Raw genomic sequence first — 52,065 nt, 5'->3', positions numbered from 1 at the left:
TTCTGCGCAAGCAGCACGGCATTCGACAGGCCCACGTAGCCCAGGCCGGCAACGGCGATCTTCATCTCGGTATTCCTCTCAAGTGCCTTGGCCCGGTGTAGAACCCTTTGAAGACCGCCTCAAGACACGGCGGACGTCATCCCGATCGAGGGGCCCCGTAAGAGCGCCCTGCCCAATTCCTGTGCATCGGATCAGGGTGCGCCGCGTCTTTCCGCCCATTTTCGACAAAAGCCCAGAAAGGCCATCTCCGGATTGCGCGGGCAATCGGTCGCCCAGTCGCGCCATTCGGCCTCGATCATCCGCACGTCCCAGCCCGGCGCGGCGGCGCGCGCCATGTCATAGACATCCGGGTCCAGCGCCGGGATGCTGATCGCCTCGGCGTAATCCGGCCCCACCGTGCCGCGCGAGCGCGCCACCAGATGATCCTTTTCATCGTCGATGCGGATTTCGTAATCGGGCATGTGGCTGAATTTCTCGTCCTCGTCGGCGATCGCCGCCACGAGGCGGCGGAATTCGCGCAAGGTCGAGCCCGATCCGCATTTCTTCTGCAGCACCGCAAGGCTGACCCGCCATTCGCGCTGCCGCCCGCAATGCTTGCGCGCCAGTTCGTAGATGCGCCGTTCCAGCGGCTTGCGCAGGCGGAAATATTCGCGCGACAGCGTCAGCACCTCTTGCGCGCGGATGGCGTTGAACACCCAGTCCGACAGCTTGACCTCGACCTCCTGCATGCGCCCGTCGCGGGTTTCGCGCACGATCTTGGCGCGTTCGATCAGGCCGAAGGTCTCGAAGACCTCCTGCCCGCCGGTGCTGATATTGGTCGAGATCCGCGTGCCCGCGAGCCGTTCCATCGCCGCTTTCAGCAGGGTGTAGCCGCGCCCGGTGGTCATGCGGTTGGTGGCCTTGAGCAGGTCGGCGGCCTGAAAGCGGATCACCTGCTGCGGCTCCTTGCCGTCGTTCATGCCCTTGATCAGCGCCGAGATGCAGTAGATCAGCACATCCCGGTCATGCACCGTGGCCAGCCCGTCGATGGATGGCTTGATCTCGACGGTGATGCCGTTGTGCTCGTATTTGCGCGGCCTCGTGTCGGGCTTGGTGCTGAGCGAGAAGATCGGGTGTTCCATCGAGCCAATGTCGCCCTTGGGCGCGGCATCGAGGATGTCGCAGACGAAGAAGTCGCCCTGCGGGTGGCGGTCCGGCAGCAGCGGCGATGCAATCGTCATTCTCGGGCCCTCGCTTCGACACTTCACACACGTTCGACCCTACAACGACACTTCACACACGTCCAGCTTGGAAACGACACTTCGCACACAGTCGCTTCGACACTTCACACACGCAATCGGCTCCGAAACGGTAAAGCCAAAGGCGGAATGACCAGAGTTTCAGGACAGCGGAGTCGGTTTTCCCGCATGAGTTGCGAATCGAAGTAGAATCACCACTTTGCACACGGCGAATCACCACTTTACACACGCCGAATCACCACTTTACACACGGGGGATGTCTGCAAGTCGTTGAAATATAAGCTAAAAACAGGCCTCAAAACGGGCGTAACACCTTATTTAACCCATATATAACACCCCTCGCGCCGCCAGATGGCCTGTCGCAGGGCAAATCCCCTGCCTCGCAAGGCTGTGAAACGACTCGGAAAACGACGGAGGCCGCGCCCGGCAGGGAACGCGGCATCGCAGGCGCAGACGGGATCGCCGGTCAGCCCCGGCGCTTGCCGCGCGCCTCGAGATCCGCCGCCAGAAGCGTCACCGCGTGTTCCAGCGTCTCGCCGAGACCCCAGCCGTGGGCGTCGGCGACGGCACAGAAGGCCTCGATGGTCTCGGGTCTGGCCTTGATGTTGAATTGCGCGTTGCGTCCGGTGCGGCGGCGGCGCTGTGGGCGCGGCGCGGGCTTGGATTCTGTGGTGGGGTCTGTGTCCGGTTTCGGGGCCGCCTTGCGTCTGGAATCCCCCTCCCCTGCCCCCGGCTCGCGGGAGCGGAAGCCCGTCGCTTCGGCCAGCTGGCGCGAGGCTGCCTGGGTTTCGGGGGCCGGTTTCGGGCGGGGTTGGCGCGGCGCGCTCCATTCTGCCGGATCGAAACGGTCGAGCTCGTCGTCAAACCCCCCTGCGAAACCGAGATTGGCGCGGCCCGGTGCCTTGTCTGCCTGTCCGCTCATCAGCCCACCTCCGCCATGCGGACGGCCTTGAGCCGCGCCAGCACCTCGCCGGCAAAGGCGCGGGCGTTGGCCTGCGCCTTTGCAACATTGCTGACCAGCGCCGGATCGAGCGCCCCGAGCGTGCCGCCATAGTCGAACAGATCGCGAAAGGCGGCGCGCTCGACGATGGGCGTGGCGAAGACCTCGATCCCGGCCTGCGACAGCTGGGCCTGCACGTTCTTCATCGCCCGCGAGGTGACCGCGGCAGAGGTGCGCGTCAGCGCCACCGCATGTGGAATGCTGCGGCGCGCCATGCGTTCCTGGTTGCGGATCAGGCGGATGGTCTTGGCGCCGCCCTTGGCATCCATCGACGAGCCTTGCAGCGGGATCACCACGAGGTCGGACATGCCGATGGCATTGGCGACCATCAGGCTGGCGGTGCCCTCAAGATCGACGATGACGAACTGCGCGCCCTGCGCCGCCTCGTCGATGCGCTCGACGATGCTGTCCTCGGTGATGTCGCCAAGGATGGTGATGCCGTCGGGCTTGCCCGGCAGCCCGCCCCATTGCGAGATCCAGCGTTCGGGATCGGCGTCGATGACACAGACCTGCGCCCCGCGTTCGGCAAGCTCGAGCGCGAGAAGAAGCGCGGTGGTGGTCTTGCCCGCCCCGCCCTTGGGGTTGGCGAAGGAAATGACCGGCATGAGAACTGCTCCCTCATGGATGTGGTTTTTATGATTGTGGCGCAAGGATAGCCGATCCGGCCCGATGCGTCATGAGCTATCGGTTAGCTATCTGGTAGCTGTGGTCTTGCTGCACACTGCCCGCTACCACGATGGTATCCATCAGGTAGCCAGTAGCTATCTGGTATCTTTTCGATATCTGGTAGCTTCCGGATATCATCTGGATACCTGCCGAATATCCGATAGGTACCATTCGGCTATCATATCCCGTGCGGAGTTTCAGGCAGGGCGCGGCTGATAGCGCTGCGGCGTGCTGCGCCTCGAAGATGTAATCTTTTGGTTGACCCGGATGTTGCTGTTACAGCTCAGAGGGGTGTGATTTTGCAAAAGCAACCAGTTTTGAGAGCATAACCTGCTTGTTCCGGCCTTGGTCTGTGGATAATAACGTTTTAGCAATCGCTCAAAATAGAGACGATCCCGCGTTCCCGGCCGGGCGTCTTGAAAATGGAATATCCCGGGGGAAGACACTGTAGAATGACATCCAGCGGCATCAATACACGTCTCTGCCTTGGTGCATATCGCAAGATGCATCCCTCCAGGGTCCCCCCGATGCGCAAACCGGTCTGCGTCAGCTGATGCCCCGCCGCGTTCTCATCGTCGTCGAAAACCTGCCAGTGCCGCTTGACCGTCGGGTCTGGCTCGAGGCGACAACGCTGGTTCAGGCCGGCTACGAGGTCTCGGTGATCTGCCCGCAGGGGCGCGGCTGGGATGCGCCCTACGAAGAGATCGAAGGGGTGCATATCTACCGTCACCCCGAGCTGCCCGAGGCCCATTCCGGCGCAATCGCCTATGCCCGCGAATATCTTCTGGCGATCCGCTACTGGTTCCGGCTGGCGCGCGTGATCCGGCGTGAGCGTGGCTTCGACGTGATCCACGGCTGTAACCCGCCGGACCTGATCTTCCTTCTGGCGCTGCGCTACAAGATGTCCGGCGTCCGCTACCTGTTCGACCACCACGATGTCTGCCCCGAACTGTTCGAGGCCAAGTTCGGCCGCCGCGGGCTGCTGTGGCGGGTGATGCTGTTGTTCGAACGGCTGACCTTTGCCGTGGCCGACGTGTCGATTTCGACCAACGAGAGCTTTCGCCAGATCGCCATCACCCGCGGTCGCATGCCTCCCGAGGACGTGTTCACCGTGCGCTCGGCGCCGCGCATCGACAAGTTCCTGCCCGGGCCGGGCGATGTCAGCATCCGGCAGGGCGCCAAGACGGTGCTGGGCTATGTCGGTGTGATCGGCCAGCAAGAGGGCATGGACCTGCTGATCGAGGCGCTGGACATTCTTGGTCGCGAGATGGGCCATAACGACGTGCGGCTGGTGATCGTGGGCTTCGGGCCGCATGTGGGCACGGTTCAGGCGGATGTGGCGGCGCGCGGGCTGAGCGACCGGGTGACTTTTGCCGGGGCGCACCATGGCAAAGGTCTGCTGGCGATCCTCAATGAAATCGACATCGGCGTCGCGCCCGATCCCAAGAACGCGATGAACGACATCTCGACGATGAACAAGGTCATGGAATACATGACCCTCGAAAAGCCGCTGGTGCAGTTCGATCTGACCGAGGGGCGCGCCAGTGCCGCGGATGCGGCGCTGTATGCCAAGGCCAATGATCCGCGCGATTTCGCCCGCCAGCTGGCCCGGCTGATCGAAGACCCGGAGATGGCCGCCGAACTGGGCCGCAAGGGCCGGGAGCGGATGCTGGAATCGCTGTCGTGGAGCGCATCGGCCCCACATTTGCTGGCCGCGTATGACCGTGTCTTCGACAAGTTGCATCCCGGCAAGACCGGCACCGTGCCGCAGAAGTCGTCGGACCCGCACGCATCGACCCCCTGAAGCCGACTGTCAAGGGGGCTGTTGTGCGAATGCCTGTTTTTTAGGATTCTCCTAGTAGTTGTGCGCAGGAGATTGTCCCTTCTGTGTCTACAATGCTGCAGATGCAGAATATCCTCAATTTGGGTTGATTTGGATCGGGCGGCTCCGCTAGCTCTCGTCATGGGTGTATTCTTGGACGACAGTTCGGGTGGCACCATGGCCGGGCGAATTTTACCGGGCTGAGGACGGCACAAAAGGCGGGCGAAACTTGGAAATCTGGAATATTTTCCTAGTGTTATACGCGATTGTGACATTTTCGGCGTTGTTCCTGACCTTTCGGGAGCATCGCACCAGGGGTGCGAAAAGTTTGCTGCATCTGTTTGGGGGATATCTGCTGTGCACGGTGTGGCCGGCAGTGGTGGCGGTCATGGTGATCTGTTACCGCTCGAAGCCTCAGGACAGCTGAAGCCGCGATTTCCCCCGTGTTGACGATTTTGGGTTTTTGCCCGCAACAACCTTGCATTGCAGGAGTGTACTGGCATGGCGATGGAATGCGACACGCCGGGGCTCGCCCCGGCGACCACAGATCTACGGCGCGGCGGCATTTACCGCAGGGGCGGAAAACGGGCGCTGGATCTTTGCCTCGTGCTGCTGGCGGCTCCGGCAATTCTGATTGTGCTGCTGCCGCTGATGATCGCGGTGTCCTGCGATGGCGGCTCGCCGTTCTACACGCAGTTGCGGGTCGGGCAGGGGGGGCGGCTGTATCGGATGTGGAAGCTGCGCTCGATGCAGCCCGATGCTGACCGGCTGCTGGCCGAGCATCTTGCCGCCAATGCCGAGGCGCGGGCGGAATGGGAACATAGCCAGAAGCTGAGCCATGATCCGCGCATCACCGCGGTCGGGCGGATCATCCGCAAGACCTCGATGGATGAATTGCCGCAGCTGTGGAACGTGCTGCGCGGCGACATGAGCCTTGTCGGCCCGCGCCCGATGATGGACAGCCAGCGCGCGTTGTATCAGGGGCGCGCCTATTACCGCCTGCGCCCCGGCGTCACCGGCCTGTGGCAGGTCGCGGCCCGCAATCAAAGCAGCTTTGCCGCCCGCGCCAGTTTCGACACGCTGTACCACCGGCGGCTGTCGCTGCGTCAGGATCTGGCGCTGCTGGCCGCGACGGTGGCGGTGGTGTGCCGCTGCACGGGGCGCTAGGGCAGGGGCCTTAGCACCGTAAGCGCCAGCGCAGCGGCAACAAAGCCGCCCAGATGGGTTTCCCAGGCCAGGCCGCCCGCCTCGAACCAGGTGGCGACAAGGTTCAGCGCCAGCACCGCAGCGCTGCGGCTGGCGCACATGCGCAGGATGCGGGCGCGGGGCTGGCCGTCACGCGCCATCTGGTGGGCTTCGGCGGCGATCCAGGCGGCAACCATCCCGAGGATTGCGCCCGAGGCGCCCACCATCGGGCGCGGGCTCGTGGCCAGCAGGCCAAAGGCCAGCCCGCCGCCAAGCGCCGAGATCGCCAGCAGGGCCGCCAGCCGCGCCGCGCCAAAGCTGCGCCCGAGCTGCTCGCCCAGCCAGCCGAACACCAGCAGATTGCCAAGCAGATGCTGCCAGCCGGCGTGCAGGCACGGGTAGGTCACGAACATCGCCAGCGGCTGCATGGGATAATTGGCCTGCCAGCCGTGCAGCAGCCCGGCCCAGAACCCGCCGTATTGATAGGCCAGAGGACGCCACAGCGGGCTGCCCCACAGCCCGGCATCCGCCCCCGTCAGCGTTGCCTCGACCAGCACGAAGACGGCGGCAAGGCCGATCCAGACCCCGCGCGCCGCGCGCATGCGGGCCGGGCCTGTCGCGGGGGGGCGGCGGGTCATGTCATTCGGGGATGTAGCGCGGCAAGCCCGGCAGCAGCTCGGCCATGAAGCCCTGCAGGCGTGCCTCGGCCGAGGCGTCGGACTCGCCGCGAGCCATGGGGGTGACAAACCGCACCAGCGCGCCATCGGCCCGCCCGCGCGTCAGCCCGTCCCAGACCACGCTGGCCTTGACCGCGTAATCATTGGTCATCCGCTGGCCGCGCTGTTCGAACCAGTAATAGACCATCTGTTTCGTCAGCCCCTTCTGGATCACCGCGCGGTTGACCATGAAATCGCCATAGGGGGTGCCCGGCATGCTCACCGGCACCGTGTCCAGCGAGAACATCTCCCAGCCGCCGACCGGCAGGCAGACCTCGGGGGAATGGATGCCCGCGCCTTCGGTCTGGGTGGTGTAATAGGCGGCAAAGAAATTCACCGGCTGCGCCACGTCTGGCGACGAATAGGTGACGTTGATGTAATCAGAGGCCTTGAGCACATCGCGCGTTTCCTGATCGAGCGATGAGAACAGCCCCTGCCAATCCCCGATGGCGCGGGGGAAATGGACAAAGTTTTCCCGCACGATGCGCTCGCGCTCGGGGGTGGGGGCCAGCAGCCAGCTGCCCGCGATGGCCACCGACAGCAGCGTTGCCGCCACCAGCCCCTTGCTCAGCGGGATGCGCAGCACACGGGCGGCCTCTCCGCCAAGCCCGTCGAAATCCAGATCGATGGTGTCGGCCAGCGTCTTGGGGTTGCGGGTGGTGTGTTGCAGGATCACCGCCAGCAGGAACAGCAGCGCCACGCAGGCGCCAAAGATCACCCAGCCCTCAAAGACATGCAGGAAGCCTTCGGCCTGTGCGATGCCGAAATGATTGACCAGAATGCCGATCACCCCGATGCGAAAGGCGTTCATGAACACCGTCAGCGGCGCCGCCGTGAGGAACAGCAGCGCCTTGTGCCAGAACGGGCCGCGATACAGGATCGCCGTCAGGTAGCTGAAGCTCAGGATCGGGAACAGGTAGCGCAGCCCGGAACAGGCCTCGGCCACCTGTAGCTTGTAGACCCCAAGGTCGATCACGTTGCCCTCAAGGAACACCGGGATCTGGGCAAGGCGAATGAACCACACCCCCAGTTCAGAGCTGATCAGCTGCAGCGCGATGGTCATGTGCCAGTACAGGAACTGCGGCAGCGGCAGCATGAACACCAGATGCAGCACCGGCAGCTGGTGCTTGCGCCCGCGCTGCCAGCCCATCACCGTCAGCACCAGTCCGCCCACCCAGAGGATGAAGCCATAGGTCACCACGTCGGGGATGCGCACCAGATTGCCAAGAATGCCGATGCCCAGCCCCAGCGCGATCACCACAAGCCCCGGCCAGCGTGTCACCGGCGCCGCCGCGTCACGCGGCGGCGCGTGGCGCAATTCGCGCAGGAACAGGTACAGCGAAATCAGCGGGATCAGCGGCCCGTGGCTGTATTCCGGCGTCGACCAGGCCGAGGCCAGCGATTGAAAGCCCAGCCAGAACACCGGCAGCGACGCGATGACAAGCAAGGCAAAGGTGGCAAGCCCGGCAGGGTTGAGGCCTCGGGCGGGCAAGGCCCCGAAGGTGGTGGCAGAGCTGGGCACGGCAAAACCTCTGTCGTCTCGAAAAGGGGATGGTGTCGGGCGTGGGTCAGCCGATACAGGCCGGATTTCAGGGGAGTTTAGCCGCTTGCGCCCTCTGGTGCGAGGGGGCAAACGCCCTGTGCGCCGCAACTTGGGTCACGGTCTCGCGGGGTGGGCGCCTCTGCGCGCTTGTCGGTCAGTAGCGCACCGAGAACGCCCGGCCGATGCTGAGATACAGGCTGTCGGATTGCGCCCAGTCCTCGTCGTCCTCGCGGCGGTGGGTGTGGCGGTAGCCAGCGCCAAGGGTCCAGTCCTGATCCAGAGCATGGCTGATGCCGGCATCAAAGCTGCCCTGGCTGGTGGTGCTGTCGCTGTCCTCGACCACGTTGCGCACATAGCCGATCCCAAGAGTCAGATCTGTCAGCGGCGTCAGCTGGCGGGACAGCGAGGCCGAGGCATTGGTAAAGCGGGTTTCCTCATCGTCGCTGTTGGCCGCGAACCCATGGCGCAGCGAGGTTTCGATGCGGCTGTTCGGCAGATCCCGGGACCATGACAGCCCCCCGGTCAGGCCGATGTTGCCGCTGGTGGGACGGGTGAGGCCAAGAGTGACCTCCAGCGCGCCTTGCGGCAGGGCCTGCGACCAGCCCAGACCCACCGAGCTGCGGGTGCCTTCCTCGATCCGGGTCACGCCGAATGTGCCGCTCAGCGTGCCATGTGCCTGCTGCGAGGCCAGCGCGCTGGACAGCGACCAGGTGTCGCGCGCGGCGCTGCCGTCTTCCTTGAACTGGCTGTAGCCCAGCCCGCCCGACAGCGTGACAGCGGGGGTCAGCGCCAGCGACCAGCTGCCGCGCAGCCCGTAGCTGTCGCTGTCGTCATAGCTGGACCCGGCGTCGGAATAGCGGATGGAGCGGGCGTTGACAGAGACCCCCAGCTCGGTCGGCCCGCCCACGCCAAAGCTCAGCCCGGCGTGGGCGCCAAGCCGGGTTCGGGTGCCGAAGCTGTAGTCGTCGTAGATGTCGATGACCGGGCTGTCGGTGTCGTCAGTGTTGTCGATGTCGTCGGTTTCGCTCACCGATTGCAGGTACGAGATATCCGATTCCGCAAGGCTGATCCCGGCGCTCAGGCTGTTGGTGCCGACGCTGCGGGCATAGCTCAGGCTGGCCGAGGGCGATTTGAGGCCGAAGGACACATCATCCTCGGCATCCGGGGCTTCGACATGGCGCAGGCTGCCCCCCAGCGTCAGGGTCAGCTCGTCGGTGCGGGTGGCGCTGGACAGGCTGAACCCGAGGTTGGTGTTGCTGCTGAAGGCGCTTTGGTCTTCTTCGCCTGGGTTCAGATCGGGGTTGGTCAGGCTTTGCAGACGCTGCGACAGGGTAAATTGCATCAACACGCCGCCCGCGTCCTGCGCGGCCAGCGGCAGCCCAAAGGCCAGCGACAGGGCGGCAAGCGCTGTCGCGTTTCGCCAAAGACGCGGGTGTTTCATGCCAAGGGCCTATTCGAACAGGCGGCGTTGGGGCACCACGATCACGTCGCCATCGACCAGACGCACCAGCCCGTTGGGGCTGCGCCCGGCCTGAATGTCCTTGTAATTCAGCTTGTAGATGGTTTCGGTCCCGGTGGCGGGATCGGTGCGGCGCAGCTGGATGCGCTTGAGCGCGGCAAAGTTGGTGAACCCGCCGGCCTGCGCGAACAGTTGCAGCACCGTTGTCTCGGGCCTGATTGCGATCAGGCCGGGGGCGTTCGCCTCGCCAAGCACATAGACAGTCAGCGGTTCGAAGCCTTGTTCGGAGGTCTCGGCCAGCGCGTTGATGCCGACATAGACGGTGGGCGCCAGGGCAAAGCTGTCGGCCAGCGCGGCGGCGATGCTGCGCTGCACCTGGGTGACGGTCCGCCCGGCGGCGGGGATCGATCCGGCCATCGGCACCGACACGCGCCCGTCCGGCAGCACCAGCAGGTTGCGGTTCAGGCTTTCGTCTTCAAGCACCTCGACGCGCAGCGTGTCGCCGGGGCGGATGGCGTAATTGTCCTGCTGGGCCTTGGCCGGGGCGGCCAGCGCCAGCACCGAAAGGCTCAGTACGATCAGGGCGCGAACTATCGGCATCTGGAAAACTTTCTTGTTCGAGTGGCTTGGGCGCGAGACTAAAGCAGAATGAGTGTCCTGCCGATGAGGTCAATATGTCAGGCCTTCTGCCCGTGCCCGCTGTGCCACAGGGCAGCGGGCACGGACAGGGGCAGAGCAGGGCGGGGGGCCTAGAGCTGTTGCAGCGCCTCCATCGCGCGGGTCTTCCACACGGCGTCGGTGTCTTTGGCCATGTCCAGCGCGCGTTGCAAGCTATCCCGCGCGTCGTCGGTGCGCCCGGCGGCGGCCAGCGCGACCCCAAGATGAGCGATGACGCTGGCTTCTTCGGGCATGGCCTCTGCGGCCGGTTGCAGATGTTCTAGGCCCGCTTCGGTATCGCCGCGCAGGAACAGGATCCAGCCCAGCGTGTCGCGAAACGCCGGCACTTGGGTGCCGGTCAGCCGCCGGGCGATGGCATAGGCGCGGTCCAGATCCTCGGGGGTGTCGCGGTAGTTCGACAGCATCGAGGCGAGGTTGTTGGCAACCACCACATCCGAGCTTTGTTCTTCGTAAAGCTGTTCGTAAAGCGCGATCGCCTTCTCATACTGTTCGGTTTGTTCAAGACGATGTGCCTCGAGAAGCCGCAGGCGGCGCGAGCCGGGCAGCACCTTGATGCTGTCCGTGACCAGCGTCTCGGCTTCGGCGCTGCGGTCGGTGGCGCGCAGCAGCGCCTGCAATTGCAGGATCGCCGGTTCGATGTCGGGCTGGCGCGACAGCAGATCGCGGTAGATGGTTTCGGCCCGGGTCAGATCGCCCTGCAAGGCGAAGATATTGGCGTTCAGCAGCTGCAGCGGGATGCTGTCGGGGGTTTTGGCCAGTTCCGCGTCGATGAAGCCGAGGGCTTCGTCGAAACGCCCGGTGATGACCTGCGTGCGCACCAGCTGGATCACCGCGCCAAGATTGCCGCCATTCTCGGCATCGATCTGGGCGCGCAGATAATCGAGCCCCTCGTCGATGCGGTTCTGCCCCAGAAGGATGCCGCTTTGATAGACGCGGGACAGCTCGACCGCCTGCGGCGTGGCAATGTCGCGCAGCGCGTCGATCACGCCTTGCGCCTGCGGCCATTTTTGCTGTCGCAGATAGATATCGCCCAGCAGGCGCAGCACCTCGATGTTCTGCGGGGCGCGCTGGCGGGCGCTGGTCAGCACGGTTTCGGCCTGTTGCAGCCGGTTGCGCGCGATCAGGAAGCGCGCATAGGTCACGGATTCCTGCGCGCCGTTTTCCGAGACCTGCACCGCCATCGACAGGCGTTCCTGTGCCAGCGCCTCGGACCCGTCGCGCAAAAAGGCATCGGCCATCAGCATCAGGATCGAACTGTCGCGCGGGGCCTGATCCAATGCGGTGCGCAGATCGATCACCGCATCGCCCGGGCGGTCATCGGCCACCAGCCATGCGGCGCGCATTTTCAGGGCATCGACGTTGCCGTGATCTTCGCCAAGCACCTGTTCAACCTGCTCGCGCGCGCCGACGGGGTTGCCGGTGACGGCCAGCATCCGTGCCAGAATGATGCGGATGCGGTGGGTCTGGTCATTGGCCTCGGCCCCGTCCAGCACCGCGCGAATGGCGGCGATGGCGCTGTCGCGGCTGCCACTGTCAAAGTCAATCGAGGCGCGCATGGCGCGGTACAGATCTGCCGGGGCGCTCTCGCCCGCAGCCTCGATCAGCCTGTCCAGTTCGGCGGCGGCGGCCTCGGGGCCTTGGGTGCGGCGCAGCAGGTCGACCACGGTCAGATTGCCGGTGGTATCCTCGTCTGGCGCGCCCGCTTCCGAGCGCAAAAAGCCTTCGGCCCCGTCGAAATCCTGCGTGTTGAGATACCAGCGGATCAGGTCGGCGCGGATCGCCTCGTTTTCGGGGAACAGCTCGTAGAGCTTGCGCAGCTGGTCCCCCAAGGCCTCGGCGCGGTTCAGTTGCGCCAGAAGCTGGCCGCGCAACATGTTGAATTCGCCGGAATTTGGGGTGTATTCCAGCACCTTGTCGACCTGTGTCAGCGCCGCCTCGGCGTCGTTTTCCATCAGCAGCGCGTCGATCACCACCCGGCGGGCTGCCGACTGAGAGGGGTCTTCATCCAGCACGGCCTTGGCAGCGGACACGGCAGTGGCCTGCGCTTCGGGGTCGCGCGCCAGCGTGGCGCTGCGGTACTGCAGCGCGGTGGCAATGGCGCGGGTGCCGATGCGGGTGGGATCAAGCGCGATGGCGGCTTCGCCGTGGCGCGTGGCCTCGTCCCAGTTGCGCCGCTCCAGAGCCATGCCGGCCAGCGCCTCGCGCGCTTCGACGATGTCGGGGTATTGTTCGATCAGGCGCAGATACTGACCATAGGCCTCGGTGGTGTTGCCCCGCTCCTGTTGCAGCCGGGCATAAAGCATGCGGGCGTCTTTATGATGACCATCATGGATGAAGACGTTGCGCAGCTCGATCAGCGAGCGCTCGACATCTTGCTGTTCAAGATAGGTCAGGGCGGATTGGTAAAACTCTTCGGCCTTTTCCTCTTCGCTCTGGCAACCTGCAAGCAGGAGCATGGACAAGCCAAGAACTGGGATCAGGCGAACTATTTTGGTCATGAGCAATCTTGAAATATGGGCCCCAAAGAATGGGCGACGGACTAAAGTGTCGGAGAAGAGCGGGGCTTTGTCTTCTGCCGTCCGCAATGTGATTTACAGGAGTTATCGCAGGTGTGTCGAGCCAAGCCTAGGCCACCACAGGCTATTTTCTAGGCGGATCTGTCAGAAAATGCCTGCACGACAGTACATTGTGGCATAACGATTTCGCGACCAAGAGACAAAGATGGCTCTGGTTCGTGATGAGTACGGGTGTCGCGTTGCCTCGGTGATGACCACCCGCTAAGAAGACGCCGCGAGGCATCACGCCCGCCGCAAACCTTCGCGGACGGGCTGATCATGGTGCGTCCGAACCTCAGGTGACGTGATGAGCGATTTGCAGCATTATCTTCAGCATTTCAGCCTGAAGACCCGGCCTTTTTCGTTGGCGCCAGATCCGGGCTGCATGTACTGGTCACCGGCGCACCGCCGCGCCTGGGCGATGCTGGAATACGGGGTGATGACCTGTGCGCCGGTGACGCTGATCACCGGCGATGTGGGCGCGGGAAAGACCACCTTGCTGCGCCATCTGATCGAAACGGCGGGAGCGGATCTGACCATCGGCCTTGTGAGCAATGCCCATGGCAGCCGCGGGGAGCTGCTGCAATGGGTGCTGCAGGCGCTCGGGCTGGCGCTCGGAGAGGGCGAAGGCTACGTCACCCAGTTTGATCGGCTGCAAAGCTTCCTGATCGCTGAATACGCTGCCGGGCGCCGGGTGGTGCTGATTTTCGACGAAGCGCAAAACCTCAGCCGCGAGGCGCTCGAAGAGTTGCGGATGCTGACCAACATCAATTCCGGGCCGGACGAGCTGTTGCAGTTGATCCTCGCCGGTCAGCCCGAGCTGCGCGACATGGTGCGCCGCCCCGACATGACGCAATTCGCCCAGCGGGTGGTGGCGTCGGCCCATCTTGGCCCGATGCCGCCCGACGAGGTGCGCGCCTACATTCGCCACCGCGCCGAGCTGGCTGGGGGCGAGGCCGCGCTGTTTGATGACGCGGCAATCGACCTGATCGCCAAGGTCACCCAAGGTGTGCCGCGACTGGTCAATCAACTATCTGAAATGGCGCTGCTTTATGCCTTTACGGATGGGGTGAATGCGGTCACCCGTGACAACGTGCAAACGATTTTGGACGATGACATGTTCTTTGGCGGGGAAACCCTGCCGCCGCAGCCGCTGGTCGAATCCGGCGCGGCGCGGCGTGACGGCGAGAAGTGGGCGGACTGATGGACCTGAGTTTCTATTTGCGCCGCTTTGTACGGCGCTTGCACTGGCTGGTTTTGTTTGTCTTGCTCGGGGCCTCGCTGGGGCTGTATTTCGCGATAACGCTTCCACCGGTTTATGGATCCAGCGCCCGGCTGATTGTCGAGGCCGAGCAGATCCCCGACGATCTTGCGGCCTCGACGGTGCGCACCTCGGCTGGCGAGCAGATCTCGATCATCGAACAGCGCATCCTGACCCGCGAAGTGCTGCTAGAGCTTGCCAACCGGATGGCCATCTACACCGGAGAGGACGCGCAGCTTCCCGCTTCGGCAAAGGTTGCAGATCTGCGCGACAGGATTTCGATCGGGCTGACCGGGGGCGGGCGCAACGCCATGCTGGTCAATGTCAGCTTTCGCGATTCCGATGCCCAACGGGTGGCGCGGGTCACCAATGAGATCGTCACGCTGATCCTGAGCGAGAACGTGCGGATGCGGACCACCGTGTCCGGACAGACGCTGGAATTCTTCACCCAGGAAGTCGACCGGCTGGAGCAGGAGATTTCGAGCCTGTCGGCGCGGATGCTGTCGTTTCAGGAGCAAAACCTTGATGCCTTGCCCGACAGTCTGGATTTCCGCCGCTCGCAGCAGGCCGGCTTGCAGGAACGGCTGATACAGCTCGGCCGCGACGAGCAAAATCTCGAGGATCGCCGCGCCCGTCTGGTCGAGCTGTTCGAGAACACCGGCAGCGTGCCGGTCGCCGAAATCGGCGGGGCGGCTAGCGCCGAAATGCAGCAGCTCGCGCAGCTGCGGCGCGATTATGCCAGTGCGCGGGTGGTTCTGGCCGAAACCAACCCACGGCTTGAACTGATGCAGGCGCGGATCGCGGCGCTGGAAAAAACGGTAGCGGAACAGCAGGCCGCGGCCGACCGGGTGGGCGAAAATGCCCCGGAAGGCGCCGCCCCGCCCAGCCCGTTCGAGATCCAGCTCGCCGATATCGAAAGCCAGTTGGCCGATATCCAGAGCCGCCGCCAAGAGCTTGAAGCCCGGATGGACGATTTGGCCGACACCATCGGTCGCACCCCGGGAAATTCCATCACCTTCGACGCGATGCAGCGCGACTATGACAACCTGCAGGCCCAGTACAACCGGGCGGTGTCAAACCAGTCGCGGGCCGAAACCGGCGACATGATCGAGGCTCTGTCCAAGGGGCAGCGCATCAGTCTTGTCGAGCCGGCCATCGCTCCGCGCAACCCGATGAGCCCGAACCGAAAGGTTCTGGCCGCAGGCGGCGTGGCGGGCGGGCTGCTGCTGGGAATGGGGCTGATCGCAGTGATCGAGCTGTTGAACAGCACCGTGCGGCGCCCGTCCGAGATCACTGCGAAACTTGGCATCGAGGCCTTGGCGACGGTGCCCTACATCCATACCGCTGATCAACTCCGCAATCATCGCAAGCGTCGCAAGCTGCTTGTGGGGGCCGTCATGGCGGGCGTGCTGCTGCTGGGCGGCGGGCTATGGTTGGTCGACAGCCAGATCATGCCGCTTGGCGAGGCGGTCGAGATGGCCATCGCCCGTGCCCGCAACGCGCTTGGCGCACCGCAATCCTGAAGGAGCCCGCATGGAACGTATCCAGGCCGCGATTGCCAAGGCGCGCGCTTCGCGCAATGCGTCGCCCCCCGTCATATCCCGCCGCCAGCCGGCCGGCGCCGCTTTCTGGGAGGCGCTGCCCCGCCATACGCCGGACCGCGCACTGATGGAGCGCATGCGGCTTTGCGGCGGCGAAAGCAAACTCAAGACAGGCGATTTTGCCGCCTTTGATGTGCTGCGCACGCGGGTTTTGAAACTGATGCGGGCCAATGGCTGGAAACGGCTGGCGATCACCTCGCCGACGGCTGGCTGCGGCAAGAGCACCACGGCGCTCAATCTTGGGTTCAGCATGACCCGGCGCGAAGATGTCTCGGCGATCCTGATCGAAGCGGACCTGCGCCGACCGAGCCTGGCGAGCAAGATCGGGCTGAAACAGCCTCAGGATGTCTGCGCGGTGCTGCGCGGCGACGCGGATCTGTCGGCCAACGCCTGTCGGCTGAATGACCGCTTTGCCGTGGCGAGCAGTGACGGGCCGCGCCAGAACCCGTCGGACCTGCTGCAATCGCCGCGTTGCGCAGAGGCGCTGGACAGGATCGAGAAAACCTATGCGCCGACGCTCATGCTGTTTGATACGCCGCCGTTGCAGGTCGCAGACGACACCATCAGCTTTCTGCAGCATGTGGATTGCGTCATCCTTGTCGCGGCGGCGGAACACACGACGATCAAGGAAATAGATGCGTCTGAACGCGAAATTGCATCTTATACCAATGTTTTAGGTGTTGTTCTTAACAAGTGCAATTACCCCGAGGAAGAATACGGGTACAACGATTACCCCTGAGGCGCTGTGCTTAGTCCTCTGCGGGGCGGCATCCCATGAAAACCGCAACGCATGAAAAAGGGGCCGAATGGCCCCTTTCCTGTATCCGGGTGCGATGCGCGCTGAGAGGTTCAGGCGGCCTTGCGGAACCGGCGACGCGCGGCCATGCCGCCAAGCGCGCCGAGCAGCAGCATGCCACCTGCGGGCAGCGGCACCGGCGAGATGATTTCCTGATACCCGATTTCACTGGCCTGGAACGACACCGAGCCTTCGGGATCGTTGCCGTCGTAGACGCCCAGAAGGTAGCTGCCGGCGCTCAAATTATAAGCGGCGGTAACCGTGTCGGGCATGATCTTTTCGTAGGGAATGCTCGCATCGTTGGAGATCAGGTTACAGCTGCCGCGGATGGCTTCAGCGGTCCGTGTCTTGCCGCACCAGGTGACGTCGTTGGTCAGACGGGTCGATGTGGTCTGGTTGATCAGAACATATCCGGACAGTTCATCTGTATTGGTGCCACCGGAATAATCCGAAAGATACAGGCTGAACGCGCTGTCGGAGGTGATCGTGACATACCCGGTGTAAGGGATGTCTGCCCAATTGAATGTCACGTTGGCGAATTGCCCGTAGTTGCTGACACTGCCGCCACCGGTCGCGGTGTAGTTTGCAAAATCAAGCGTTGTCAGTGCCTGCGCGCTGCCAGCCGCGATCGCGGCTGCGGCCGCAATTGCAATAAGACCTGTCTTCATAAGGGTCGAACTCTCAAAAAAATGCCTGAACGACGTCAGGCGGTACTGGTTACAGCGACCAACCTAGCACAGGTCACGATCCCTCAGGCCAGCGTTTGTTGACGCCGGCCTCGGAATTTTCAAATTTCGGTGTGAACTCGCCGATACCGCCAGGGTATTGATCGGATCTGCGTCAAATTCGAGCAGTTCATCGGGGGGACCGTCGATCTTCGGATTTTTAGCAGGGCTTTTCCCGATTTCGGACAGGCTTGCCTGCCTGGACCAGCATCCAGACCCCCCGTGCGATTCGCAATCTGAACAGGGTCGCCGTGGCGCGGGCCTTTTCGCGGGGGCTGCGCAGGCGGGAGGATCGCAAGACCTTTGGCAGATGGGCCAGCGCCGACAGCGGCATCGCCAGCGCGCGCAGCGCCCAAAGGCTGCGGGCCCGCAGGCCGCGCCCCTGCAATCCCCAGGCCTCGTCGGTCAGCCGGCGCCATTTGCGCGCCAGCGCTGGCCAGTCCGACCGGGAGGGATGCGCCACATGCAGCCCATCGTCATAGACCAGCGGCGCGCCCGCCGCCGTAGCCCTGCGGCACCAGTCCAGATCCTCGGACAGGCCAGGCCTGAACCCACCCACGCGCTCAAAGACCGCGCGCGGGGCGAGCAGATTGGCGGTCACCGAAAACCCCTTGCGTTCGATGTAGGCGCGGTTGTCGAAGGCAAAGACCGCCTCGAAGGCTTCGGCCCCCGAGCGCGGCGGCGGGGTTTCGTCAAAGACCGACACCCGCCCGCCGACCAGCGCGCCGGGATGGGCGCGCGCCGCGTCAAGGGCGCGCTGCAGCCAGCCCGGATCGGGCAGGCAGTCGCAATCCAGAAACACCAGCAGCGGCGCGCTGGTTTCGGCGACGCCGCGATTGCGGGCATGGGCCGCCCCCGCGGCAGGTTCGACCACAAAGCGCAGGGCGGCAAAGCGCGTCCTCAGCGCCTCGGGCAGCGGCTCTGCCGGCGCGTTGTCCACCACCACCGCCTCGATCTCGGGGCCAAGCTGGGGGGCCAGCGCCGCAAGGCAGCGCTCCAGCCGCACGAGGTCGGCGTGGTGGGGGATGATGATCGCGGCGGTTGGCGTCATCGCGCCGGAATCCGGGCGATCAGGGCGCGCAGGGCGGTCTCGTAGCCGTCCAGCCGGGCCAGCCCGCGCGGCAGCGCCGTGGCCACGTCTTGCGCAAGGGTCTCGCGGGCATCCCAGCCTTGGGTGACGGCGGCAAACACCGCATCGGCGCTGCTGCCGGTGCAATCCACCGTGCGGTCATAGCCCAGCGTGCCGAACAGCCCGGCGAACTTGCGGCTATAGGCCATGGGCACCACCGGCACCCCCGAGGAAAACGCGGCGATGCAGGCGTGCATCCGCGCCCCGGCAAAGAAATCCATCCCCGCGATGTAGCTTTTCGCCTCGGAGGGCGAGGCAAAGGCGGGGGCCAGCACCACATCGGGAAATTCCCCCGCAAGGGCGGCGCTGGCGCGCTGGTCGTCTTCGACCTGCATCGGGCCTTCGGCGACGATGACATGGGGCACGAGGTGCAGCTCGATGCCGGGCAGGGTCTGGGTGAAATGGCGGATCAGGCGGCGGATCAGATCGGGGTAATCGCCCCCGCCCAGCTTGTCGCCCCCGGCATAGCCCCCGGCCATCAGCAACCCCGACACGTTCAGCCCGACCCGCAGCGGCGCGCCCTCGGGGCGGGGGGCGGGGGGTGTGTAGGGCAGGCGCAGCGCCACGTCCGAGGCCTCGATGGCCTCGCCGGCCAAGCCCATGTCGCGCAGCGCCTGCGTCGACAGCGCATCGCGCGTCGCCACCACCGCCGAGCGCCGGATCGAGGCCAGCGCCGCGCGCGTTGTCCAGCCGCCGGTGAAGGGCCCGATGGTTTGCGGCGCCAGCACCAGCGGCGTGCCCGCCAGATGGGTCAGCGCCTTGAGCAGCAGCATCTTTTTCAGCCGCGCGCTGCCGTAGATGTCGGCAAAGCTGTCCCCGGCGCCGATATCGACCACCATGTCCGACGCCCGCGCCAGCGCAAGATAGCCGCTAGGCCGGGTCATGAAGCGGCGGTCAAGATCGACGATGCGGATGTCATCGCCCGTCACATAGGGGGTGCGTGCATCCTTGAAGTCGACGATGGTGATCTGGGCCGTGCGCCCGGCCTCGCTCGCGAGGCGGCGCAGGATATCGACCTCGGCCACGGTCAGGGCCCCGACCCCAAGATTGTCGGAACGGGTCGAATGCATGATGAGCGTGATGCGCAGAGGGGCCATGGGCGTTCCTTGTCTTGGCCTGTTGTCCGGCCTTTTGGTTGGGCCGCTAGGACACGCGCGCGCGCAGGGCACGGCGCAGCATCCCGAGGAAATTCTTGGCGTTCCGGCGCAGCGGGTTCTGCCGCGCCGCCGCGACAAGGCGCAGCCCCCGGTAGCGGGGGGCTGGGCGTCCGGCCAGCATCAGCGCTGCCAGCCGCGCCGCCAGCGCCCGGCGCCGTTCGCGCTGGCCGGGCTGGATCGCGGCCAGCGTCGTCGCATCGAAGGGCGCGGCGGCGATGGCCCCGGCAGCAATGGCCTCGCTCAACAGGCGCTGCCCGGTGTCGCTGCGCACCACGATCAGGCTTTGTCCCGGCGCTTCGGAGAACAGCGGATAGCCGTCCGCATCCGCCTCCCACGCATCGGCGCAGGCGATGTCGGCGGCGGTGCCGGTGCCATCGGCGCAGACCTTGCAGCGGTGCTGTACGTGTTTGGACAGGATGCCGCCCCAGCTGTCATGGTAGCTCATGGAGCGGGTGCTGCCGTCGTCGAGCTGCGCCGTGGCTTGGCCCGGCCAGCCGTTGCCGCGATAGCGAAAGCTGCGCACCCGGTCCTCGGGGGCGTCCAGCGCGGCCAGCAGGGCGCGCGCGCCGTCCTGCGACGGAACCCCGGCGCAAAAGAACGACAGCAGCACCGGGATGGCGGCGCGCAATTCGGGATCGCGAGCCTGCATCGCGCGCAGGGCCGCGACATCGCAGGGTTTGCCGACAAAGGCAAAGCGGCGCCCGCTGGCGCGGTGATCTGCCAGCGCATCGGGCAGCGCCGCCAGCGGCGCGGACGGCGCATAGCGCGACCCGGCGGCGGCGCGGATGTCGTCGCGGCTGCGGGCCAGAACGGTGTCATTGGCCACCGGCACCTGATCGGATGCGGCGGTTTCGATCACCGCGTCCACGGCGCCGCTGGCCAGCAGATGCGCCAGCAGCCCCGACAGCGCCCCGCCCGAGGCGCCGGCATGGCGCAGCGCGGGATCGCTGGCATGGCCCATGTGCATCTCGATCCATGGGCCCCAGAGCGCATCGTCGCGGCGCGTGCCGGCCTCGACCGTCTGGCCAAGGCCGGGGCAGGCGGCGGCGATGGCGGCCTCGGCATCGGCGGGCAGCGGGGCGCTCTGGTCCGGGCGCAGGAAGCCGGGCGGGGTCATACGCATCGCCACCGCCTTTGGGGCCAGCGCGGCACAGGCACCGCAGCCCGAACACAGGTTGCCGCGCAGGACCTTGTTCAGGGCCGGGCTGGCGGGGGGCTGGGTCATCGGACGGGCCTCACAGGTAATCCTGCACGATGCGCTTGACCACGACCTTGGCGTTCAGGCGGTCGATGTCGGTCACCCGGCCCATGTTGCGCCCGCTCATGGCGCCGTACAGGATCGCGGTTTCGGCAAAGGTGGAATGGCGCGAGCACACCAGATGGGCAGAGCGCGACAGCAGCAGGATGTCGATCAGCGCGTTTTCCGCCTCGGTCTGTTTGGTGACGCCATCGGGGCCGCTGAACATCTCGTGCAGGCGCGCGCCATCGGCGGCCAGATATTTATCGGTGCTGTGCATCCGCTCGCCATAGCGTTGGGCGAAGCGTTTTTCGATCTCGGCGCTGTCGGTGGCCAGAAAGATCGCCGCATCCGGCTGATCCTTCAGCTTGCGGTCCAGCGCGGCCTCGATGCGGTGGACCGGCACCTTGCGGTCGGTGTAGCGCACATGCACGCCAAGGTGCGGCCGGCCCATGGCGGCGATCTCGGATTCAACTGCGGCGCGCACCCGGGCATTGGGGGTGAAATAGCGGCCAAGGTAGTCTTCGATGATGGCGTTGCGCGTGCGCCCGGCAAAGCGCGGATCGCGCCGCAGATGCGGGGCGAGGCGGGCGAATTTCGGCAGGTAGCACCAGAACACCGCCAGCGCCTCGGGGGCGTCCAGCCGCGACAGGTCGGTGCAGAACCGCCGGTAGATCCGAGCGCTGGAATGGGCCGAGGGGTCGTGGCGATGCACCATGCGGGCGGCGGGCACATCAAGGCTGCCTTGCCATGTGGCGGGCGACACGGCGCCCTGCCAGTCGTCGAACGCATCGGGCGCGGCCATGTCGGCGGGGGCGTCGAACAGCAGCGGATAGGCGTTTTCGCCCTCTGGGGCGTAGCTGCCGTCGCGCCAGTCGATCACCGGGCGCCGGCCCGTCAGGTCTGCGAACAGCAGCCCGCAGATCGCCGAAAGCATGCGGTTGCCAAGCCCGCCCTTGGCCTTGATGAGCAAGGTCCTGTCGGTGTGAAGAGCGTCCATGCCGGGCGCAATATCCTGTGCTGCTACGTGCATCAGTCGATTCCGATCTCGTGCTTGATGTCCAGATAGGTGCGCGCGAGATCGGGGCGCGGCGCGGCGAAAAGCCGGTTGATCGCGGACCAGGCGGCCTTCATGCCGCGCAGATCCTCGGCGGCGCCGCTGTCGCCGCGCATGGCCCGGATCCGGGCCGCAAGCATCCGCAGCCGGGCGTAGCTGCGGGTCTTGCGCAGGGCCTCGCGGCGCTGCGCCGCTGTCAGGCCGCGATCGGCGCTGTGCTTGGCCATTAGATAGGCAAGATTGGCCAGCCCCATCGCCCCCAGCCCGTAGCGATCGGCGCGCCCCGAGGGAAAGCGGTGGTGATAGACCTGCCCGCGGCGGGTGCCCAGCACGCAGCCGAAATCGGTCACCGCCCAGGACGCGTCGGTATCCTCGAACAGGGAATAGCCGCCGAACACCGGCTCGAACCCGGCGGCGCGCAGCGCCTCGGTGCGAAAGGTCATGCGAAAGCCGGTCATCCATTCCACATGGGTGGCGTCCAGCTCTGCCATCCATGGCAGGTCGGGGGCGCGATCCACCAGAATGCGACCGATGACAAAGCGCGGGTTGATGTCGGGCAGCATCCGGCCCAGCCGGGTGCGCCAGCCGACGGTGCGCGCCTCTCGGGTATGGGCCTGCGACATGGCATAGGCGGCGCCGTCCAGCGCGCCCTCGGGCGGGACCAGCGACACCGCCGGGTTGACCGCGGCGACCTTACGCTCGGTGTCGCGCTCGTAGATGTCCATGATGGCGGCGCTGGTGCCGGGAAAGAACAGCGTGTCATCGTCGGGAAAGAACACCACGTCGGCGCTCACGTGGCTCAGGGCGCGGTTGCGTTGGCGGGTCAGCCCCTTTTCGGTATGCTCGACGATCACCTCGATGTCCTGCCCGGCGGTGGTCTCTGCCACCACCTGCGCCACCGGGGCGTGATCGTCCGAACTGTCGATGACGATCAGCTTTTCGGGCCGCCGCGATTGTCCCAGCAGCAGCGGGATCGTCAGCGCCAGTGCATCGGGACGGTTGCGAGTGGCGATGGCCACGTCAAAGGTCAGGGCGTGGGTCTGATGGGGCATTCCAAAGTCCTTGAGGAAATACGGTCAGGTCAAAGGGGGTGCAAATCGATGTGCGGGGCGATGCTGTGGCGGCCCCCGATTTTCCCGATGCCGTGATCCGTGTTCCGATCCGTCATGTTTGTCCGTGTGTTAATCGGCCCGGCGCGGGGGCTCCACCGCAAAACCGCATGAGAGGGGATAGAACCGTCTAAACCGGCGGTCTCCGGCGCTGTGTCGCATGATTGGGGGCAAACCGCGTGTAGCGGGGCGGCGCACGCCGGTCGCGGGTGCCCGGCGTCTGGCCAGAGCGGGGGGCGGCGGTGTCATCGGCGGGTTGCCCGGGGCCCGGCTCTGGAACGGCGCCCTGATCAGAGCCTGGGACCTGCACCTCGGTCCGGGCCATCCACATCCCGGCCCCGAACATGAAGAAGACGAAGGAAAAGATGTTTCCCCAGATATGTACGGTCGACAAGGTGAAGCTGAGGCAGACAAAGGTCAGCACCCAGGCCAGGCGCAGCTGCCCCAGACTCGGGTCGGCGCGGAAATCGCGGAAGATGATCCGCAGCAGCGGCACGAAGACGCCAAGGGCCAGACACAGGAACGCCGGGATGCCGTAGCGCACGGCGATGACCAGCCAGAAATTGTCCATGCTGCCCGAGATCATGTAGATCGGGCGTTTCCAGTCGTTGAATCCCAGCCCCAGCAACGGGTTTTCCCAGACGTTGATCATGCCCCATTCGAAGATGATGGCGCGCCAGTAGGCGGTATGCGCCGACATGGTGGCATAGCTCAGGAACACCCGCATGGGCGAGCGGTTCGACAGCAGGTCGATCGCCACATAGGCCAGTGCCATCATCCCCAGCAGCAGCCACCATTTCCAGCTCAGGCGCTGAAAGATCCACGCCCAGGTCACCAGAGCGATCAGCAGGGCCATCGCCAGCAGCGCGCCGCTGGACAGGGCCAGACAGCCGGTGATGATCATCAGCGCCGCCACCAGAAAGCGCAGCGGCGGGGCCATCTGGCCCTTCATCGCGACAAAGACCATCGACACGGCGACCGAACAGAACAGGCCGAAATGGATCGGATGGGCAAAGACCGTCTGCACCCGGTCAAGCCCCAGCCGGGTGCCGCCGACGTTCCGTGTCTCGGACCCGAGGCCGGGCAGTTTCGACAGTATCTCGCCCAGCAGCAGCCGGCCGGTGGCGGCCTCGATAAACGCGACGGGCATCAGCAGGCACACGATCAGCGCCAGCCAGCGACACAGTTGCAGGAACTGGCCCGACGTGCGCACATAGGCGCGCCCGCACAGATAGCCTCCCAGAAACTCGATCCCCGTCGAGCCGGTGTTTTCGATCGCCATCTCCGGGTTGTTGCGGATCAGCGACAGCATCGTCCACAGGATGAAGAGCGGGAACAGCAGGTCCGGCAGCACGAGCTTGCCGAAATGCCCCAGATACAGCCGCACCAGCAGAGGCACGACGATCACGATCAGCAGCAGCCGCAGGTTGCCCATGCCCAGCGGCCCCAGCTTGAAGAACACCGGCAGCATGATGCACAGCAGATAAGCCACGGCGACACGGCTCAGGCGCGCGCCCGGGACGGCGCTGGCGCTGTCATCGGCGGGGGCGGGCAGGGGCTGCATGGCTCTGGGAGACGTTTCACTCATGGCCATGAGGTCATCCCGCTGTGTCCAGCCAGCTCGCGCCCAGCCCGGCCCCGGCCAAGGGGCCGTCCTGCCGGTAGCGGAAGGACGCCAGATCCTGCGGATTGCCACCCCGGGCGTTCACGAACAGCTTGTCGTAATGGGTGGACAGGCCCATGCGGCGGTCTTGAATGGGTACGTTATCGGCGATCTCCCAGCCGGCGGCGAGCTGGGGCCCGGGCACCAGATAGGCAAGGTTGCGCAGGATCCGGACCTGTTCCGAGCGTTCCTTGACGGTGATGCGCGGGGTGTAAAGATCGGGATTATCCGCCGCCCCGTCCGAGCGCGCATTGTGGATCAGGGTGTTGTTGCGGATCGTCAGCCCCAGCGTTTCCCCCACGGTGATGCCGTGCAGATGGGCGTTGATGATCACGTTCTCTTCGATCAGCAGGTCGCGGTAGAACATCTCGCGCCCGGCGGCGCCGGTATCGACCTCTTCGTTGCGCATGAAGATCGACTGCGTCAGCGGCCCCAGCCCGGAATTGAGCAGGTTGCGCCGGATCGTCACGCGCTCGGTGGGGGCGGTGGTGCGGCGGGTCCAGAACTGGATCATGTCCGGATGGCCCTTGTCTTCGGGCGCGCGGCGGAAATCATGGATATGGTTGTTTTCCAGCAGCATGTCCGAGACGCGGGCAAAATTCATCCCGTCCAGTCGCATGTCGTGCAGGTCATTGCCGGTGATGGTCAGATCGTGGCAATCGGCGACCACCAGCCCACGGCCAAAGCCGCGGATTTCGCTGTCGCGCAAGGTGATGCCGCGCGCGCTCGTCAGGCTCAGCCCCAGCGCCCAGCCATAGCCATGATAGGCAGTGTCCGCCGGGTCCGAGCGCATGGTATCGCCATCGAACAGGCACCCCGTGAGGGTCACGTTCTCGCAGGACCGCAGCGTGAACGGGCGAAAGGTCATCTTGTGCGCGGCATCGAAGTGATAATCGAAGACAAGCCCGTCCAGAACCACATGGGCGCACTCATCCATCAGCATATAGCCCAGCCGGGCCGGGCTTGCCGGGTCGGCAGAGACCAGCGTGATCGGCTGCCCGGCGCTGCCCTTGGCGCCGCGCGGCTTGAACGCGCCATAGCGGCCCGGCGCAAGGCGCAGCGTGGTGCCGGGCGTGGCGCTCTGGGCGGCCTCCAGCAGCGCGTCGGCATCGGCAACGTCGATCACCGGACCGGATGGGGCGGCGGACAGCGGGGCGGCGCAGATCGCCGCAAGGCCGCCCAGCACGTGGCGGCGGCCCGGATGGCAGAAGGCGGGGCGATGTCCGGGCAGGGCGGATCTGGACATGGCGCTGGACATGGCGGGACAGTCCTCGGTCTGGTCGCGGGCCGGGTCGGCGACAGGGGCAAAGATCATTCTAGGGGCTTTCACCCAGCGTCGCCAGAGAGCGTCGGCGCGCGCAGCAGATCCAGAAGCGGTGCGGTGAGCGCCCCGACCACGGCGCTGCGCCCAAGGCTGTTGAAATGGCAGGTGTCCCAGCGGTAATCATTGCCGAAGTCGTCGGTGTTCAGCCCGGCGATGATCCGCGGGCTGGCCTCGGCCACGGCGCGCTGCACCGCGCGCATCGCCTCGACCCCTTCGGCGCGGCGCGGGCCGATGCATTTCGAGGCCTGAAACATATAAAGCTGCGCCGACGGTGCCGCCGCCAGCAGCTGCGCGCTCAGCGCGTCCAGCTGCGCGCGCATGGCGGCGCGGCCTTCGGCGGTATCGGGCATCACATTCGCATCGCTTTCCCCCTGATGCCACAGGATCAGCTCTGGCGCGTAGCCCTGTGCCTGCGCCGCCGAGATCCGTTCCAGCAGCGCATCGAGATAGCCCGAGCGCCGGTCCAGCCAGTCGCCCACCTGCGAGCCGCCGACCGCGCCGTTGATGAACAGCACCGGCTGGCCCAGATCCTGCGTGAGCGCGGCCCCCAGCGAGGGCCACAGGCTGCCGCCCTTGCCGGTGGCTCCGGGCATCGGATCCTCGCCGCGCCAGCAGGCGCCGTTGAACCAAGCGTAGACCTCTGCATCTGCAGGCAGGCTGGCGGCTTTGGTGTTGGTGTTGGCGGCGTTCGATTGCCCGCCGGTCACCAGTACGCGGGTGGTGGCGGGATCGGGGCAGGCCACGGGGCTGCGCGTGCCCGTCGATCCGGGGCCGGGCAGGCGCATCCAGAATTTTTCCAGACCAAGGGCCAGCCGGGTTTCGCGGCGCAGCTTGATATAGGCGCTGTGGGTCCAGCCGCTCAGCGTGCCATAAGCGGTGCCGGCCAGCGCCGCACACAGCACCAGAGCCATCACCAGAGGCCAGGAGGGTCGTTTCATTGTGGATCGTCCTTGATAGAAGCGCCTTGGATCTGCCGTTGCGAGACCACCCGCGCCGGGCTGCCCACCGCGATGGCCATGGCCGGGATGTCGCCGCGCACCACCGAATGGGCGCCGATGATGGCGCCATCCCCGATGCGCGCACCGGGCAGCACGGTGACGCGGGTGCCAAGCCAGACATCATTGCCGATCACCACATCGGCCTCGTCGCTGGCCTGATCGGTGATCGGCGCGCCGTCATTGTAGCGATAGCCCGAGGCGGTGATCATCACCTCGGGGCCCAGCAGCACATCATCGCCAAGGATGACCCGGCCCTTGCCCGGCCCGGCCCAGATCACGCAGCGAAAGCCGATGCGCACCCGCGCGCCGATGCGGATGCGTTCGGGATAGGAAAACGCCGCCGTCGGGCTGATCGACGGGTTTGCCCCCAGCCGGATCTGCCGCAGCGGCGCAACATGGGTGTAATTGTAGAAATTCACCATCTTGATCAGATGCGCCCAGGCGCGCGGATCAAGGCTGGCTTTCAGCAGCCGCCACAGCCGCTGGGGGCGGCTCAGGCGCAGCTTGTGGGCGGGGGCGTCTTGCCGGGCGTGGGCGTCTTTCTGGGCGGGGGCGTCTTGCTGGGCATGGGCGTCTTTGTCGATCATCGGGGCGTCTCTCATGGGTCGGGCTTTGCGTAGCCGGCCAGCCAGTCGGCCCGCGTGGCCCAGACGCTGCGCCATTTCTCGGCCGCAGCCCCGCCGCGCAGCCCCGAAGCCACCCGCCGCAGCGCCGCCCAGAGCCACATCATCGCCAGCCCGAAGGGTTGAAGCCACGCTGGCCAGTGATCGCGGATCAGCGTTGCGCGCGCCTTGGCCACCATGCGCAGCTTGTCGGCGCGCTTGCCCGAGGCCGCGCCCACCAGATGCATGATCTGCGCCTCTGGGGTGATCGCGGGGCGATAGCCCAGTGCCCGGGCGCGCAGGCACAGGTCGGCCTCTTCGCCATACATGAAATATTTCAGATCGAACCCGCCCAGCTTGTCCCACAGCGATTTGCGGATCATCAGGAAGCAGCCGACCACGATGTCGACCTCGCGCACATTGTCGCGCGCCCAGGATCCCATGCCCTCGGGGTTGAACGCCGCGCTGCCCCGGAACGCCGCCGTCAGCCCGGTGGCCATGCAGAACGCTGACCATGGCGTGATGCGCATCCAGCAGGAGGCGATGTTCAGGCTGCCATCGGGAAACACCGTGCGCCCGCCGGTGATGCCCGCCTCGGGGCGCGCCTTGGAAAAGGCCAGCAGCGCGTCGATGGCGCCGTCATGCACTTCGGTATCGGGGTTGAGCAGCAGCAGCCAGTCGGTGCGCGCCGCCTGTGCCACCACGTTGTTGGCGCGGGCAAAGCCGAGGTTCTCGGCGCTGGCGATCAGCTCGACCTGCGGAAAGGCCGCGGCCACCGCGTCGGCCGAACCGTCGGATGAGGCATTGTCGAACACCACCACATGGGCGCGCGCGCTGTGGGTGGTGGCAAACAGCGTGCGCAGGCAGGCAAGGGTCAGGTCACGGGTATTGTAGCTGACCACGATGACGGTCAGCTCTGCCGCAGCGCCGGGTGCGCCGGTCAGCGCGACAGGCGCACCGCTCGTGGGTTCCGGTGCAACCGGGGGGGCGGGGCGGTTCCGGAAGGCCGATGTCATAGCAGGTGGGATACTCTTGGGGCGGGGCCAGACGCCACGGGGGCCGGGGAAGTCCGGTTTGAACCGCAGCTGTCATATTGCTGTTTTGCCTTGATTATAGACATGCGCCCTGTGTGTGCCCAACACCGCGCCGGGACAAGTACAAATCTGCCGGGGCTCTCTGGCTTTCCGGTGGTAATCTTCCTAAAGGTGCAAAAACCTGCGGAAGTGCGCGCGGGACAGAAATGCCTGATCCCAAAGCAGTATTGGTGTGGTTGGCATTAGGTAATCGGAGAATATATTCATGACGACCTCGAGGGATGACAGCGCAAACAACAAGGCGGAGCGTGTGCTGATCGTCTCGCTCAACTATGCGCCGGAAATGATTGCCATCGGGGTCTATTCCTCGGGCATGGCCGAGTATCTGTCGCGCAACGGGGTCGAAACGGATGTCATCGCGGCGCGCCCCTATTACCCGGCCTGGCGCACCTATGAAGGCTGGCGCCGCCCGTGGTGGACGCGGCGTCGCGGCCCCGAGGGCACCCGCGCGGTGCATTGTCCGATCTACGTGCCAAGCAAGCCGAGCGGGTCGCGCCGCATCCTGCATCACATCAGCTTTGCGCTCAGCGCCCTGCCGGTGCTGCTGTGGAAGGCGCTGGTACACCGCCCCGATGTGATCTTGCTGGTGGCACCGTCGCTGATCTCGGCACCCGGCGTGCTGGCGGCGGCGCGGCTCAGCGGGGCCGCGACCTGGCTGCATGTTCAGGATTTCGAAGTCGAGGCCGCCTTTGCCACCGGCCTGCTGAATCAGAAAAGCCTGATCGGGCGCCTTGCAGAGCGATTCGAACATGCGGTGCTGGGCAGTTTCGACCGGGTCAGTTCGATCTCGGGGCCGATGCTGTCGCGTCTGCGCCGCAAGGGTGTTGCGGAATGGCGGATCACCGAATTCCGCAACTGGTCGGATATCTCGAAGGTGCAGCCGGTCGAGGGGGTCTCGCCGCTCAAGGCCGAGTTGGGCATCGATACGCCGCATGTGGCGCTGTATTCGGGCAATCTTGCCAACAAGCAGGGGCTTGAGATCCTACCCGAAATGGCCCGGCACCTGCGCCACCGCACCGACCTGACCATCGCTGTCTGCGGCGATGGGCCGATGCGCGAGGTCCTGCAGGAACAGGCGCAGGATCTGCCGATGATCCGGTTCTTTCCGTTGCAGCCGATCGACCGGCTGAGCGATCTTCTGGGGATGGCCGACCTGCATCTGCTGCCGCAGATCGCCGGGGCGGCGGATCTGGTGCTGCCGTCAAAGCTGACCAACATGCTGGCGTCGGGCCGCCCGGTGCTGGCCACCGCCGATCCCGACACCGCGCTGGGGCAGGAGGTCGAGGGCTGTGGCCGGCTTGTGCCGCCCGGTGATGCCGCCGCCCTCGCGCGCGAGCTGGAAACGCTGTTGGACGACGCCCCGGAACGGGCCCGGCTGGGCGCCGCGGCGCGGGCGCGGGCCGTTGAGCGCTGGGACATGACGTCGATTCTGGCCCGCTTCAAGAGCCAGATCAGCGCGGTGATCCGCGACCCGCGCCCCGCCGCCGAAGGGCAGCGGGACCTGAGGACCTGAACCGCGCCTGACGGTCGCCCCTCAGGCGACCGCCAGCCAGTCCGCGCTCTCGTTCATCGAGAAATGCGTAATGTCGGCATCCAGCCCGTCGCCTACGCCCGATCCGATGGTCAGACCCCAGTATTGCTCTTCCGTGGTCAGCCCGGTGGCGTAGGTCTCATCGACAACCACGCCATCGACCATCATCGCCAGACTTCCAAGCGAGGAATCATAGCCCAGTTTGACCTCGTGGAAGTCGCCATCGGCCAGCACATCGGAATTGCTCTGCAACGAGACCGTCTCGTCGCCCAGCTGCATCGTGAAGTAGAAATCGTCATCATTGATGCTCAGCGCCATCGAGTCGTAGATCTCGAAGACCGCTTCCCAGTCGCTGTTGTCGTCATCCCGGATGCTCACCACGAATTCGAAGGTATCGCGGGAGTGCAGCTCTTCGACGTAGCGCGACACGCTGACCGTCGTGCTGCCATCGAATTCGGCCCATGTGTCGTCTGCGTCGCTGGCATAGGTCAGGGTGCCGGTGCTGACCTCGGGCATGGCGGCTGATGCCACCTCGTTGGTCACGGTGTCGTTGAAATCAAGAAAGATCAGCGCGTCCGCGTCATATCCTGTCGGGGTTGGATCCGAGATGATCGTGCCGTCGGAGATCTCCAGCGAGGTAATGCCCATATCCGGCTCGTCCCCGGCCCAGGGGTGGCCGATGGTCAGGCCCCAGGATTGCGCGACCGCGGTCAGCCCGGTCTGTTCAACTTGGGCGACCACCTCGCCATCCACCGCGATCTGCATCACACCGGCTTCGGAATCATAGCCGATGCTGATTTCATGCGCAGCGCCGTCGGCCAGCGGCATCCCCGGAGTCCGGACGATCTGTGTGCCCTCATCGGTGGTCAGGCTGAAGAGCAGCCGCCCGTCGGAACGGACCGAAAGCGACAGCGTCTCGTGCAGATACAGGATCGTGCCTTCGGTGGTGGTGTCGAAATGCTGTGCCGTGATGGTGATGTCGAACGAGCCGGTGTCGTAAAGATACCCGGTATCCCGGTTCACTTCGACGTCGCCGCCCGCGACCATCACGCCGGTCTCGCCGCTTGGCATGGTCACGATATCCTCTTCGGATATGGTCATGCCCGCGATATCCGCGCTCGAGAAATCGGTCTCGAACAGGGTTTCTATGACCACGACCGAGGCCGTGTTGTCCTCGGCAGTGGCTGCCGCGCTGATCTCCTCGGCGCTGGAGGCTTCGGACTTGATCGAAATGTTCGACAGAGAGGCGTCGACGCTGGCCTTCCAGGGGTTGCCAAAGGTCAGCCCCCAGTATTGCGCGGACTGGGTCGATCCGCTTGCCGCGGTCTCGGCCACGACCACGCCATCGGCGTAAAGGCTCAGCATCGCGCCATCGTAGACAAAGCTGAGATCCACCGGGCCGTCATTCAGCAGCCCGCTGGCCGAACTGACGCTGAACCATGTGTCTCCGTTCGAGAACTTGAACGAGATCGAGCCATCCGACTTTACGGTGGCCTCGAGCGATTGATAGATCATGAACAGGGTGCCCGATGAGCCCTCGTCGATGTCCAGCGTCATCGAGAAGTCAAAGGAGCTGAGGTTGAAGATGTCGCCCACCGTGCGGGCAATCTCGACCATCGCGCCTTCGCCGATGCGCAGGCTGTCGCCATCAAGCGTGGCGCTGGACAGATTCGTCAGCGTGACCCCATCCGTTGCGACATTGGTCAGCACGCCGTCGACCAGTTCCAGATCGACCAGAAGCGGGTCCTCGATTTCGACGGTGCGGGTGATGGTGTCGCTGCTGCCGTCGGGCTGGGTGACGGTCAGCGTGTAGCTGTGCAGGCCGGGGGTCTCGAAATCCACCTCGATCTGGGATCCGGTGAAGCTGCGCCCGTCATCCAGCGTCCAGGTGACCGTCGTGTTCGCGTCGATCAACCCGTCCGGGCCGCGCGACAGGCCCGCATCCAGCGTATAGACCGACAGGTCCGACACGCTGACCGACGCGCGCGCAACCGCCATCAGCGTGTCCGGGGTTTCATCGAACCACAACAGGCTTGATCCGTAGACCCCGTTCAGCGCGCTGTCGGGCAGCAGCGTGATGTCGCGCAGATCACCGCTCTCGCCGACGGTCAGGTTGGTGTACTGGTTCAGCTGGTCCAGCTCGCTATCGGTGCCATGACTCAACGTCATGTTGTCGCCATCATCCAGAATCCGCAGGCCGACGTTTTTCTCGACCACGGGGTTGGTTCCGTCAATGTCGATCCAGCCGGGGCTCTTCAGGGTGGTTTGAGAGCCGTCCGCGTTCAGGTAATATGCATCTTCGATGTAGATGAGCGTATTGTTGGTCACCACCATATTCGATGTATCTGACACGGAAATGCCATGATAGGCGCTTCCCCAGATCACATTATTATCGACCACGATATTCTCGAAAAGATATCCGTTCTCTTCGTAATCCTCATTCTGGCCGAATATTACCTGATATGCCGCACCAGTAGAATTGTCGAAGAAATTTGACTGAATGGTGATATCTTCATTGTTCAGCCAGATATTCGCGCCCCATAGTTGAATAAAATCGGAATGATTGTATTCGTAGGTCGATCCGAGGAAATCATGGAACCAGTTGTCGGCGATCAGCGCATCCTGCACCCCGCCCAGCCGTACCCCGTCGCCCTGCAGGGCATAGAGTTCGTTGTCGGTGTAGGTCAGGCCGACAACTTCGCGGAAGGTGGCACCGTGAAAGAGATTGTGCAATTCGTTGCCGATGAAGCTGAAGTTCTCAACCTCGACGATATCGGCGCCGGTCGCCCCGATCGTGTAGCCGCCAGCCTCTTCGTTCAGGCCAGCGGAGCCTTCGGCGATGGACGAGATCTCGCTTTCGTAAATACCTGAATTATCAGTGTCTTTGACCGTAATAAGCGTGCCGCTGTCGCCTTCGATCTTCACGTCCGACAGGTGGAAATTTTCGTGGTTGCGCATGTAGACCGACGACACGACCGCGGGATCTTCCGGGGTCAGCGAGGTGATCATGACAGGCGCATCGATCTGTGCGTTTTGGACGTCGTAATGGGAAAGCGTATAAGGGCCGCCCGCAGTGTCCAGCAGGATGACACCGCCCGCCCCGGCAGCGAGTGCCGTGTAGGCGGCATCGAATTCCGCCTGGGATGTGACGATGCGCACATCGTCTTCAAAGCGGACATCTTCAATGCTTTGCGAGGATATATCTACGAAATCCGACAGGTAATAGCTTTGATCGCTATTCGTTCCTGAAGAAGCCTCAGCTGCTTCGGTTGTGCTCGTCATTTGCGTATTCCGTTGCCGATATATTTGATTTCCTGAGTCGCTATTATTCCACGAAAAAATGAATGGAGCCTGTGTATCCGGGATGATTATCATCTCGGTTTACATACTCTACGTGGATTACAGGATACCGCACAAACGCAACCATACGGTGATTTTGAATTGTGGAATTTTTGGGGCGAAAAGATGTCATATTTAAGGCGTTATTAAAAAACAGATATTGAGAACGAGATATAAAAATGGGTTATTTAATTGGGATACTAGTTGCTGTTATTCGCTTGATCAATATCTCGCATTCGTCTGGTTAATACTGCGTATTCGCCAGACAAATACCGGCCTTAGGATTGCATGGCCGAGTCAGTGAATAATAAACAACATAATGCAAATTATTGGATGTTTTGGTGCTGCAACCAGGGTGAGATGCCCTCGGCTGGGCAAAGCAGAAATGTCTCACCGAGGGTGGAGAAGCTTTTCATGGCCGAGCAGGGCGAAGCCCCCACATATCGCCGCCCTGATCGGCCATGCGTTCAGAGCCAGAGCTTGCGGCGCTCCTTTGCGCTGTAGACGGCGCGGAAACCTTGCTCATCGAGCAGCGTCTCGAAGGCCCGTCAGGCAAGACCGTCGGCGAAATATGGAGGGATGTCTTCGCTTCCCCTGCCATGACGGTTGGGCCGCTGGCGGGGTCCAAAGCGAATCGCACCTGATCCGGGGCGAACATCTCTTCGATCTCTGGGCCCGGCACATAACGGGCACATGCACATAACGGACACATGAGGCGGCATTCCAGACGCCAACCCGGTCCGGGCGTAAAATTTGGGCGTCACCAAAACGCCAGGTAAGCCGTTACAGCCAAGGCGGCCTTGCAGGCCTTGCGCATGTGATGTTCGCCACCCTGCCGCACAATGCGCCGTTTTGCACGTGGGATGGGCATCAGCGCCCGGCCCGTACTGGCATGCACGGTCAATCATGATAGGGTGCAGTCGCATCGCCGACTGTCTCGGCTGTGCGACGCGACCTTTCCGCCCCAGACATCCGAGCCCCGATGATCCCCTTTTATCTTCTGAATTGTCTTGGCCTCGTGATTGTCTTCGATGCCGGAGACGCGCATCCCTTCGCCTCGGTGCTGCTTGCAATCAGTTTTCTGGTGTCGCTGACCTGCTTCACCTACGCGGTGTTTTCCCGCAGCCTTTCGGCGACCAGCTTTGCCTACCTGCTCTATGCCACCTACGGGTTCATCCTTGCCGGGCTGATGCAGGTACGCAGCGACAGGTTCTACTGGATCAACAACGCGGTGCAGCGCGAATACATCCCCGATGCGGCGGTGATCGTGCTGCTGTCGACGCTGGCCTTTGCTCTGGGCTATTTCTGCCGGGTCGCCAGCCGGCCCACCCCCATCGAAAGGCCTTTGACCGAGGTGCCGCAGGGGCAGCGAAACCGCATCGCGCGGGCGACCTTTGTCGTTTGCCTTCTGACCTTTGCCTATCTGCTGATGGCGATCGCCACCTATGGGATTGCCGCCTTCATCGGCACCCGCCACACCACCGGGATCGCGCTGCTCGCCAGTGGTGGCAGCACCGCGACCTACGGGCTGGTCTTCACGCTGACCCGCGGCATGGCCATCGCCTCTATGGTGATCGCGGGCTATGTGCTGTTGCGGATGCGCATCCGCAACAACTGGACCTTGGCCGCCATGGTGCTGGCCTGCCTGACGCTGTGCATTGCCAATTTCCCACCCGCCCTGCCCCGGTTCTGGCTGATCGCCACGATCCTTGCGGTGCTGATGAGCACCGCCAAAGGCTGGTTCCTGCGCTGGAAGACGGCGCTGTTCGCCGCCGCGCCGCTGCTGATGTTCGGCCTGTTCCCGGCCTTGCAGGCCTATAACCGCCGGAGCGAAAGCGTCAATCTGAACGTGTCGTTCACCTCGCCGCTCGAGGGCATGATGCATGGCGATTACGATGGCGTGCAGGCGATGGTGAACGTTTTTGGAATGGTCAGCCAGGAAGGCGTGACGCTGGGCAGCCGCCTGCTGTCGGCGCTGCTGTTCTTCGTGCCGCGCTCGATCTGGGGCGGCAAGCACGAGCCGACCGGCTCGGAAGCCGCCGAAATCGCCGGCTTCAATTTCCTCAACATCAGCGCGCCGGTTCCGGGCGAGCTGTTCGCCGATTTCCACTATGTCGGAGCGATCGGCGGCATGGTGCTGTTCGGCTGGCTGATCCGCGCGCTGGACGATGGCTATGACGAGGCGCGCCGCCCGGTGATCAGCATGATGGCGGTAATCCTTGCGGGCTTTGCGCCGATCATCGGACGCGGGCCACTGCTGGGGGTGATCGCGGCCCCGGCCTCGGCGCTGTTTCTGGTGGGGCTGTGGTGGGGCCTGTCGCGGATCGTTCTGGCGCGCCAGCCCCGCGCCGCCAGCCGTGCCCGCCCTCGCCATGGGCCCACGCGGCCGGCGGACCGACACCTGTGAAGCGGCGCAACCTGCTTCTGGGGGGCGCGCTGCTGCCGCTGGGCCATGGCGGCGCGGCGCAACAGGCCAGCCGGGATGCGCTGTCTGACACCTCGCCTCTGCAGACCGCAAACGAGCTGCGGCAGACGCCCGATCTTGCGGCCAGTCTGGCGGATCTGGGCTTGGCGCCGGGGGATTGCTTTGCGCTGATGGATGGCAGCCGCTACGCGCTGCTGCCGCCCGAAGCGACGGATCACGACCTGCCCCTGCCCGGAGACGCGCTGAATCAGAAGCTGCGGGTGCTGCCATCCGACGGGCGCATTCTTTTGGCTTCGTGGGGGATCGCGCCGCTGTCGCCTGCCCGCGATGGGCCCGATCCGGCCAGCGCGCCGGATATCTCCGAGGCGCTGACGCGGGCGGTGGCCCGGGCCATGGCAAACCATGCCGAACTGGTGCTGCCCCCGGGGATGATGCGGGTCACCCGCCCCGGCGCGCTGCTGGCCCGCGATCTGGCGGGCCGCCACGACGGTCTGCGCATCAGCGGTGCAGGACAGCAATCGACCGTGCTGGTCTATGACCCCGAAGATGCCTCTGAACCCTTGCTCTGGAACAACAATTCGGTGCTGGGGCTGCGCCTTGCCCGGCTGACGCTTTACACCGATGTGCCGGGGGCGGTGTTTGCCCGCTGCTATGGCAGCGGTATTTCGCAAGATCACCAGTTCATCGACATCGCCTTTCGCGGCCGCTGGGGCATCGGCATCGAGATGGTGCCCGACCCTGACACCGGGGCCGCTGGCAACAACAATTCCGAATTCCTGTTCGATCGGGTGCACAGCGCGGTCTATCTCGACCCGTTCACATTGTTGCTGGGCCGCTCATCCGATCAGAATCTGAATTACTGGTTCCGCAACTGCAAGCTCTGGGGCTGGGTGACCATTGCCCGGCTGCACAAGGGCGGGCATCTGCATATCTCGGATTGCGACGTGTCGGGCTATGCACCCAAGGCCGCCAATTATCTGGTCGAGCTGCTGGGCGACAATCACGCGCGCGGCGTCTGTGCCTGCAGCATCCGCAACCTTCGGGTCGAGCTGAAAACCGAGCAGGCGCTGCTGCTGCGCTCGGAATGGCCATCTGGCACCATCGACATCTCCGGGCTTGACCTGTCCTCGCAGACCTACCGCATGACCCCCGCCGCCCCGGTGATCGAGCTGATCCTTGGCGAAGGGCGCGGGCCGATCCTGTCGGTGTCGGATACGCAATTCGCCGGGCAGCTGCGGGTGGACAACCACGGCCAGAAGGGGTCGGATCAGGCGCTGATCGCCTTTACCCGCTGCAGCTTCTTTCATGGCGCTGGCCCCGACGAGGTGGTGATCTACGATGGCTCCAAGGCGCCGCGGCGCATCCCCGACATGATCTTTCGCGACTGCCGCGGCACGGCGCGGCGCGACCGCGGCCTGTGGGATTGCAACCTCGGCGCGCTGCTGGGCGGGGCCTGCCGCATCGAAAGCCATCAGGCGCTGCTGCCCGCTGACGGCAGCGCGCAGCGCCTGCCCAAAGGCGCCCGGATCGAAGCGCTGGTCGACCCCGCGACCCTGACCCCGGTGCCCGGCCTGCGGCTGTGGTCCGCTGGCCACGATGTGACCCCCGTGCCGGGCCGACCGCTGCCGGTGTCGGACGGCACGCCAGTGGCGTTGCGCCCCGAACCGGGCGCAACCTTTCCGGGCATGTGCCTTTTGCGTTATCGCGCATGACGCAAGCGGCGCATGGCCCACCGCGCCAAGACTATGCGGAAAAAAGCAACAGCTCGGAAGTGTTGCAGGTTTTCTGCAGTGCGGCAGCTTTTTCCTTGCGCAGCCTTGGGTGTTGGCACTAGGCGGGTAAGGCAGGGCGACCGCAGGGAGCCCGCCTGATCAGGATTTCCAGTCACGGATGCCATGACCTTACTGCCTATCAATACGTCCGCCCCGCACGCCCGCCGTTACCGCAACCAATCCGGAAGGGTCTGGGCATGAGCCTGAAATCCACGCTGAACCGTTTGCGGCGGACACGACCCGTCCGCATCGCGCTGTGCTGGGTCAAGGCGATCCGCTGGTGCCGCTATTATGTGCAGCATTCCGGGGCTTTCCCGCGCAGCTATAACGCCACCGCGTCCCGCGCCTGGATCATGCGCGAAGCCCATACCGTCGAAAAGGGCTTGTCGCTGCCGCAGGTCCGCCGGTTCTTTGGCAAGGCCAAGACCGATCATCTGCGCCGCGAAATGACCGCCAGCCTGGCCATTCCCGGCAACGCTCCGGCGATCGCCGTCGGGCAAAGCGTTCTGGCCAGCTACGTGGACTGGCACCGCGATCAGGGGGCCACCGACCCGGTGGTCGACAATATCGCTGCCGAGGTTGCGGGCTATGAGGCGAGCCGCCCGGATCTGGGCGGCACCATCCCCAACCGCCCCGATGTGAGCGATGACGAACGCGCGCTGTATGACCGGCTGGTCAGCACCCGCCGGTCGGTGCGCAACTACGCCCCCGGCCCCGTCGACCCGGCGCTTTTGCAAGAGGCGATCGAGCTTGCCAACCTCAGCCCCTCGGTCTGCAACCGGCAGCCCTGGGCCGTGGCGGTGGTACAGGATCCGGACATGCTGCGCCGGATGCTGTCGCTGCAGGCGGGCAACAAGGGGTTCGATCATACCATCCACAATCTTCTGGTGGTGCTGGCCGACACAACCGCCTTTGTCGAGGAATACGAGCTGTTCGAACCCTTCGTGGATGCGGGCATCTTTTCCGGCGCGCTGGTGAATGCGCTCAACGCGCGCAACATCGGCTCGTGCTGCCTGAACCTGTGCGTATCGCACAAGATGGCGCGCAAGGTGATCGGGGCGCTGGGAATAGACCCGCGCTTTTACCCTGTCATGATGATTTCCTGCGGACCCGCCGCCGAAGATTGCACGGTGCCGATTTCGGCCCGGCTTCAGGCGCAGACCTTTCATTTCTGACCCCGGCCGGTCTGCGCATTGCGTCGCAGACCGGCCCCGAAAACAGACGAGCCCATGTCCAGCACTGACCAGATGACCGCGCCAGATCCCGCAGCAACCGCCCCGGCAGGGCCGTCCAAACGGATCGTTTTTTCCTTTCAACTGCTGACCAATATCGGCTGCGAGATCATCATCCGCGGGTCCATCGCCTTTTTGAAACGGGCCTATCCCGATCACGATCTGACCTTCGTGGTGTCAAGCTACCACCCCGAGCGCGACCGGGCGTTGCTGGCGGATGTGTCCGGCGTGCGCGTGGTGCCGATGCTGGAACGCAAGCGCTACGTGCGCGGCGTGCTGCGCAAGACCGGGCTGTTCATCTCGCACTGGACCCCGCGCTTTGCCAGCAGCGAATTCAAGTCGGCGGATCTGTTCTGTTCGGTGGGCGGCGACATCTACACCATGTTCGGCGATGCCCTGCCCGAGGATTGGCTGGGCTATGAATCCTATGCCACCCGCCACGGCATTCCCGCCATCATGTTCGGCGCCAACATGGAACGCTTCGAGGTGCTGTCAGAGGCGCACCGCGCCCAGCTGCTGGATCACCTGAAGCGGTTCCGCCTGCTGGTGGCCCGCGACAAGGGCACCGCCGATTACCTCGCCGGCCATGGCATCGCCGACAATGTTGCCATTTTCCCCGACCCGATCTTTTCGCTGCGCCCGAAAACCGTGTTCGAGCGCCGCAAGGTGCATCGGATCGGCATCAACTTCACCCCCTTCCTGCTGGAGAAATTCGGCGATGGCATCGTCGAGCGCTACGCCCGCATCACCGAAGGGCTGGTGCGGCAGGGCTACGAGGTCAGCCTCGTGCCGCATGTTTCCTCGCCCGACGGGCGCGGCACCCAGCATGATCCGCGCACGCTGGATCAGCTGCATGCGGCGCTGGCCCCCGACATCGCCGCCAAGGTGCAGGTGTGGCGCGGCGAGATGTCCTTTGCCTCGATCTCGCAGATGCTGTTTGAGCTGGACATGTTCGTGGGCGCGCGGATGCACGGTTGCCTCAGCTCGCTGACGCTGGGCAAGCCGGTGTTCTTCGTGGGCTACAGCCGCAAGGCCAAGACCATGGTGGATTGGCTCAAATCCGCCTCGCCCTTTGCCGACATGGCGCAAAGCTTTTGCGTCAAGGATGGCGACAAGGTCGAGCTGAGCGATATCGAGGCGCTGATCGCCGATCACGATGCCTGGTCCGCAGCCGGTGACACCCCGGTCACGGTCGATACCCGCGGCTGGCTGGACGGGCTGCCGCTGTGGCAGAAGATGCCCGATCTGAGCAAGGCCTGAGCCACATCATGACCGACACACCCGGCGTTTCCGACCCGGTCGCAGGCAAAACCACCGGCGCCCCATCCGCGGGCGTACAATCGTCGGGGCGCACCGCCGCGCGCGGCATGGCCTGGACGGCGCTGTCGCTGGTGGTGTCCAAGCTGCTGTCCTTTGGCAGTCAGGTGGCGCTTGGCTACCTGCTGGCGGTGGACACCTATGCCATCTTCGCGCTGCTCACCACGGCGATGATCTTTGTCAACGGCTTCCAGAACCCGGGCGTGTCGAAGATGCTGATCCAGCAGCATGACCGGCTGGACGAGATCCTGCCCGATTATTCCGCCTTTGCGCTATGGCTGGGCTCGATCGGGCTGGTGCTGTTTCTCGTGGTCGGCATCGGGTTCGAAATGACCTACGACGTGCGCCCGCTGTTCTGGGTGATCGCGCTGGCCGGGCTGAGCATCCCGCTCAAGGCGGCGACGACGGTCTACATGGCGGTGATGAGCGTGAACTACGATTTCCGCGCCATCAGCATGGCCGAGATGAAACGCTCGCTGTTCTATTACGTGGTGCTTGTCGGGGCTGCGGCGCTTGGGGCGGCGGGCTATACCATGGCGCTGGCGCTGGCGGCGGCGACGCTGTTTCATGTGGCCTTGCTGAAACGGGCGACGCCGGGGCTGCGGCTGTCGTGGAAGCTGACGCCGCGCCGGTTCTGGCAGATGACGGTGGAAATGCGCTGGGTGCTGCTGTCGTCCTTTCTGTTCGCGCTTGGGATGAACGGCGATTACCTGCTGCTGGGCGAAATGCTCAGCGCCGAGGAGCTGGGCTATTATTTCTTCGGCTTCACGCTGGTGGCGAACCTGACGGTGATGATCTCGATGGGGATCAATCAGGCGCTGCTGCCGCTGTTTTCCAAGCTCAAGCACGATCTGGCGCAGCTGCGGCGGCAATATCTGCGCATCAGCGGCGCGGTCACCCTGATGATCAGCATCCTGTGCATCGGGCTGGTCGGGATCGGCCCGATGCTGGTGCATCTGGTGTGGGGCGGCAAATGGGACCCGGCGATCGTCGTGGTGGTCAGCATCGCTGCGGTCCTGCCGGTGCGGCTGACGGCGAACCTTGCCGGGGTGGTGTTCGAGAGCCAGGGCGCGTGGGGTTGGCGGCTGATGACGCTGATCTGGGATGCCGGGTTCATCCTGATCTGTGCCTTTGTCGGCGCAACGCTGGACGGGTTCAACGGTGCAACCATCGCGGTGGCGCTGCAACGGCTGGTCAGCGGCTTGCTGACCTTTCCGCTGGCCGCAAACATGATCGGCATCGCGCCGCGCCGCACCGCCGGCTTTTTCGCGCGCTGCTTTACCGTCTACGGGGCCGTGGTGGTGGCGATGTTGCTTGCCGACCCATGGCGCGGTGTCAGCGTCCATGACAGCACGCTGATCCTGCGCCCAATGCTGGAAACCGCGGCGGCGCTGGCGGTATTTCTGGCCTATAATCTGGCCTTCAACCGTGAACTGTTGGTGGCCATGCTGGGCATCCTGCGCCGAAAGAAAACCCCATGACAACAGTCGCTTCTCATCTGCTGTTCATTCTGGAAGGCGGCGAGGGCTACGGCGTGATGCGGGTCTGGGACACGCTGCTGCGCGGGTTGCCGGCGCGGGGGCACCGGGTGTCGGTGCTGCTGCTGCGCGACAATGCCGCGCTGCGCGCGCGGCTGGAAACGCAGGGCATCGACGTGCTGCACCTGCCGGTCGCATCGCCCTCGCCGCGCGGCAGCGGGAGGGCGCAAAAGGTTTGGGCATTGGGGCGTCGAGGGGTCGCGCAGCTGGGTCTTGCCCGCCGCCTTGCGCGGGAAATCCGCGCCCGCGGCATCGATACCATCCTGCTGCAAAGCCCGCTGGCCACGATGCTGGCGGCGCTGAGCGCGCGCTGGTCGGGCACCCGCGCCTTTTGGATGATGCCCAATTCGGTCAGCTCGGGCTATCCGCTGGATCTGAACCGGCGGGTTTACCGGGCGCTGTTCCGCGCCGGACCGCTGATCCCGGTGGCCAATTCGCACCATACCGATGGCACTTTGGGGCCGGGGCACTATCGCCGCCACGTGCTGCATCTGGGCATCGATACCGACACCTTCTGCCCCGGCGCCGGGGCGGGCCTGCAATCAAGGGCCGCGCTTGGCATTCCCGAAGATGCGCCTCTGCTGGGGCTGATGGCACGCATCACCCCCGAAAAGGGTCAGGCCGAGCTGATCGAAGCCATGAGCCTTGCTGGCGGAGACGCCCATCTGCTGCTGTGCGGCGGGCCGCTGGAAAGCCGCTTTGCCGGCGCGCTGCGCGAGCAGGTGGCCAGCGCCGGGCTGCAGGACCGGGTGCATTTCGCCGGGCCGCAGGCGGATGTGATCCCGTGGTACGCCCTGTGCGACGTGGTGCTGAACACCCGCACCGATCCCGAACCCTTTGGCCTGTCGGTGATCGAGGCGATGGCCATGGGCAAGCCGGTGCTGGCCCACGGAGCGGGCGGGCCGTCAGAAACGGTGATCGACGGGGAAACCGGCTGGCTGATGTCCGCCCCGACCGCCGCCGCCTATGCCGAGGGGATCGCACGCGCGCTGGCCGACCGGCCCCGCTGGGCACAGATGGGCGCGGCGGCCACCGCCCATGCCCAGGCACATTTTTCCGAAAACACCATGCTGGATGGGCTTGGGGCGCTGCTCAGTCGCTGACAGCGGCGGTGCGCGGCCCCAGATCCCGCAGCGGGTTGCCGGCGCAGATCCGTGCCGGCGGCACGTCGCGCAGGATCAACGAGCGCGCACCGATCACCGCGCCCTCCCCGATACTGACCCCCGGCCCGACGAAACAGCCCGCGGCCAGCCAGCTTTCGGCCCCGATGCGGACAGGGCGGCAATCATAGCGAAAATCGATCTGCCGATGATCGTGCGAGCCGGTGCAGACATAGCAATCCTGCGACACGCAGGCGTTGTCGCCAATGTCGATCTCGGCCAGAGAATACAGCTCGGCCCGATCGCCAATCCAGACATTGTCTCCGATGGTCACCCGCCAGGGATAGGTGATGCGCGCCGACGGGCGGATCTTGACCCCCTGCCCCACGCGCGCGCCAAACGCCCGCAGCACCATGGCGCGCCAGCCATGCAACGGCTGCGGCGACAGCCCGATCAGCACCGCTTGGGCAATCCACCACAGTTGGACGTAAAGGCCCGAGCGCCCGCGGAATCCCGCCGGCACCCGGAACAGCCCAAGATCCTGATATGTCGCCATTTTGATCCCCGTATTCATCGCGACACCCAGCTTAGCAGATCCCCCCCCGCGCGCCAGCGGGAGCGGGCTCAGACGATGAATTCCACCTCTACGAAGATCGAGGTGCCCTGTTGGTTGGCAACGCCGTTGGCGTCACGCAGCACCAGCGTTTCATTTCCCAAGGGCACGAGAAAGCTGACCGGCAGATCGATGTTCAGCTCAGAGTTCAGCGAATGATCGCCACTTTGCGCAATCAGCGTGCCAGCGCCGTCCTCGAGCCGGAAGTTGACGGTATTGATGCTGCTCAGCAGGCCCGAGTTGCGAAAGGCCACACGGGTGATCACCGCCCGCGCCGGAAGCTGCGCGGTAAAGGTTCCGGTGGTCAGCGGGGTGCCGCGCCCGGTCACATCGCGGAACACGAAAGACCGTTTGCCGAAATGGCCGTTCTTGGCAAGGCGTGAGCCAAGCACCACATCCCAGACCACCAATGACGTGGAGCTGCTGGGGGTGGCCGACCGACAGCGATCAAGTTCGACCAGCCAGCTGCCACCAACGTTCGTCGTGCGGTTGAAGGTCAGGAAATCATCCGGGCTGTTTTGCCGGATCGTACACATCCGATAAGCGGCATTGTGTTCATAGACATACGCCCCGGTGCCGTTCGAATAGACATGAGTGCCGATCAGATCGCACCCTTCGAACAGAACGGTCGGCCCCTGGGTATTGCCGCAACTGAAATGGGTATTGATGACGGTGTCGTACCCGCTGGGTGTGACCGCGCCGCAATCCAGGTCACGGAACGCGACGGTGCCGTAATTCCATTCGCAGTAGATGAGCTTGGAGGCGGCATTCTTGTGCTCCACCCGTCCGCCGGTGACGGTAAAGCTACACACGCCGCGCGCATGATCATCGCCCAGCAGCTCGAACAGCGGCGCGCCTCTGGTCGACTGGTTCTGCGTCATGCCGGGGGCCAGCCCGGACCAGTCGCAATTGACGAAATGGAAATGTCCGCCCTTGCGGGCCCGCAGGAACTGGCCGTCGTACAGCCAGAATTTGCAGTTGGTGGCCCAGTAGTTGAGAAACTGGTCCGACCCTTCGCTGGGAATGTCCAGAACGGTGTCGCGAATGGTCGCGGTGATCGCGCAATTCGACCAGCGCCATTCGGAATTGTTGTTGCCACCTTCCAGACGGTACAACTTCTGCCAGGTGCCGTTCCAGTTACAGTTCTCGAACAGAACATCCTGAGCGCCGCCGCTGGCGTTTACGAACATGAACCGCGCAGTGTCGCTGCTGGCGGTGAACCGCAGGTTTCGGAACCGCACAAAGAGGAACTCATTGGGGTTGTAGCAAAGATAGTCTTCGCCATCGTGGCCGAAATGAATGGTGGTGCCGGTGGCGTCGCCTTCATAGGTCAGCCCCATCGCGCGGCCCACGCCCAGCGTGTCCATCAGGCTGCGCGGGCTGTTCACCAGATATTGCCCGCCGGGTAAGAACACCGCGTGCTGGACGATCTCGTTGCTGCCGATGGTCGGTGCCTGTTTGCTGGACACGGCCGCGCGAAAGGCGGTTCTGATCGCGGCGCTGTCATCGGTCACGCTGTCGCCCTGCGCGCCAAAGGCGCGCACATCGAAGCCGCGCGGACCCGGTTCGACGTACAGTTTCGCCCCCCCGGCGGTGGTCACGTGGTGATCGCTCGCATCGCTGGCGGCAACGCGATAGACATAGGTTTCGGCCTGGGTCATCAGGCGCATCCCCGCCGTGAAAAACTCTGGCGGGCGGGTGTCGCTCATCAGCGTATCGACATCCGGAACCGGGCAATCCGCCGCGAGCATCGCCAGCATCCCGTCTTGCGTCATGCTCACGACCGTCGCGCTGGGGGCGGCGGACACCCCCGAGAAGATCTCGTAAACGCCCTGGGGCGTCAGGCATCGATCGCCATCGACGAAGCCGGACAATGCGCTCATCTCGCTGGTCGAGGCCAGCTTGATCGGCATGCGTTGCCGGATCTCCTCGAGGGTGGTTTTCAACCGGCTTCCGGTCATCGGAAGCGAAGGGATTACGAGTGCCATGTAGCATGTCTCCGGTAGAATGGACTCAGGTCGTGCTCGTCACCCGGTTCCGGGGGGAGGCCCAACGCGGGGCCGCTCGACCTATACAAAGATGGTATCTGCCGTGATGAGGTCGTCGGCATGCAGCAGCGAGATCGTCGTCCCCCCCGATGCAGAGACGACGATCGGCTGCGACCCCGAGAACAAAAGCCCGAGGCCGAGCATCAATAAAGCCCGACAAGGGCGCCAGCGCTGGTGCCCGTCGCCCACACCCGCTTGACGCGCAGCGGAAAGATCCCCCCGGCCTGAAGGAACAGCGTCGCTTCGCTATCGTCGAGCAGCGTCACGTGAACGTCGCCGGACACCCCGACGTTCAGGGCACGGGTGACCGTCGACAGATCGGTTGCGTCGCTGGGCGTGATATCGAACCCACCATAGGGCGGCGAGTTGAGGCCATGCGTGAACTGGCTGTACTTGTCTGACATCTCTTGTTTCTCCGGCAGTGAACAACGTTGCTCCGGCACGGGCGGGCGCATCTGCCATCCCGGTTCGGTTGCTGAAGAATCCTTCTGTTTCGTTAAAAAACCGGCTCGGCACCGCGCGCGGTTCTGGCCTTGCTGCAACACCTGCGGGCAGACCCGACATTTGCGCCGCTTTGCAGCCGTCTCAAGCCGCACCCCGTGTTGCACCCGGTCTCGCGATCAGCGTAACGATAGCCCAAGATCCGCCGCGTTGGCCCCCGGTGCGCAAACTGTGCGTAAACGGAGCGCATGACCGGCCCCCACAGACAGGCCGCAATGCGCCCCCGGCAGGAGAACCGCCCGTGACAGATAGCAGGTCTTTTCTTGCCCCCGACACACAGGCAGACCCGACGCGGCTGGTCTTTGTGTGGAACAATTTCGGCCCGATGCACGCCGACCGGCTGGAAGCCGTGGCACAGCGGTTTCCCGCAGCGCAGGTACACGGGATCGAGTTGTTCGACCGTGACGTCACCTATGACTGGGTCGGGGATGACAGGCCGGGCTTTGACAAGATCACCCTGTTCGCGATGGACGAGGCCCCCGGCCTTGCGCGCCGCACCCTGCGTTTGCTGCGCGCGGCCTGGGGGTTGCGCCGGGCACAATGGTTCCTGTGCCATTACGAACGCCCCGAGGTTCTGGCCACGGCGGTGGTTCTGCGGCTGTGCGGGGCGCGGGTGTTTACCATGGGCTGTTCGAAATTCGACGACAAGCCGCGCCGCGCGCGCGGCGAATGGCTCAAGAGCCTTGCGCTGCGCCCCTATCACGGGGCCATCGGCACGCAGGAGAGATCGACCGATTATTTCCGCTTTCTCGGCCTGCGCCGCGTTGCCAGCCCCTACAACACCCTGTCCATCGACCGGATGCGCGCGCAGGCGGCGAATGTGCCCCGCCCTGCCTTTGCCGACAGGCCGTGGACCATCGTCGCCCGGCTGGTCGACAAGAAGAACCTCGCCATGGCGCTTGAGGCCTTCGCGCTCTATCGCGCAGCCGGTGGGCAGCGCCTGCTGAACCTGTGCGGCAATGGCCCGCTTGAGCAGGCATTGAAAAAACAGGCCGATGATCTGGGTATCGCCGATGCGGTGATCTTTCACGGCTTCGTGCAGACCGCCGAGATTTCCCGGATTCTCGCAGGCAGTCTTGCGCTGATCCTGCCCAGCTTTGAGGAACAGTTCGGCAATGTGGTGATCGAGGCGCAGGCGCTGGATCTGCCGGTGCTGCTGTCGGATCGCTGCGGCGCGCGCGAGATGCTGGTGCAGGATTGGGTGAACGGCTTCAGCTTTCCCCATGACAGCGCCGAAAGCCTTGCAGGATACATGACGCTGCTGGACGCAGACGAAGCGCTCTGCGCGCGGCTGGCCACAGGCGCGCGGGCCAGTGCCCCGCGCGGCGATGTCGCCGCCTTTGCCGAAGCCGTGGCCACGCTGGCCTGCCCCGATTAAGCCCCCAAACCCAGAGGTACGACTTTGAAAGTTCTGCACCTTCTCCAGTCCATCGACAGTCGCGAGGGCGGGGTTGCCAACTACGCCCAGACCATCGCGCATGAACTGCGCCAGCAGGGGATCGACAGCGTGTTTGTCACGCTCGATACGCCCGGTGCCGCCCATCTGGCCGAGTTTCCCTTTGAAACCTACGCCTGCGGGCCTGCGGGCCGCGCCCCCCTTGCCCCAGCCATCGGCGCGGCGGTGGCGCAGCTTGCGCCGGGCTGCGATGCGGCGGTGGTGCATGGCTTGTGGAACCCCGCCGCGATCGGGGGCTATGGGGCATTGCAGGCAGCGGGCCTGCCTTGGGTGCTGTTCCCGCACGGCATGCTCGACCCCTATTTCCGGCGCATCAAGCCGGTGAAACATGTGATCAAGCAGGGCTACTGGTGGCTATGGCAGGGGCGGATGCTGACCGGCGCCGCGCGCGTTCTGTTCACCTGCGAAGAAGAGATGAACCTCGCAAAGCGTGCTTTTGTTGGGCATCAGGGCTATCATGGCCAGCCGGTGGCCTTTTGCGCGGGCGATCTGCGCCTGCCCGAGGCCGAGATGGCGCAGGGCCGCGCCGCATGGCAAGCACGTCTGCCGCAGCTGAAGGCGCGCGACTATTTCCTGTTTCTCAGCCGCATTCACCCCAAAAAGGCGTGCGACGATCTGATCCGCGCCTTTGCCAAGGTCGCCCCGGCGCAGCCGGCGCTGGATCTGGTGATCGCTGGCCCCGATCAGGTCGGCTGGCAGGCCGAGCTGCAGGCGCTGGCGCAAGATCTGGGCATCGCAGCGCGGGTGCATTGGCCCGGCATGATCGAGGGGGCCGAGAAATCCGCCGCCTTTGCCGGGGCGCTGGCCTTTACCCTGCCCTCGCATCAGGAAAATTTCGGCATCGTGGTGGCTGAGGCCCTGTCGGTGGATGTGCCGGTGCTGATCTCGAAACAGGTCAATATCTGGCGCGAGATCGATCGCGACGGGGCCGGCATTGCCTGCAACGACACTGTCGAGGACAGCACCGCCATGCTCGAACGCTTCCTTGCGCTGCCCGCCGCGGAACAGGGCGCAATGCGGATCTCCGCACGGCGCTGCTACGAGACGCGGTTCTCGGTCGCAGGAGCGGGGGCGGCGCTGGCCGACGTTCTGTCGCAGATCCAAGCGCCGGACCGCACCCCCTAGCTGGTGTAATAGCCGCGCCCGTAGGCTCCGTAGCCATAGCCGTAGCCGTAGCGTTTCATGCCGCGCTGATCGATGTTGTTCAGCAGCACGCCGTTGAGCTGCACATTGACGCTTTCGAACATTGCCAGCGCCTCGGAAACCATCTTGCGCGGGGTGCTGTCCCAGCGCACCACGAAGATGCCCGCGTCCACATGCTGCGCGATGATGCGCGCATCGGGCACCACCATCACCGGCGGCGTGTCGATGATGATATGGTCATACTGCTGGCGCACCTCGGCGAGCAGCTCGGCAAAGCGCGCCGAGGCAAAGATATCGGCGGCATTGGCCTTGGTCGCTTCGCCGAACAGCACGTCGAGTCCGACCGTCGGATCATGCACGACGATCTCTGAAAAGGCCTGCTTGCCGGTCAGCACCGAAATCATCCCCCCCTGCGCCTTGGTGTCGAAATAGCTCGACATGACGCGACGGCGCAGGTCGCCTTCGATCAGCAGCACCCGGCGGCCCATGCCGGCCAGGTTTTGCGCCAGGCTCAGCGACACGGTGGTCTTGCCCTCGCCCGGGATCGACGACGACACCATGATCACCTGCGGCGGGGTGTCGATGTTGGACAGCAGCACCGAGGTGCGCAGGTTGCGCACCGCCTCGGCCCCGGCCGAGGTCGGGTTTTCGGCGAAATAGCTCAGCAAGCCCTTGCGCTTGCGGGGCGGAAGCCGGGGGATTTCGCCGATGACGGCGTATCCGGTGGCGGCCTCCAGCGATTGTGCATCGCGGAAACTGTCGCTCATCGCCTCGCGCAGCAGCACCAGCGCCGCCCCGGCCATCAGGCCCAGAACACCGTACATCATCAGGATACGCGACTTGCGCGGCTCGGAGGGCACGACCGGAATGACCGCATGCGACAGCACCCGGCTGTCGGCTTGCTGGACCCCCTGCTGCGCCGAGGTTTCCTTGAGCCGCGCCAGAAAATGCTCATAGAGCAGACGGCTGGCCTCGGCCTCCCGGGTGAATTGCTGCAGGGTGATCAGGTCGCTGTTCTGCTTTTGTACGCGGGCTTCGAACTCGCCCAGCGAGGTCGACAGCACCCGTACCTGATTTTCAAGCCGCGCAACCTCCTGCTCAGCCTGTTGCACCAGCCCGTCGAAGCGCAGTCCGAAACGGGTGGCGACTTCGGCCTGCCCGATATCGGGCAGCATCGTCCTGAGCCGCGCGTCGTTGCTTGCCTCGACCTGTGCCTGCGGCGTCTGCGCGCCCGCAAGCGCGGCCAGACGCTCTTGCGCGGCCTGCAGGCGGAATTCCGTGTCGGCGGTGCGGTCGCGCAGATCCTTGAGCTGGCGTTCGGCGGCCTCAAGCCCTTCGGGGCTGACAAGATCGATGCTGGTGCTGAATTCCTGAGCGCGGGTTTCGGCGGCCTCAAGCTCGATCTGCAACTCGGAGACCCGTTCGGACAGCCAGCTTGCGGCCTGTTCCGTGGCCTCGAATTTCACCTCGAGCTGGTTTTCGATATACATCGCAACCAGCGCATCGGCGAGACGGGTGGCCTTGCGGGAGTCTTCGGATTCGACCGTGACCTGAAACACCAGGCTGTCGGGCACGTTGCGCACCGAGACCGCCCTGCGCAGCGCGTCGATCACCGACTGGCGCGTAAGCCGGGCCGCGTCGTCCGAGACAATACCCGAGGTGGGCGGGACCATCCCCAGCAGGGATTTCACCTTCGCCTTGGCCTGCGCCATCGCCGAGGGCGGATTGAGCGAGCCGTTGAATTCCGGGTCCGAAATCAGATCCTGGCTATCGACGAGCTTGCCCAGAAGATCGCGGCTGCGCAGCACCTCGACCTCGGTGTTGACGACCGAACTGTCGCGGCCAAGCCCGCCCACCACGCTGTCAAGGTTGACCACCTGCTGATCGCGGTTGTTCAACATCACGACCACTTCGGAACGGTACAGCGGCGTTGCCACCGCATAGGCGTAATAGCCCCCTAGCAGCACCGCCACGGTGGTGATCGCAAAGATGATGAGCCGGCCACGCCAAAGCGTTTGCAACATGGCCCGCAGGTCGATCACGCCGGCATCCCCCGATACCGGGCTTGCCTGCAGCCTGTCACGCATCCCCGTTCCGGGCCGACTCGAAAAAGAAGAAGTGTTCATGGTATCCCGTCATGCCTGGGCCATCCTGCGGATCCGGATTTCGTGGCCAGTTTTCCGTCGAGCATCTTACCGCGCTCTTACCCACTCACGCGCATCATATCCAGCAATGCGCGCCCCCCACCGGGACGATCTGCCCCGGCTGCCTTATCCTCAAGCGTCCGAGGCCGGTTTCCCGGTGTCGTAATGATCCTGATACCAGCGCACGAACTGCGCCACACCGGTGGCAACGTCGGTGCTAGGCACATAGCCCGTCAGCCGGTGCAGCAACGAGGCATCCGCCCAGGTGGCCGGCACATCGCCGGGCTGCATCGGCATCAGGTTGCGGATCGCCGTCCGGTTCAGGGCGGTTTCGATGGCGGCGATGAAATCGGTGAGCTGCACCGCATCGGAATTGCCGATGTTCACCACCCGGAACGGCGCCACCGGCGACAGGCTGTCGCCCTCGGGCACCACGCCGTCTTCGGGGCGCAGCGGGACCGCATCCATCAGGCGGCGAATACCGGTCACCAGATCGTCGATATAGGTGAAGTCGCGCTTCATGTCGCCGTGGTTGTAGACGTCGATGGGATCGCCGTTCAGGATCGCCTTGGTGAATTTGAACAGCGCCATGTCGGGCCGCCCCCATGGCCCGTAGACGGTGAAGAAGCGGAACATCGTCACCGGCAGGCCGAACAGGTGGGCATAGGAATGCGCCATGTTTTCGCCCGCCTTCTTGGTGGCGGCATAGAACGACATCTGGTGATCGGCCTTGTCGGTCTCGCGGTAGGGCATCTCGGTGTTGGCGCCATAGGCCGACGAGGTCGAGGCCAGCAGCATGTGGCGCGGCGGATAGGCCCGCGCGGCTTCGAGGATCTCGAAACTGCCGCAGATATTGCTTTCCAGATAGCTGCGCGGGTTTTCGATGGAATAGCGCACCCCTGCCTGCGCCGCGAGATGGATGACGTAATCGGGCCGGTGCTCTTCGAACAGCCCCATCACCAGACCCGGCGTTTCGACCCGGCCGGTGACCTGCACGAAGGCGTTGGATTGCGGCAGCTGGTCGAGCCGCGCCTGTTTCAGCGCCACGTCGTAGTAATCGGTCATGGCATCCAGCCCGATCACCCGGAAGCCCTCTGCCAGCAAACACTGGCAGAGGTGAAAGCCGATGAACCCTGCCGAGCCGGTGACGAGAACGGTTTGCATCGCGCCCCTCAGTCTGCGCCGAACAGATCGCGGGTGAAGACCTTGTCGGTCACGTCGCGCAGATCGTCGGTGATGCGGTTGGCGACGATCAGGTCGCATTCGGCCTTGAAGGCCTCCAGATCGTTGA

General features: G+C 64.7%; 39 protein-coding genes. 14 read left to right on the top strand and 25 right to left on the bottom strand.

Going from position 1 to position 52,065, the window contains the following annotated elements:
* Window positions 1-191: 191 nt before the first annotated feature.
* From Q4543_RS15970 to Q4543_RS15960, 3 genes are all read right to left on the bottom strand, one after another.
* A complete protein-coding gene (locus Q4543_RS15970; protein ID WP_303439753.1) occupies window positions 192-1,220 on the bottom strand; it encodes a replication initiator protein A in 1,029 nt (342 codons plus the stop codon).
* A 484-nt stretch (window positions 1,221-1,704) separates the two neighbouring features.
* A complete protein-coding gene (locus Q4543_RS15965) occupies window positions 1,705-2,160 on the bottom strand; it encodes a hypothetical protein (protein ID WP_303439751.1) in 456 nt (151 codons plus the stop codon).
* Window positions 2,160-2,843, bottom strand: a complete 684-nt coding sequence (locus Q4543_RS15960) for a ParA family protein (protein WP_303439749.1) — start codon at window positions 2,841-2,843, stop codon at window positions 2,160-2,162. The genes Q4543_RS15965 and Q4543_RS15960 overlap by 1 nt, the downstream gene beginning before the upstream one ends.
* 614 nt (window positions 2,844-3,457) lie before the next feature.
* On the opposite strand from Q4543_RS15960, the gene Q4543_RS15955 reads away from it, so the two are divergent.
* Entirely contained in the window at window positions 3,458-4,708 is a 1,251-nt protein-coding gene (locus tag Q4543_RS15955) for a glycosyltransferase family 4 protein (RefSeq protein ID WP_303439748.1), read from the top strand.
* Between the two features lie 519 nt (window positions 4,709-5,227).
* Window positions 5,228-5,893 carry a sugar transferase gene (locus Q4543_RS15950; protein WP_303439746.1) on the top strand — a complete coding sequence of 222 codons (666 nt, stop codon included), beginning with the start codon at window positions 5,228-5,230 and terminating at the stop codon, window positions 5,891-5,893.
* Here the strand turns inward: Q4543_RS15950 and Q4543_RS15945 are convergent.
* The 5 genes from Q4543_RS15945 to Q4543_RS15925 all read right to left on the bottom strand — a co-directional run bounded on the left by Q4543_RS15945 (window position 5,890) and on the right by Q4543_RS15925 (window position 12,763).
* The gene (locus Q4543_RS15945) at window positions 5,890-6,549 is read right to left on the bottom strand and encodes a rhomboid family intramembrane serine protease (RefSeq protein WP_303439744.1); all 660 of its coding nucleotides are present in this window, start codon (window positions 6,547-6,549) and stop codon (window positions 5,890-5,892) included. The genes Q4543_RS15950 and Q4543_RS15945 overlap by 4 nt on opposite strands.
* Window position 6,550: 1 nt before the next feature.
* The gene (xrtD, locus tag Q4543_RS15940; RefSeq protein ID WP_303439742.1) at window positions 6,551-8,149 is read right to left on the bottom strand and encodes a VPLPA-CTERM-specific exosortase XrtD; all 1,599 of its coding nucleotides are present in this window, start codon (window positions 8,147-8,149) and stop codon (window positions 6,551-6,553) included.
* A 175-nt stretch (window positions 8,150-8,324) separates the two neighbouring features.
* Complete coding sequence (locus tag Q4543_RS15935; RefSeq protein WP_303439740.1) at window positions 8,325-9,611, bottom strand: outer membrane beta-barrel protein; 1,287 nt, start codon at window positions 9,609-9,611, stop codon at window positions 8,325-8,327.
* Between the two features lie 9 nt (window positions 9,612-9,620).
* On the bottom strand, window positions 9,621-10,229 hold the full coding sequence (locus Q4543_RS15930) for a polysaccharide biosynthesis/export family protein (RefSeq protein ID WP_303439739.1): 609 nt from the start codon (window positions 10,227-10,229) through the stop codon (window positions 9,621-9,623).
* Window positions 10,230-10,378: 149 nt separating this feature from the next.
* Window positions 10,379-12,763 (bottom strand): tetratricopeptide repeat protein, encoded by a 2,385-nt coding sequence (locus Q4543_RS15925; RefSeq protein ID WP_303439738.1) that lies wholly within the window; start codon window positions 12,761-12,763, stop codon window positions 10,379-10,381.
* A 406-nt stretch (window positions 12,764-13,169) separates the two neighbouring features.
* Between Q4543_RS15925 and Q4543_RS15920 the strand changes: the two genes are divergently transcribed.
* From Q4543_RS15920 to Q4543_RS15910, 3 genes are read left to right on the top strand one after another with little or no spacing between them, the layout of a single operon-like run.
* Window positions 13,170-14,066: an ExeA family protein gene (locus Q4543_RS15920; RefSeq protein WP_303439736.1), complete on the top strand. Its 897-nt coding sequence runs from the start codon at window positions 13,170-13,172 to the stop codon at window positions 14,064-14,066.
* Window positions 14,066-15,646, top strand: a complete 1,581-nt coding sequence (locus Q4543_RS15915; RefSeq protein ID WP_303439734.1) for a Wzz/FepE/Etk N-terminal domain-containing protein — start codon at window positions 14,066-14,068, stop codon at window positions 15,644-15,646. Before Q4543_RS15920 ends, Q4543_RS15915 begins: the two co-directional genes overlap by 1 nt.
* Window positions 15,647-15,656: 10 nt before the next feature.
* Window positions 15,657-16,463 (top strand): CpsD/CapB family tyrosine-protein kinase, encoded by an 807-nt coding sequence (locus Q4543_RS15910; RefSeq protein WP_303439732.1) that lies wholly within the window; start codon window positions 15,657-15,659, stop codon window positions 16,461-16,463.
* Window positions 16,464-16,573: 110 nt separating this feature from the next.
* Here Q4543_RS15910 and Q4543_RS15905 read toward each other — a convergent pair whose 3' ends face one another.
* From Q4543_RS15905 to Q4543_RS15855, 11 genes are all read right to left on the bottom strand, one after another.
* The gene (locus Q4543_RS15905; protein WP_216002580.1) at window positions 16,574-17,188 is read right to left on the bottom strand and encodes a VPLPA-CTERM sorting domain-containing protein; all 615 of its coding nucleotides are present in this window, start codon (window positions 17,186-17,188) and stop codon (window positions 16,574-16,576) included.
* Window positions 17,189-17,405: 217 nt separating this feature from the next.
* Window positions 17,406-18,296 (bottom strand): glycosyltransferase family 2 protein, encoded by an 891-nt coding sequence (locus tag Q4543_RS15900; RefSeq protein WP_303439722.1) that lies wholly within the window; start codon window positions 18,294-18,296, stop codon window positions 17,406-17,408.
* The gene (locus Q4543_RS15895; protein WP_303439719.1) at window positions 18,293-19,471 is read right to left on the bottom strand and encodes a polysaccharide pyruvyl transferase family protein; all 1,179 of its coding nucleotides are present in this window, start codon (window positions 19,469-19,471) and stop codon (window positions 18,293-18,295) included. The genes Q4543_RS15900 and Q4543_RS15895 overlap by 4 nt, the downstream gene beginning before the upstream one ends.
* 46 nt (window positions 19,472-19,517) lie before the next feature.
* Entirely contained in the window at window positions 19,518-20,756 is a 1,239-nt protein-coding gene (locus Q4543_RS15890) for a Coenzyme F420 hydrogenase/dehydrogenase, beta subunit C-terminal domain (RefSeq protein ID WP_303439716.1), read from the bottom strand.
* A gap of 10 nt (window positions 20,757-20,766) precedes the next feature.
* A complete protein-coding gene (locus Q4543_RS15885) occupies window positions 20,767-21,768 on the bottom strand; it encodes a hypothetical protein (protein WP_303439714.1) in 1,002 nt (333 codons plus the stop codon).
* 32 nt (window positions 21,769-21,800) lie between these two features.
* Window positions 21,801-22,877 carry a glycosyltransferase family 2 protein gene (locus tag Q4543_RS15880; protein WP_303439712.1) on the bottom strand — a complete coding sequence of 359 codons (1,077 nt, stop codon included), beginning with the start codon at window positions 22,875-22,877 and terminating at the stop codon, window positions 21,801-21,803.
* Between the two features lie 187 nt (window positions 22,878-23,064).
* The gene (locus tag Q4543_RS15875; RefSeq protein ID WP_303439711.1) at window positions 23,065-24,522 is read right to left on the bottom strand and encodes an O-antigen ligase; all 1,458 of its coding nucleotides are present in this window, start codon (window positions 24,520-24,522) and stop codon (window positions 23,065-23,067) included.
* Between the two features lie 10 nt (window positions 24,523-24,532).
* On the bottom strand, window positions 24,533-25,912 hold the full coding sequence (locus tag Q4543_RS15870) for a right-handed parallel beta-helix repeat-containing protein (protein WP_303439708.1): 1,380 nt from the start codon (window positions 25,910-25,912) through the stop codon (window positions 24,533-24,535).
* Between the two features lie 11 nt (window positions 25,913-25,923).
* Complete coding sequence (locus Q4543_RS15865; protein WP_303439706.1) at window positions 25,924-26,859, bottom strand: sialate O-acetylesterase; 936 nt, start codon at window positions 26,857-26,859, stop codon at window positions 25,924-25,926.
* On the bottom strand, window positions 26,856-27,506 hold the full coding sequence (locus tag Q4543_RS15860; protein WP_303439703.1) for a DapH/DapD/GlmU-related protein: 651 nt from the start codon (window positions 27,504-27,506) through the stop codon (window positions 26,856-26,858). Before Q4543_RS15860 ends, Q4543_RS15865 begins: the two co-directional genes overlap by 4 nt.
* Before the next feature lie 11 nt (window positions 27,507-27,517).
* Window positions 27,518-28,537, bottom strand: coding sequence for a glycosyltransferase family 2 protein (locus tag Q4543_RS15855; RefSeq protein WP_303439701.1), 1,020 nt, complete (start codon window positions 28,535-28,537; stop codon window positions 27,518-27,520).
* A 283-nt stretch (window positions 28,538-28,820) separates the two neighbouring features.
* Between Q4543_RS15855 and Q4543_RS15850 the strand changes: the two genes are divergently transcribed.
* The gene (locus Q4543_RS15850) at window positions 28,821-30,128 is read left to right on the top strand and encodes a WcaI family glycosyltransferase (protein ID WP_303439699.1); all 1,308 of its coding nucleotides are present in this window, start codon (window positions 28,821-28,823) and stop codon (window positions 30,126-30,128) included.
* A 21-nt stretch (window positions 30,129-30,149) separates the two neighbouring features.
* On the opposite strand, the gene Q4543_RS15845 is transcribed toward Q4543_RS15850, so the two are convergent.
* Window positions 30,150-33,428 carry a LamG domain-containing protein gene (locus Q4543_RS15845; RefSeq protein WP_303439697.1) on the bottom strand — a complete coding sequence of 1,093 codons (3,279 nt, stop codon included), beginning with the start codon at window positions 33,426-33,428 and terminating at the stop codon, window positions 30,150-30,152.
* 1,039 nt (window positions 33,429-34,467) lie between these two features.
* Here Q4543_RS15845 and Q4543_RS15840 point away from each other — a divergent pair.
* The 6 genes from Q4543_RS15840 (at window position 34,468) to Q4543_RS15815 (ending at window position 42,872) form a co-directional block, all read left to right on the top strand.
* The gene (locus Q4543_RS15840; RefSeq protein WP_303439695.1) at window positions 34,468-35,892 is read left to right on the top strand and encodes a hypothetical protein; all 1,425 of its coding nucleotides are present in this window, start codon (window positions 34,468-34,470) and stop codon (window positions 35,890-35,892) included.
* The gene (locus Q4543_RS15835) at window positions 35,889-37,622 is read left to right on the top strand and encodes a hypothetical protein (protein WP_303439693.1); all 1,734 of its coding nucleotides are present in this window, start codon (window positions 35,889-35,891) and stop codon (window positions 37,620-37,622) included. Before Q4543_RS15840 ends, Q4543_RS15835 begins: the two co-directional genes overlap by 4 nt.
* Window positions 37,623-37,879: 257 nt before the next feature.
* A complete protein-coding gene (locus Q4543_RS15830) occupies window positions 37,880-38,857 on the top strand; it encodes a nitroreductase family protein (protein WP_303439690.1) in 978 nt (325 codons plus the stop codon).
* A gap of 54 nt (window positions 38,858-38,911) precedes the next feature.
* On the top strand, window positions 38,912-40,174 hold the full coding sequence (locus Q4543_RS15825; protein ID WP_303439687.1) for a polysaccharide pyruvyl transferase family protein: 1,263 nt from the start codon (window positions 38,912-38,914) through the stop codon (window positions 40,172-40,174).
* 8 nt (window positions 40,175-40,182) lie between these two features.
* Entirely contained in the window at window positions 40,183-41,712 is a 1,530-nt protein-coding gene (locus tag Q4543_RS15820; RefSeq protein WP_303439686.1) for an oligosaccharide flippase family protein, read from the top strand.
* On the top strand, window positions 41,709-42,872 hold the full coding sequence (locus Q4543_RS15815; protein WP_303439684.1) for a glycosyltransferase family 4 protein: 1,164 nt from the start codon (window positions 41,709-41,711) through the stop codon (window positions 42,870-42,872). Before Q4543_RS15820 ends, Q4543_RS15815 begins: the two co-directional genes overlap by 4 nt.
* Here Q4543_RS15815 and Q4543_RS15810 read toward each other — a convergent pair.
* From Q4543_RS15810 to Q4543_RS15800, 3 genes are all read right to left on the bottom strand, one after another.
* Window positions 42,862-43,425: a WcaF family extracellular polysaccharide biosynthesis acetyltransferase gene (locus tag Q4543_RS15810; protein ID WP_303439683.1), complete on the bottom strand. Its 564-nt coding sequence runs from the start codon at window positions 43,423-43,425 to the stop codon at window positions 42,862-42,864. The genes Q4543_RS15815 and Q4543_RS15810 overlap by 11 nt on opposite strands.
* 68 nt (window positions 43,426-43,493) lie before the next feature.
* The gene (locus Q4543_RS15805) at window positions 43,494-45,470 is read right to left on the bottom strand and encodes a glycosyl hydrolase family 28-related protein (protein ID WP_303439681.1); all 1,977 of its coding nucleotides are present in this window, start codon (window positions 45,468-45,470) and stop codon (window positions 43,494-43,496) included.
* A gap of 203 nt (window positions 45,471-45,673) precedes the next feature.
* The gene (locus Q4543_RS15800; protein ID WP_216002544.1) at window positions 45,674-45,934 is read right to left on the bottom strand and encodes a hypothetical protein; all 261 of its coding nucleotides are present in this window, start codon (window positions 45,932-45,934) and stop codon (window positions 45,674-45,676) included.
* A 338-nt stretch (window positions 45,935-46,272) separates the two neighbouring features.
* On the opposite strand from Q4543_RS15800, the gene Q4543_RS15795 reads away from it, so the two are divergent.
* Together Q4543_RS15795 and Q4543_RS15790 are read left to right on the top strand one after the other, a co-directional pair.
* On the top strand, window positions 46,273-47,409 hold the full coding sequence (locus tag Q4543_RS15795; RefSeq protein ID WP_303439679.1) for a glycosyltransferase: 1,137 nt from the start codon (window positions 46,273-46,275) through the stop codon (window positions 47,407-47,409).
* 24 nt (window positions 47,410-47,433) lie between these two features.
* Complete coding sequence (locus tag Q4543_RS15790) at window positions 47,434-48,612, top strand: glycosyltransferase (protein WP_303439676.1); 1,179 nt, start codon at window positions 47,434-47,436, stop codon at window positions 48,610-48,612.
* Here the strand turns inward: Q4543_RS15790 and Q4543_RS15785 are convergent.
* A complete protein-coding gene (locus tag Q4543_RS15785; RefSeq protein ID WP_303439674.1) occupies window positions 48,609-50,717 on the bottom strand; it encodes a polysaccharide biosynthesis tyrosine autokinase in 2,109 nt (702 codons plus the stop codon). The two genes, Q4543_RS15790 and Q4543_RS15785, sit on opposite strands and share 4 nt — an antisense overlap.
* 189 nt (window positions 50,718-50,906) lie before the next feature.
* Window positions 50,907-51,938: an NAD-dependent epimerase/dehydratase family protein gene (locus tag Q4543_RS15780; RefSeq protein WP_303439672.1), complete on the bottom strand. Its 1,032-nt coding sequence runs from the start codon at window positions 51,936-51,938 to the stop codon at window positions 50,907-50,909.
* Between the last annotated feature and the right edge of the window lie 127 nt (window positions 51,939-52,065).

Source organism: Salipiger sp. 1_MG-2023 (assembly GCF_030547555.1).
Lineage (GTDB): Bacteria > Pseudomonadota > Alphaproteobacteria > Rhodobacterales > Rhodobacteraceae > Salipiger.
This window is presented reverse-complemented; position numbering and strand designations above follow the sequence as displayed.

Excerpts from the sequence above, each read along its gene's own strand:
- Q4543_RS15815 (WP_303439684.1), top strand. The coding sequence starts at position 41,709 with ATGACAACAGTCGCTTCTCATCTGCTGTTCATTCTGGAAGGCGGCGAG.
- Q4543_RS15925 (WP_303439738.1), bottom strand. The coding sequence starts at position 12,763 with ATGCTCCTGCTTGCAGGTTGCCAGAGCGAAGAGGAAAAGGCCGAAGAG.
- Q4543_RS15870 (WP_303439708.1), bottom strand. The coding sequence starts at position 25,912 with ATGATCTTTGCCCCTGTCGCCGACCCGGCCCGCGACCAGACCGAGGAC.
- Q4543_RS15950 (WP_303439746.1), top strand. The coding sequence starts at position 5,228 with ATGGCGATGGAATGCGACACGCCGGGGCTCGCCCCGGCGACCACAGAT.
- Q4543_RS15830 (WP_303439690.1), top strand. The coding sequence starts at position 37,880 with ATGAGCCTGAAATCCACGCTGAACCGTTTGCGGCGGACACGACCCGTC.
- Q4543_RS15805 (WP_303439681.1), bottom strand. The coding sequence starts at position 45,470 with ATGGCACTCGTAATCCCTTCGCTTCCGATGACCGGAAGCCGGTTGAAA.
- Q4543_RS15855 (WP_303439701.1), bottom strand. The coding sequence starts at position 28,537 with ATGACATCGGCCTTCCGGAACCGCCCCGCCCCCCCGGTTGCACCGGAA.
- Q4543_RS15935 (WP_303439740.1), bottom strand. The coding sequence starts at position 9,611 with ATGAAACACCCGCGTCTTTGGCGAAACGCGACAGCGCTTGCCGCCCTG.
- Q4543_RS15840 (WP_303439695.1), top strand. The coding sequence starts at position 34,468 with ATGATCCCCTTTTATCTTCTGAATTGTCTTGGCCTCGTGATTGTCTTC.
- Q4543_RS15825 (WP_303439687.1), top strand. The coding sequence starts at position 38,912 with ATGTCCAGCACTGACCAGATGACCGCGCCAGATCCCGCAGCAACCGCC.
- Q4543_RS15820 (WP_303439686.1), top strand. The coding sequence starts at position 40,183 with ATGACCGACACACCCGGCGTTTCCGACCCGGTCGCAGGCAAAACCACC.
- Q4543_RS15920 (WP_303439736.1), top strand. The coding sequence starts at position 13,170 with ATGAGCGATTTGCAGCATTATCTTCAGCATTTCAGCCTGAAGACCCGG.
- Q4543_RS15850 (WP_303439699.1), top strand. The coding sequence starts at position 28,821 with ATGACGACCTCGAGGGATGACAGCGCAAACAACAAGGCGGAGCGTGTG.
- Q4543_RS15780 (WP_303439672.1), bottom strand. The coding sequence starts at position 51,938 with ATGCAAACCGTTCTCGTCACCGGCTCGGCAGGGTTCATCGGCTTTCAC.
- Q4543_RS15895 (WP_303439719.1), bottom strand. The coding sequence starts at position 19,471 with ATGGCCCCTCTGCGCATCACGCTCATCATGCATTCGACCCGTTCCGAC.
- Q4543_RS15900 (WP_303439722.1), bottom strand. The coding sequence starts at position 18,296 with ATGACGCCAACCGCCGCGATCATCATCCCCCACCACGCCGACCTCGTG.
- Q4543_RS15965 (WP_303439751.1), bottom strand. The coding sequence starts at position 2,160 with ATGAGCGGACAGGCAGACAAGGCACCGGGCCGCGCCAATCTCGGTTTC.
- Q4543_RS15865 (WP_303439706.1), bottom strand. The coding sequence starts at position 26,859 with ATGAAACGACCCTCCTGGCCTCTGGTGATGGCTCTGGTGCTGTGTGCG.
- Q4543_RS15845 (WP_303439697.1), bottom strand. The coding sequence starts at position 33,428 with ATGACGAGCACAACCGAAGCAGCTGAGGCTTCTTCAGGAACGAATAGC.
- Q4543_RS15885 (WP_303439714.1), bottom strand. The coding sequence starts at position 21,768 with ATGGACGCTCTTCACACCGACAGGACCTTGCTCATCAAGGCCAAGGGC.
- Q4543_RS15905 (WP_216002580.1), bottom strand. The coding sequence starts at position 17,188 with ATGAAGACAGGTCTTATTGCAATTGCGGCCGCAGCCGCGATCGCGGCT.
- Q4543_RS15810 (WP_303439683.1), bottom strand. The coding sequence starts at position 43,425 with ATGGCGACATATCAGGATCTTGGGCTGTTCCGGGTGCCGGCGGGATTC.
- Q4543_RS15915 (WP_303439734.1), top strand. The coding sequence starts at position 14,066 with ATGGACCTGAGTTTCTATTTGCGCCGCTTTGTACGGCGCTTGCACTGG.
- Q4543_RS15890 (WP_303439716.1), bottom strand. The coding sequence starts at position 20,756 with ATGACCCAGCCCCCCGCCAGCCCGGCCCTGAACAAGGTCCTGCGCGGC.
- Q4543_RS15875 (WP_303439711.1), bottom strand. The coding sequence starts at position 24,522 with ATGAGTGAAACGTCTCCCAGAGCCATGCAGCCCCTGCCCGCCCCCGCC.
- Q4543_RS15880 (WP_303439712.1), bottom strand. The coding sequence starts at position 22,877 with ATGCCCCATCAGACCCACGCCCTGACCTTTGACGTGGCCATCGCCACT.
- Q4543_RS15910 (WP_303439732.1), top strand. The coding sequence starts at position 15,657 with ATGGAACGTATCCAGGCCGCGATTGCCAAGGCGCGCGCTTCGCGCAAT.
- Q4543_RS15960 (WP_303439749.1), bottom strand. The coding sequence starts at position 2,843 with ATGCCGGTCATTTCCTTCGCCAACCCCAAGGGCGGGGCGGGCAAGACC.
- Q4543_RS15930 (WP_303439739.1), bottom strand. The coding sequence starts at position 10,229 with ATGCCGATAGTTCGCGCCCTGATCGTACTGAGCCTTTCGGTGCTGGCG.
- Q4543_RS15955 (WP_303439748.1), top strand. The coding sequence starts at position 3,458 with ATGCCCCGCCGCGTTCTCATCGTCGTCGAAAACCTGCCAGTGCCGCTT.
- Q4543_RS15800 (WP_216002544.1), bottom strand. The coding sequence starts at position 45,934 with ATGTCAGACAAGTACAGCCAGTTCACGCATGGCCTCAACTCGCCGCCC.
- Q4543_RS15785 (WP_303439674.1), bottom strand. The coding sequence starts at position 50,717 with ATGCGTGACAGGCTGCAGGCAAGCCCGGTATCGGGGGATGCCGGCGTG.
- Q4543_RS15970 (WP_303439753.1), bottom strand. The coding sequence starts at position 1,220 with ATGACGATTGCATCGCCGCTGCTGCCGGACCGCCACCCGCAGGGCGAC.
- Q4543_RS15860 (WP_303439703.1), bottom strand. The coding sequence starts at position 27,506 with ATGATCGACAAAGACGCCCATGCCCAGCAAGACGCCCCCGCCCAGAAA.
- Q4543_RS15945 (WP_303439744.1), bottom strand. The coding sequence starts at position 6,549 with ATGACCCGCCGCCCCCCCGCGACAGGCCCGGCCCGCATGCGCGCGGCG.